A 57,671-nucleotide genomic window follows, 5' to 3' on the forward strand; every position below is an offset into this window, starting at 1 on the left:
TTAGGTTGTCTAGTTGGCGTTCAAATTCTTTAAGGTTCATGACACCAAACATATAATCTGATTTAGGGATCGTTTGATTGAGCATATCACTGACACGCTTTGCTACAGGTTTGAGATCATCTGCGCGATAGGTTTGGATCGTGATCTCAGGTGTCGCATCCACTACACTATTAATATTATACCACTGATGTAGCGGAATATAAGCAATTTTCTCAGTCCCACTTGTGAGGCCACTTTGTTCTTTTGATTCAAACACCCCAATGACCCTGAAGGGATTTCCCATCACTTCGACAAATTTTCCAAGGCCATCGTCTTTTGGAAATAGTGACTCATACAAGCTTTTTTCAAGGTAAATCACCTGTTTTTGGTCAATAAAGTCTTTGTCTGAAAAGTCACTACCTTTAATGAATGTCATGCGTCTCACTTCAGCTACGTTTTTTGTGATGGCAGAAATCTTTGCAGATGATTTTTGGCCTAGATGATAGACTTTGTCATCAATACCATATGAGATCAGGGCGTTTTTGACGCCTTTGACTTGCTGTATTTTGCTAAGCTCTTCTTCAGCCATAAAAGGAAGATAGTCTGGTTTTTTAGCATTTGACTTGTCTGGAAATTTAGGGTCAATACTACTTTTTTTGTTAAACACAATGTTAATAGTGTTATTGCTGCCACCAATCAACTGTCTTTTGGTATTTTCGGTATTACCTTCGATGATTGAAAAGATTGCGATAATGGCACCAATACCGATAATAATCCCTAGCATTGTCAAAATTGACCGCATCTTGTGTGATAATATAGAGCCTAAAGCTGCAATAATATCTTCCATTATTTTCCCCCTTTACTCTATATCGGAATGTTCTATATTACCATCTCTTAGGATCACTGTCTTTTTGCATAAGGCAGCTACTTCAGGCTCGTGTGTGATGATAATAATCGTTTTGCCGTTATCATTGAATTGTTTAAATAGGTCCATGATTTGGACGCTGGTTTTTGTGTCTAGTGCACCTGTTGGCTCATCGCCAAGGATAAAGCTTGGGTTAGTGACTAAAGCTCTTGCAATCGCTACACGCTGTTTTTGCCCACCAGATAGCTCCATCGGTTTAAATTCACTACGTTCTTCTAGTCCTACTAGCTTTAACATCTCTAGGGCTCGTTTGCGACGCTCTTTTTTAGGAACATTCATGTAGGTCAAGGGCAATTCGACGTTTTGACAAGCTGTTAGCTTGGGCATCAGGTTAAAGTTTTGAAAAACAAAGCCGATTTTTTGATTGCGCAAATCAGCAAGTTCATTATCAGATAAGGACGACACGTCTCTGCCTTCAATGGCATATGAGCCAGAGCCAGGCTTATCTAAGCACCCAATGATATTCATCAATGTTGACTTTCCTGAACCTGATGGTCCCATGATGGCTAAAAAGTCACCCTCGTTAACTTCTAAATCGATTCCTTTTAAAATCGCAAATTCTTCAGTCCCAAGATGATAGCTTTTTCGAATATCTTTAAGGTTTAACAATACTTCCTACCTCCATACCGTCTTTCATGCCAGGAAGCGGCTGAGCAATCTTATCTTGCATGGTCAAGCCACTTGTCACCTCAACATAACCTTTTGAGAAGGGCTTAGTCTTGATTTCTTGTTTTTTGACCTTGTTTTTATCAACTTTCCACACATAGGTTTTTCCATTTTCTGCCATTGTAAAGGTTTCTTTCAATACAATCTTGCCAGCTTCTGGAGCATTGTTGAGCACATTGATATAGGTGTGTGAACCAATGAGTGGCTGCTTGTCTGATTGGTCAAGTTCGATAACATAAGGGAATTTTGCTTGGTTTGGATTGTCTTGTTGGTCATTGCCACCTTGACCTTGATCTGTCGCCTCGGCTTTGAGGTTGCCAACTTGGGTCACTTTTCCAGTCCATTTTTTAGAGTTGTCTTTGCGGTCAATCACTTCGACTTTTTGACCGATTTTTAACTTGTCACGATCAAATTCACTGATGTTACCTTTGACTAACATTTTTGATTTGTCAATAATTTCCATAAAAGTTTCACTTTCTTTTTTAGATTTTGATTGATTTGGCAAATCAGCATTTAGGCTGACAATTGTCCCCGCAGTGTCTGACTTAATGGTGTCATACTCTAGTCTATCTTTTTCGGTTGCGGCAGTGACATTAGCTTTATCTAGTTCGATTTGAGCGGTTTTAATCTCACTATCTGCTGTTTTGGCATCACTTAGTGCTTGAGAGACACTATCTTCTGCGCTGCGAATTTGTTCTAGTAAGCTCTCATCTGGTGCGGTGTTGTAGCGTGATTTTAGGGTGTTGATTTCATTGACCTTGCGATTATAGGTTTCCCACTTCAATGCTGCATTAGTTTTAGCAACTTGGAGTTGATTAGCTTTGGTTTGAACATCAAATTCTGAACTTTGAGCCGTTAACCGTTGTGACGTTTCATAGCTAAACAAGGGTTGTCCTACTTTGACAACATCGCCTTTTTTGACAAAGACATCTTTGACTTCTCCTTTACTTGAGTCGATTTTGACTTTGCTGCTGTTGTTAGCTGTTACTTCGCCAGCTAAGGTCAAGCTGATATCTTTTCCTTGTTCCATAGCTTCTTTTATGGTTAAGGCTTTTACTTTGTTGACACTAGAGACAATTTCTTGTTGTTGATGGTTCATTATCAAGTAACTACCACCAACCACACAGGTCAATACTCCAGCACTCAACAAGGCTAATTGTTTGCGCGTCATTTTTCTTCTTAACTGAAACATACTTTCTCCTCAATAACTATTTTTTCTTTTTATACTATTTTATAGTTATACCATACCAACTTTATCCATTTTGAACGGTCACTAGCAAGACCTACTAGTCACGATGATGTTTAACACCAACGATTAATCCGATTACAAATAGTATGATGACAGGTACAATTAATCTTTTTTTCATTCTAACACTTCCTTCTTAACACCTTGAACACAACAAACTAGCTACTTCAGCGTTCTTTTTTTAAAAACAAAAATCATATAACCGTTCGCTCACATAAGCACGGATATATGATTTTGTACATTTGCGAGTTAGTGTGTTTGGCTATTTAAGCATTATGATAAGTTAGTTACCACCCTAGGCAAACTACCCGAGGTTATGGTTAACGTTTGCGAGTCACCTTATGCTATTCATCGTAACCCTTAGTTTTTGGCAGAAGTATCTGCTCCACCACTATCTTTTGACTCTATGTCTTCTTCATTTCCTGTAGGAATTTGAATCACATTTCCATCTTTTGTTGTGTACTCCGTAACTTCCTCTCCATCAACCACTTTTGTTTTTTTGCTAACCGCATCGTCTTTAATATCAGACATTTTTATTTCTTTGACTTCTTCTTTTTTAGAATCTTTTTTTGTACCACAAGCTGTTAAAAAACATGTTGCTGCTAATGCTAAGACGGGAAGAACTAAAACTTTTTTTAATTTCATAGTGAAATGCTCCTTTTTTTTGATATCTTTATTCTAGCAAATGCATCTACTCTTTTTCTAACGATAATCTATTTTTTATCTGTTTTTTTGTCAGTATCAAAAATCCATTTCAATTTTTTAATGGATGTATACTATAAAAGTAGACAAAACTTTGTGTGTTACAATCTGTTTTAAAAGACACAAAAACGAAAGGACAACCTATTGAATAGGTTACACTAAACTAGACAAAAATTATAAAGTGTTCTACACTTAAGAAAAACGGGAGAAAAACCATGTCTAGAAAAGTACGTCGTCACTTCACCGATGATTTTAAGCAACAAATTGTTGACCTTTACAATGTTGGTAGAAAGCGTAGCAGTCTCATCAAGGAATATGAGCTAACCCCTTCCACCTTCGATAAGTGGGTTAGACAAGCCAAAACAACAGGTTCATTCAAGTCTGTTGATAATTTGACAGATGAACAGCGGGAGCTGATTGAACTCAGGAAACACAATAAAGAACTCGAAATGCAATTAGATATCCTAAAGCAAGCAGCGGTGATTATGGCACAAAAAGGGAAATAATCACTGCTAATAAGGATAACTATAGCATTTCAGCCATGTGTCGTTGGTTGAGCATTCCTCGTTCTAGCTATTATTACAAAGCTGTAGAACCAGTATCTGAAGCGGAACTTGAAGAAAATATCAAAGCTATTTTTCTCGAGAGCGAGTCCAGATACGGATTCAGAAAAATCAAAATATGCTTGAATAACGAAGGTATCACACGTTCACGTCGTCGGATTCGACGCATTATGAAGCGACTCAATTTGGTTTCTGTTTATCAGAAAGCCACCTTCAAACCACATTCCAGAGGCAAGAATGAAGCCCCTATTCCCAACCACTTAGACAGGCAATTTAAGCAAGAAAGACCACTACATGCCTTAGTCACTGACTTAACCTATGTTCGTGTAGGCAATCGTTGGGCTTATGTTTGCCTCATCATTGACCTATACAACCGTGAAATCATCGGCCTGTCTCTTGGTTGGCACAAGACCGCTGAACTCGTTAAGCAAGCCATACAAAGCATCCCTTACGCCCTGACCAAAGTCAAGATGTTCCATTCAGATCGTGGCAAAGAGTTTGATAATCAGTTAATTGATGAAATATTGGAAGCCTTTGGAATCACACGTTCGCTTAGTCAGGCTGGTTGTCCTTATGACAATGCCGTAGCTGAAAGTACGTATCGTGCTTTCAAAATTGAATTTGTTTATCAAGAAACTTTTCAATCGCTGGAAGAACTAGCTCTTAAGACTAAAGACTATGTTCATTGGTGGAATTACCACCGCATTCATGGTAGTCTCAACTACCAAACACCAATGACTAAAAGATTAATTGCCTAGAAAAACACTTTATAAATGTTGTACAGAAAAGTGTTGCCTTTTCAGACAAATCAACCGAAAAAAGTATCAAAATATCAAACAGGTTCAATTAGACTGCTTTGAATATATTGAAAATTTTTATAACAATTACAACCCACATACGGCTAATCTAGGACTAACCCCTAATCAGAAAGAAGAAAATTAGTTTAACGTAATAAAATAACACGGTTTTCTGTCTACTTATTTGACATTAGTCCACTTCTACCTTATCCATAACTAACCCTTTTGAAGCTTCAACAATTTTAACCGTTGATTGGTGCTTACTAGCATCTGGTTTACCTGCCCAAGCCTCCAAGGTATGAGAGTGATAAACAAATAAATCAATATCTGAAAGATTTTTAAGTTAGGTTAAAAAATTTTTAGATAAGAAAAAACTGGATGCGACCATCCAGTTTTTATGAACAAATAGAACTACTGCCACAAGGCTTGAAAGGAAAATATCCTTACCCTTTTTTAGACGTGGCATGATCAGCCATTAATAAACTGCTTGAAAAAATCCACAATCTGTTGCCAAATGCCCTTGCCCTTATCAAGGGCTTGATTGGCATCAAAATGAAGATCAATGTGGTCAAAAGTTCCATTAGCCTTGCTAACAATACTTGCTTTTAAATCATTTAGAGTTTCCACAAATTGACCATTTGTAATGACACCACTATTAGATAGATGAATAGCAAAATTAACAATGACGTTGATTTGATCGGCTGTTACAGATTGATTTAAGCCGTAATTTTTCAAGGTATCTTCAACAATCTGACGGACACGATCCTCTGAGAGGTTCTTTCCACCTTCTGCCACAGCTGCTTTGATATCAGTTAAGGCAACATTTAACTTATCAGCATCATAACCTGCCTTACCCGCATTATTAGCATTGATACTAGACAGCGTGGCTAATTCTTCTTGTGCAAGCTGCTTGTTCTCCTCTGGAACTTTGGCGCCATTTTTTTCTAAGGAGTAATAAATACCGGCCAGTGCTGATTCTCCAGTGACAGGGATAGGAGAGGCAACTTGAATACTTGCATGCTCAATGCCAAGAGTAACTGCTGCATTTCGATACATGTCCTGAGTCACTTTTTGAATCGTCTGGGGTGTCTCGATTGTCACCGTTAAGGTCTCTTTTGCTCCTAACTTTTGAATTTTAACAGAAGAATAAAGCTGAAGGTTCGGATCATCTGCTACATTCATAATAGAAGCATAGGCTGTAGTGTTCAATGTTTTAATTTGTTTATCCTTAGCACTATTGTAGTGAAGCAAACTCAACGTTTGGTTCTGTTGATCAGGCGATAAGGAGTAGCCTAATACATAATCCGGCTGCACATAGTGTTCATCAATAACAGTTTGGACGTTAGTCGTTGCTGCGAAAGCTGTTTGGATGGTAAAGACCGATGCTAACACAAGAGCACCTGCCACAAACGGTTTTTTATAAATCATTTTCATTACCTCAATGAAGCTAAATTTCCTATGGGATGAGGGCTGTTCCAAATGGTGGATAGGCACAACTACTGTTGCAAACCTCTCATTATAATCTGTCACAAACCTCTATTCCATCTTCTTTTTCAAAATCCAGTGGGACTATTGTAGCATTTTTTCTATCATAAGACGATTAAAAACTGTCAGCATCAGCGTCACTCCTGAAACAAAAAATGCCCTTTGGAAATTCTTCCAAAGAACAGTCATTAGTTGTTACTATGTTACCATCAAACTTATTCTTCTGGAACCGTTCTAAGATTGTCTCGATGGTTTTGATTTTTCAAATAAACGTAGTAGGTCTCACCTACTTTAAGGATATAACCATTTTGAATGTCACTGATAACATGGCTATTGTCAAACTGGTAATCTTCAGGAGCCAATAATTCCGTTGACAATAAACTGTCAAATGGAACTTCTCCATTGTAAAAATGGTAATGATCTCCATGTGAGGTAACAAACCCGTCATCTGAAATCGAAACAACAATTTGCTCAGCAGCAATACTTTCTTTTTGATCAATTTCTGCTGGGGTTTTATCACTGTCATCTTTTAGCACTTTTTCGTGGCTTTTGTGACTTGTTTTATGACTTTGATCACTCTTGGGCTTAGCATCCTCCATCGATTGAGGTTTACAAGCTGTTAGACCACATAAGATGACAGCTAGTACTATCGTTACATTAATGCGTTTGTTCATTTTTCTTTCTCCAAGACATCATAAAGTACGGCTAAATTCATCTCCAAATTGTCAAGATAAGATTTTTGATTATCTGGAGCGATTTCAAGGGGGCTTAATTGTCTCACACTAATCCCACTACTTTTTGCTAGCGTTTTGGCGAGTTTGGCAGAAACATTTTCTTCCATAAGAATTGTTTTGACACCATATCGTTCAATAAAACGCTTCATATCAGCCAACTGTTGGGGACTCGGTTCTTGTTCTGGGGAGACACCTGAAATGCCTAGTTGCGTTAGGCTAAAACGTTTTGCTAAATAGGAAAATGCTATGTGCTGTGTCACAAAGGTATGACGGGGAAGATTAGCGAATTTCGCTTGATACCGTTCTACTAGCTTCTGAGCCTTTAACTTAAAACGCTTGGCATTTTTGAGGTAATACTCCTTATGGTCAGGATCTTTTTTGCTAATAATGTGGCAATAGCATCTGCTACTTGGCTGACTAATAGAAGATCTGTCCACGTATGAGGGTCATTGAGCGCATTTGCGGACATGCCTTTCTTTAAGGGAACTTTTTCCAGACTCTGCACCCTTTCTAATGGCAAATGAGCAGCTCCCTCTAAAACAAGTACTACCTTTTTTCTAAGCTGGGGAGCTAAATCAGCCAGCCCTGATTCTAGGATATTGGAATGATAAATGAAAATATCCGCATCATAGGTCCTAGCAACCACATTAGGACTAGGTTCATAAGAATGTATACTAACCGTTTTCACCATCAGGTCAATCTGGTTGTAAATCTCCCGAAATCTCCTTTGTCAAAGCATAAACGGGATAAAAGCTGGTCTTGATATGTAAGCCTTTTGCTAATGGTTTATCAACAGACCGGCAACCAGACAAGCCCACAAAAAGGAAACTTAAGCATAGCCATTTGACAATAGTAACAATATTTTTCTCATATAAACTCTCTTAACTAGTTAATCATCTGATAGCATATCATCTTTTAATTCTCTTGTCAATCTCTTATCATTTGATGAGAAGCCAATATTCTTTTAAAGCAATCAAAAACCCTACTGATTGTCAAAGACACCAATAGGGAATTCACTAACTTATTCATGTAACTCTAAAGGCAAGCCATCCGGATCAAAAAAGAAAGTCATTTTCTCACCTGTATAATCATCATACCTGATAGGGTCTACTGGAATTCCTAAGCTCTTTAGGTCATCTACATAACCCTCAATGTTGGTAACACGAAAGGCAAGATGTCTCAAACCACAGGCTTCTCTGTCAAATTCTGGTCTACCGACACGTTTTGGTGGGGCTTTATAAAAAGGATCGCTGGTAACATTTCCAAATATCTCCAATTCAATCTGACCACAGGCTAAATCCAACTTATAATCATGTCTCTCCGGTCTGTGATTCTCTCGAATAATACGAAATCCTAACTTATTAACATAAAAATCTTTTGATGCCTCATAATCTGAGACAATAACAGCCACGTGGTGGATAGCATCTAAGCGCATAATCCCTCTCCTTTCAAAAGAAAAAGTAGGGAAGGACTCGTTATGGCCTCCTCCTACTTATTAAATGATGTCGTCGCCTCTATTAAGTAGATACTTGGTTATAAGAATGATTAAAAGCTTTCAATACATCGGCAGGCGCTTTATCAAAATCGTATTCTGTTTTTAGTTCTCCTTTGACAATAATACGTTCTGTTGCTTCGATATCTGTACAAGTCACTAAAGTCACTTCTTTGAGACCAGCTGTATCATTGATAACATCAACACGTTCAGGAGCTACCGTGAAAACATCTTTTATGGTATATTCGTAAATTTTTTCTTTATCTGTTAAATAGATGGACATCCCTTTTTGTGCTCTTTCAAGCGGCGAAAAGAGCATTTGAGATGAACCTGTAATTCCAAAAATATGATGACTGGCAAGAGAATAATTATTCTCTCCTCCCATAACTTGGTCCTCTTTCATGGTTCCAGCACCATAAATTAATTCGACATTGCCTAACCCTTTAAAAATTGGTAGGTTAATACCAACTTCTGGTATAGCAATACCTCCTATAACAGGAAGTTCTTGAGCAGCCATTTGTGCTTGTAAAACAGCTTCTGTGCTGACTGGCTCAACAGCCTGAAAATCAAAAGTCGATTTGACTTCCTTATTTTTTTTGATCTCCTTTTTGGATACCTTGGTTACTTGATACTTGTTAGAATTCCATGCAATTAATGTGTTGCGAATGGGCTTATTAAAGAGTAAGGCCAACCCAAGAATTAAAAGGACAGCAATCAGAATTTTCCTTGCCCATGACATCGTTTTTCTACTCTGACGACGTTGTTTTTTTACCATTCGTTTCGTTACTCCTTGTCATTATTTGGTGTCGTATCTGTAGCAGCTGGGATTTGGCTTTGCTCTACCTCACCAATAGTTTCTTCCTCATCATCTGCTTGAACCAAAGCAAATGTCACGATTTTAGCATCTGCATCTAATTTCATCACTTTAACACCTAAGGTAGCACGACCCGTTTGGGAGATATTAGCCACGTTTGTTCGAATAATAACCCCTTTATTAGTAATGACCATAATATCTTCTGTGCCATCAACAGTTACAAGTCCAGCCAGTTGCCCGTTTTTAGGAGTGATGTTAGCTGTCTTAATCCCTTTACCCCCTCTGCCTTTGGTTGGGTATTCTGTGGCCTCAGTTCGTTTCCCATAACCATTTTCAGTAATCACGAGGACTTCCTGATGATCATTGATACGTGAAGCACCGACAACTCTATCGTCCTCACGAAGACTGACACCACGAACTCCTGTCGCAGAGCGGCCCATGTTACGGATACTTGCCTCATTAAAGCGGACAGAATAACCGGACTGAGTTCCAATAATGATATCGTCTTGACCATTGGTCAGTAGCACGTTAATCAGTTGGTCTCCCTCTTTCAGATTGAGGGCACGAAGACCGTTTTGTCGGATATTATTAAACTCAGATACTTCTGTACGTTTGACAACCCCTTGTTTTGTGGTAAAGAAGAAAGATTTTCCAGCGGTTTCTTCCTTGCGTGCATTGATAATGGTTTGAATAGTTTCACCATCTTCCAATTTTAACAAATTAACTATTGGAAGGCCTTTGGCTGTGCGACCGTATTCAGGAATTTCGTAAGCTTTCAAACGATAAACCCGTCCAAAATTCGTAAAGAAGAGCAAGGTGTCATGGGTACTTGTTGATACCAGCTCACGAACAAAATCGTCATCATTGACCCCTGTTCCTTGAACACCACGGCCCCCACGTTTTTGGGCACGGAATTCATCTTGAGCAAGACGTTTGATGTAACCTTTATTGGATAAGGTGATTAAAACGTCTTCTTCTTCGATTAAATCTTCATCCTCTAGAGAGAGGACTTCACCAATCATTAATTCTGTGCGACGAGAGTTAGCGTATTTACGCTTAATCTCATCCATCTCTTCTTTAATAATAGTCACAACGCGTTCCGGCTTAGCTAGAATATCAGCTAAATCAGCAATCAAAGCTAACAATTCATCATATTCTGATTGGATTTTATCTCGCTCCAAACCAGTCAAACGACGCAAACGCATATCCAAAATGGCTTGGCTTTGACGTTCAGATAAGTTAAAACGAGACATTAATTCTGCTTGGGCAATGACATCCGTCTCACTGTTTCGGATAATAGCAATGACTTCATCCAAGTGATCTAGAGCAATCAACAATCCTTCTAAAATATGAGCTCTAGCTTCTGCCTTATTCTTATCAAATTGAGTACGGCGAGTAATCACTTCTTTTTGATGGCTAATGTAATTATCAATAATTTGTCTTAATGATAAGATTTTAGGAACACCATTTTCAATAGCTAGCATGTTAAAGCTAAAGTTTGTTTGAAGACTCGTCAATTTGAAAAGGTTGTTCAAAATCACATTAGCTGAGGCATCACGACGGATTTCAATAACGAAGCGCACCCCTTCGCGACTAGATTCATCACGCACAGCAGTAATGCCTTCGATGCGTTTTTCTTGAGCCAAACGAACAATATGTTCATGTACTTTTGTTTTGTTGACACCATAAGGAAATTCCGTCACCACAATACGTTCACGACCAGTTTTAGTGGTTTCAATCTCTGTACGCGACCGCAAGACAATAGAGCCTTTTCCTGTATCGTAAGCTCTATGAATTCCTGAACGTCCCATGACAAGAGCTCCTGTCGGAAAATCTGGCCCTGGAATGACTTCCATGAGATCTCTCGTTGTGCAATCTGGATTCTCCATGACCATTTTGACAGCATCAATTGATTCTGCCAAGTTGTGTGGAGGGATATTAGTCGCCATCCCAACCGCAATACCGGTCGCACCATTGACCAAGAGATTAGGGAAGCGGGCTGGTAATACTAGCGGCTCTCTTTCGCTACCATCATAGTTATCTTGAAAATCAACCGTATTTTTATTAATATCTCTTAATAATTCTAGCGCAATTTTACTCATACGCGCTTCAGTGTAACGTTGCGCCGCAGCACCATCGCCATCCATAGAACCAAAGTTTCCATGACCATCAACAAGCATGTGACGATAACTCCACCACTGTGCCATACGAACCATGGCTTCATAAATAGAAGAATCTCCATGTGGATGATATTTACCCATGACATCACCGGTAATACGGGCTGATTTTTTATGTGGTTTATCAGGCATGACACCGAGTTCGTTCATCCCATAGAGAATACGACGATGAACGGGTTTTAAACCGTCACGCACATCTGGAAGCGCCCGCGCTACAATAACACTCATAGCGTAGTCGATGAAACTCGTCTTCATTTCGCTTGTCAGATTGACGTCAATTAAATTTCTATCTTGCATTTAAGGAATGCTCCTTTTCTAGTCAATACTATGTTCCATTATACCATAAAATCCTTATTTTTTCTTACTGGAAGCGTTATCAGAAAACTATTTTCATTATTTTTCTGAATTCCATGACAAACAATTCTCAATATGTTAAAATAAAATCGTACGAGCGATTGCTCTAATAAAATTAAGGAGATGTTTAGAAATGACTGCAACTAAACAACACAAAAAAGTAATCTTGGTCGGCGATGGTGCCGTTGGTTCATCATACGCTTTTGCATTGGTAACACAAAATATTGCTCAAGAACTTGGTATTATTGATATTTTTAAAGAAAAAACTCAAGGAGATGCTGAAGATTTAAGCCACGCTCTTGCTTTTACATCACCTAAAAAAATCTACGCAGCTGAATACTCAGACTGTCATGATGCTGATCTCGTTGTCTTGACAGCAGGCGCTCCTCAAAAACCAGGTGAAACACGCCTTGACCTTGTCGAAAAAAATCTTCGTATCAATAAAGAGGTTGTTACACAAATCGTTGCATCTGGTTTCAATGGTATTTTCCTTGTTGCTGCTAACCCAGTTGACGTTTTAACTTACTCAACTTGGAAATTCTCAGGCTTCCCTAAAGAGCGTGTCATTGGATCAGGTACATCACTAGATTCAGCCCGCTTCCGTCAAGCACTAGCTGCTAAAATTGGGGTTGATGCGCGTTCAGTCCACGCTTATATCATGGGTGAGCACGGGGATTCAGAATTTGCTGTTTGGTCACACGCTAACGTTGCGGGGGTTGGACTTTACGATTGGCTACAAGCAAACCGTGACATCGATGAGCAAGGTTTAGTTGATCTTTTCATCTCTGTCCGTGATGCAGCCTACTCAATCATCAACAAAAAAGGTGCTACTTTCTACGGTATTGCAGTTGCCCTAGCTCGTATTACAAAAGCTATCCTTGATGATGAAAATGCTGTTCTTCCACTTTCTGTTTTCCAAGAAGGACAATATGAAGGCGTTGAAGATTGCTATATTGGTCAACCAGCTATCGTTGGCGCATATGGTATCGTTCGACCAGTTAATATCCCTCTTAACGATGCTGAACTCCAAAAAATGCAAGCTTCTGCAAACCAATTGAAAGCTATCATCGATGAAGCTTTCGCTAAGGAAGAATTTGCTTCTGCTGCTAAAAACTAATCCCCATATCTAAAACATCCTAAACATGTAAAAGAGACCCTCTGGGCCTCTTTTTTTATCCTCTTTTATCATATCGTAGCATGGCGATACCATCTGTGACAGTCGATTCTATCAGTCTTAAATGACGTTCTTGACGATTGCCTGTAAACAAAGGCCGACCACAACCCAAAATAGTCGGGATGATACCTATAATGTAATGGTCGATGAGGTCAGCTTCTATCAGGCTATGAACAAGGTCTGCTCCGCCAAATATCCAAATCGGTCCTCCCTCTCCTGCTTTCAATTGCTTAAGAGTACTAACTATATCTTTAGAAAAATAGACATTTGAATAGGGACTAGTCATTACTTGACTACTAGCCACATAAAAGGTTTTTTCTCGGTAGCCTTCTATTAGCTCAATCGGACAATCTTCAAATGATTTTCGCCCCATAATAACGGTGTCACAGGAAGCAAAGAAGGATGGATTATCAAATTGGTTAGCACTATCATATGCATCCGTTCCGTGCCCCTCAATCCAATCATAGGTCCCGTCTTCCCTTGCGATAAACCCATCTAAACTCATAGCAATGTTCAAGACTACTTTTCTCATTTTTCCTCCTAAAAAGTGCCTCCATAGGGAGACACTTAATATTATACACGAATCAAAGAAATCTTATCTTATTCTGCTCCTAAGGCTGCCATTGTAATATAGTTATATGGCTTGTTAAAGTGAGGCAAGAAGAAAATATCTGTCAAAGCTAATTTTTCAATGGTTACGCCTTCTTGGATAGCAAGTGAGAACATGTGAATTCCCATTGACATATCTTCACGCGCTGCCATTTGAGCGCCCAAGATACGACGTGAGTCTTTATCGTAAACGATTTTGATTGTTACTGGGAAGTTACCATGTTCGATAAATTCAGGTTTTTGATTATCAGTATATTCCGTCACTGCAGCATCAAAACCAAGACGTTTTGCTTTTTCAAGTGTCAAACCAGTTGAAACCATGTGCAAGCCGTAAATGGAAATACCGTTTGAGCCTTGAACGCCAATACCTTCAAGGTCTGTACCACAAGCGTTATGAGCTGCTACAATACCTGTACGAACAGCATTCGATGCTAACGCAATGTAGCTTGTGTCACGAGTTGCATTGTCATAAATCGTTGCACAGTCACCAATAGCATAAACACCTGGAATAGAAGTTTCTTGACGTTTGTTAACAAGGAAAGCACCATTACGGAAAAGCTCAATCTTACCATTTCCAAGAGCTGTATTTGGACGGAAACCAACAGCAAGGATAACCATGTCCACATCGTATTCATTTTTGTCAGTAATGATTTTTTCAACTTTGCCATCACCAGCAACTTCTTTAACTGTTTCACCAAAGGCTAATTGAATACCATGTTCTTCCATGTTTTTAGCCATTAAGTCAGTCATATCGCGATCATAGTAACCTGCCAAGCAAGTATCTACAACATCAATAAGAACAACTTCTTTACCTTTACGTTGGAAAGCTTCTGCCAACTCAACACCAATATAACCTGCACCGACAACAGCTACTCGCTTGATATCTTTATTTTCAAGCTTAGCAATAACGTCTGCCGAGTTTTGGTACAACTTCACAAATTGAAGGTTTTCAAGAGTTGCTTCAAATTCAAGTGACCCTTCTTTGATTTCGGCACCTTTAATCGGTGGCAAGATAGGTTGTGATCCAGTTGCAAAAATCAACTTGTCATAGCTTTCCACATGTTCTGTACCATTCACAAGAGCAGTGACTGTTTTGGCATCGTAGTCGATTGATTGAACAGGTGATTCCATGTAAACTTTAGCCCCTAAAGACTCTAATTCTTCTTTATCTGAATAGAAAAGTCCTTCTGGTCCAGCAATTTGCTCACCAATCCAAAGTGCCATACCACAGCCTAAAAATGAAATATTTGAGTTTTGGTCAAATACAACAATCTCATTAGCATCACCGTAGTTTGTTAACATAGTCTTGATACAGGCCGTACCAGCATGGTTTGCACCAACAACAACGATTTTACTCATATATTTTGTTCCTCATTTCACAATATTATATAGGGCTCTATTATACCACAGTCAAAAAACGCTTCCAAATATATTGCTCACTTTTTTTGAGTTATTTCTTCTTTAGTCAACTGTTTTTTCTCACTTATAAAAAAGATCGTCCACTTTTTCGCTGTTATTTTTTTATATAACAGTTTAAAGTTTGTTAATTAACTAACTTTAGGAAGAATAAAAAAAGTTCATCTTTATTAAAAGACGAACTTTATTCTGTCTTTTGTAATCTAGCATAATATCCATTTTTTGCTATTAAGCTGGCATGTGTTCCCCACTCAACCAATCGCCCTTGATTCATGACTAAAATCAAATCAGCTGATTGAATCGTTGATAAGCGATGAGCAATGATAAAGCTCGTTCTACTTTTCATTAACTGTTGGAGAGCATCCTGAATAATCGTTTCTGTTCTGATATCAATAGATGATGTGGCTTCATCTAAAATCAAAACTTTAGGTTTTCTCAAAAATAGACGTGCAATGGCCAATAATTGGATTTGTCCTTGTGATAACGCTTCAGAAGACGAAGATAAATAGGTATCATAAGTTTCAGGAAGTTGCATAATAAAGAAATGAGCATTGGCTGCTTTAGCAGCTGCCACCACTTCTTCTCGGCTAGCTTTGTCACTGCCATAAGCAATGATATCATGAATAGTGGCATCCTTTAACCATGTTTCTTGTAAGACCATGCCAATTATAGACCTGAATTCTTCTTTGTCATAGTCCTTAATAGGCACTTGATCCAACATTATACTGCCATCATCTACCTCGTAAAAACGCATCAATAAATTGATTAAGGTCGTTTTTCCTGCTCCTGTTGGACCGACGATTGCTACTTTAGAACCAGCAGGAACAGAAAAGCTAATCTCTTGAAGCAGTGGTTTTTCTTTTTGATAAGAAAAACTAACGTTCTCAAAATCAATTTGCCCCTTAACTTCTGAAGCCTTAAATGGTAAAGTATCGTCAGGCTTCGCTACCTCATGATTTAAAAGATGATAGAGACGTTGTGCACACGCCAGAGAACTTTGGATTTCTGCCATCACTGAAGAAATGTCATTAAAAGGCTTAGTGTATTGAACAACAAAATTTAAAAAAGTCGCTAATTGACCCACGGAGAAAAGACCAGCCATAATACGCATAGCGCCTAAACCTGCCAATAAAGCATAAATGACACTATTAATAAATCGCGTTGCTGGGTTAACTGTTGAGGCATAAAAAATAGCTTTTTGTGAGGCTTCGCTATAGATTTCATTAAAATACTTGTAATTCTCAATAGCCTGATTTTGAGCATTGAAGACTTGAACCAAGCTTTCTTGTCGTATCATCTCTTCTGTAAATTGAGCTAGATTTCCTCTACTTTGTGTTTGCTCTCGAGCATAGTGAAAGCTCTTTTGGGCGATATAGCGGGCAAGAAAAAGAGAAATGGGTGTTAGGATTAGCACTACGGCTAACATCATCCAATCAATTTGTGCCATAGCAAAAATAGTAAATAGAATCGTCAGCAAGCCCGTTACAAATTGACTAAATACCATCTGTAGTCCATTAGAAAGTTGTTCTGTGTCAGTTGTCACTCGACTGACCAAATCTCCAATGGTTTGCTGATCGAGATAGGCAAAGGGCAGTTGATGAATTTTTCCTAAAAGAGCATTTTTCAATTGCTGACTATAGTGATAAAGCAGACGATAATAGAAAAGGGGTATTATCCACTGAATAAGAGCGTTGATTGAAACCACTATTGCCATTTGCACTAGGAGCCACTTCAGAGTTTGCCAATGATTGGCTAGTAAGATGACGTCAACAGCTTTACCGATAAGAATTGGCAGGTAGACACTCAATCCTACTTGAACAAAGCTAGCTGCTACAAGTATAAAAACATAAAGAGGTTTCTTCAACAAGTCTTTGAATAAGCGCTCCAGGAGGTGGTGATTGGTTTTTGTCATTTTGCCTCCCCCTTCCGTTGAAGTGCTAGCATGTCTTGATAGACTGAATGAGTTGCCTTTAGTTCCTCATGACTGGCAAAACCAAGTTGGTGTCCTTGATCCAAAAGTAAAATCTTATCAACAAAAGCTAAATTCTTAATAGATTGTGTCACCAAAATCACTAAGACATCTGATAATTCTTCTTTCAATGCTTTAAAAAGTTGGACACGAGTCACATTGTCCAAGGCAGAACTGGCATCATCTAAAATCAACAGCGGTTTTGGATTAACAAGAGCCCTAGCAATGGCTAAGCGTTGACGTTGACCTCCTGAGAAATTACGCCCAAAAGCTTCAACCGGAGATTCTAATTGATCTGGTAAAGCAGCGACGAAGTCTTTTGCTTGGGCTATTTCCAGTGCCTGCCAAAGCTTCTGATCCTCAACAGGAGTGGATTGCCCTAACATCAGATTACTTCTGATTGTTCCTTTAAATAGTTGGACTTTTTGAGGAACAAAGGCAATGAAGCGGCGCCAGTCCTCTACTGTTTTTGGTGTCTGCCCTTGCCACTTAAGGCTAATTTCCCCATTATTATGTGAGTAAGTGCGGCAAATCAACTCAACTAATGTTGTTTTCCCCGCTCCTGTTCCTCCGATAATACCAATCCATTCTCCCTGATTAGCACTAAATTGAATGTTATAAAGACTAGGTTCTGATGCTCTTGGGTAGGTAAAAGTCAGATGATTAATGGTTAAAAGCATTGAAGTCTTCAATTGAGATTCGCCAAGTGGTATTGGTTTTTTCTCAGCTAGAGTTAAAACCTCACTAATGCGGTTTGCAGCTGTTACACTCTGACTGATTGTCCCCATTAGCATGGTCATTTTTAACAGTTCTGATAAAATCTGTAAGAGGTAATTGATTAAAGCCACTAGCATGCCTTGACTGAGTGTGCCAGAAGACACTTGCCAACTTCCCTGCCAAATCAGAATCAGCAAGGTAACGTTAACCACTAGAAACGTCATTGGATTTAAGAGATTAGCTAGGGTGGCAGCTTGATATTGGTTATGACTTAAGCTATCGTTTTGTTCTTTAAACGTTTGAAGTTCATTCTGAGTTTGATTAAATGCCTTAATTACCCGAATCCCTTGCAATTGCTGACTGGTTAGACGAACTAAGTGGTCCGTTTCCTGACGAATCACACGATAGAGTGGGTTTAAAAAACGAGAAATGCCAAAAACAAGCCCCAATAAGATGACCACCATTATCACAAACCACAACGTAAGACTGGGACTAATCCAATACGCCATGATGATCGCACCAAAGACAATAATAGGAGCTCTTAAAAAAAGACGTAACGATTGGTTAATACCTGTTTGAACCTGAAAACTATCACTGGTCAAACGAGATAAAAGGCTAGCATAACCTAAGCGGTCCTGTTCTTCTTTAGGGAGTCCCATGATTGTCTCAAAAAGGTCATCGGTCATCTGCTTTGTAAAGCCTACTGCAGCCTTGGACGAATAGTATTGAGCTGTCATAGAGAATGCCAAACCAACAACTGCTAAGGCAAATAAGGTTAAGACAACCCCCAAAATCCCTTGACTGTTTCGCTGACCAATCTGTACATCAATCAGGTTAGCAATCAGCAAAGGCACTAATAATTCAAATAAAGCTTCTAATAATTTGAAAAGGGGACCTAAGATAGTTTCTTTTAGGTACCCTTTCACATATGGACGTAATCGTTTCATAATGACTTTCTAGAAAAGGCTCATTAATTCAATTAAATAGAGATTGAAATGAACTTCTCGTGAATAATAGATATTACCACCATTTTTATAAAGCTTGCCTCCAGAAATCAAAGCTAGAGGGTGGTAGTAAAAATAAGTTTGGCCGCTAGTGTTTCCTAGACTCGGAGCAACTACTGTCTTAGAGTAAGTTGTGGCTAAAGGAATAGTATTTTGCCCACCATGATCAGCAACATAGTCAATATAAGCTGTTCCAAAGTTATAGGCTTGAACTGCTGTCCAAGAATCAACACCTGCTTCTTCAGCTAGAGCCAAATTATGAGAAAGCAAACTCACCCCATGCTCAATGCTAGATTGACTGTCTGTAATGGAGTCTTTCTTTCCAGAGCTACTTTCGCTGGACTGCATGACATCTGCTTCGCCACCTTTTGTCTCTGTGTATATCATGGCTAAGACTAAGTCTACATTTGCCTTCGTATCATTTTCTGCTAAGGTCTTTTCAACCATCGGCTTGTAAGCCAAGACACGATGGACATTGTGTCGAATAACAAGCACTTGATAGAAAATAAGCAAAAAAATGAGTAGAGCGCAGACACGCTTAATAAATTTAAACATTTATTTTGTTTTAATATCCTCTATGTTCTTAATTAAGATGGAATAAGTCCCATCATCATTTAGCAGGAATTCGACTGATTCGGCATCCTGATAAATAGCATTTGGCACGGTCAACTCTATGCCATTTGACAACGATAATTTTTGACTTTCTAGTTTTTTGATTTGTCTGGAATGATCAATATCACTGATCTTTATGGGTTCTGGAATCGCTTCTTTGACTTGGTCCACAAAGGTTAAACGGGCCGTTAAATTATCATCAAAGAGCTGATCCGCTAATTTTTCTGGTGATAAGGTATCATCAGCTTCTAATTGGTTAAAAAGCGTTGACTTCATCTTGGATTGGAAAGTAAAATCATCTTGATTAAAGTTCTCTGCAATTTTCTGAGCCGTTTGTTCAATCATTTTGATTGATTTTTTAACTGACTGTTCAGGTTTAACCTTTAAAAGAGTCTCCGAAAAATAATGTTCAAAACTACCATTATGTTTCACACGTTTCTCAATCAAATAATACTGACCAGATTTAAGATTAATGACCAGTGCTTCGTCCGGTGTTTGGGTAGGACTCGGCAAATTATTCTGTGTTACCGTAAAAGGGTGTTCATAATTATCAGAAAAGTGAGCAAACTGCTCTTTTAAGGCAATTCGTAGGAAGGCAAAGAAAGGTTCTCCATCTTTATCGAACTGAATAAACACCAAATCATTGGTTTTTTGATCCTCTGCAATGACAAATGCTTCTTTCCATAACTGAGCAAGGGTGACAGAGCTTTCTAAAAGATCATCACTGATAGTTGCAAAAAAGGCATTATCAGGCTCAAATTGACCTCTCTTAGCCTCATCTGAAAACACTTTAGCTAATTTTTTCCGAAAATACTCATCAATGCGTGGTGTAATGCTCACCAAGCGATCAGATAGTAATAATTCTGTGTCATTAGGGGAAAACTGATGAATAACGATACGTTTGATATAACTGTCTAACATGGTTCCTTACTTTTTATAGAGTGGAAAAGCATCTGTTAATTGACGCACTTCCTGACGAACCTCTTCAAGAATAGTTTCTTGATCATGATTAACCAAGGCTTTGATGATGAGGTGAGCGATAGTTTGGCTTTCTTTAACTCCCATGCCACGACTGGTTATAGCTGCACAACCAATACGAATGCCTGATGTTTTAAAAGGAGATAAGGTTTCAAAAGGAATGGCATTTTTATTTAGAGTAATATTAACCTCATCGAGAAGATTTTGAGCTAACTTACCATTTGCAATCACTTTGGTAACATCTACCAAGAAAACATGATTATCTGTCCCACCAGAAATAAGGCGGAAACGCTCATCTTGCTCAAACACTGCCGCCATAGCCGCAGTGTTATCAATAATAGCCTGTGCGTAGTCTTTAAAAGATGGATCCAAGGCTTCTTTAAAAGCAACCGCTTTGGCAGCAATCACATGCTCAAGAGGTCCTCCTTGTAGACCTGGGAAAATGGCTGAGTTAATCTTTTTAGCAAGAACTTCATCATTGGTTAATATCAATCCACCACGAGGACCACGTAAGGTTTTGTGGGTTGTTGAAGTAACAATGTGCGCGTAAGGAACAGGATTAGGATGTAAACCTGCTGCCACAAGACCAGCGATGTGAGCCATATCCACCATTAAATAAGCACCAACTTGATCAGCAATATCACGAAACTTTGCAAAATCAATGCTTCTAGAATAAGCCGAAGCCCCTGCAACAATCAATTTAGGTTGAATAGCTTTAGCCTGCTCCAAAATGGCATCATAATCTAACATTTCCGTATCAGCATTTACTGAATAACCTACAAAATGGTAGGTTTTCCCTGAAAAATTGACCGGTGATCCATGAGTAAGGTGTCCGCCTGCTGCCAAATCCATCCCTAAGACAGTATCGCCAGCTTCAATCAAAGCCATATAGGCTGCTGCATTAGCTTGACTGCCAGAATGAGCTTGAACATTAGCAAATGAAGCACCGAAAAGCTGTTTAGCGCGTTCAATAGCAAGCGTTTCGACAATATCCACACATTCTGTTCCGCCATAATAGCGATTACCAGGATATCCTTCTGCATACTTATTCGTCAAAACAGATCCTTGAGCTGCCATGACAGCTTTTGAGACCATATTTTCAGAGGCAATTAATTCAATATTATGTTCTTGTCTTTCTTCTTCAGCATGAATAGCATCCCAAAGGTCTTTATCAAAAGCTTCAAAATTATCTTGATCAAAAATCATCGTCATCTCCTTATAATTTCTTAATAAAACGCAATTGTGTTTTATCGTCCACATAATTTAGTTTTCGATAAAAACCATGCGCTTCTGTGCGGTGACTAGCAGAATTCAGGCGAATAAAAGCAAATTCTTCTTCTTTGGCAAGAGCTTCTAACCCTGCTACCAAAGAACTTCCAATGCCTTTTCCTTGGTAATCTGGTAAAACGGCTAAAGCTAAGACATTAAGGCCCTTATCTGTATAAAGTGTCTCGTAGCATTCTGCATGAACATACCCTACTAATTGATGAGTATCCTCATCATCATAGGCTAGAAAATAATGATGGCCATCATCTATCAATCGTTCGAATTGACTTTCCACCAAATCGAGTGAGACGCAATACCCTAAGGCTTTATCATTAATCTCCTTTAGTGATGGACAATCTGCTTTACTTAATGGTCTCAACATCCGCATAACCCCTTTCCTAAAAATGAAGCTCAGGTATCTTGGCTACTAACTCTTCCTTCGTAATAGCACCTTGGCGTAAAATCACAGGGCTTTCGCCTGACAAATCTAAAATCGTTGAATCCTTACCTGTTAGAAAAGGATCATCCGCATAACCAATCACTTGAAAATCAAAATCTTGTATAATCTGATCAAAAACCTTACCACTGGGTTTACCAGATAAATTGGCAGAAGGACCGATTAAAGGGCCAGTTTTTTGAATTAGCGCTGCAGTAATCGGATGACTCGGCAGTCGAAAACCAACGGTTGCTAGTCCAGAATTTATCCAGTGAGGCACATGATCATTCGCCTTTAAAATAACTGTCAAAGGTCCAGGTAAAAATGCTTGATAAAGTTTTTCAAGGTAGGTTGGCTGCTCTTTTGAAAAAGCTAAAATACTATCAAAATCAGCAACGTTCAGATTCATTGCTTTATCGCGAGGTCTCTGTTTCAAGTCATAAACCGCATTCACCGCTTTTTCATCCAAAGCCTTGGCAAAAAGACCATAAACCGTCTCTGTCGGTAACACAAGAGCGCCACCTGATTCAATGATACTAGCTAATCGTTCCATGATCGACGACGACCATCCTTTCTTTACCAAATACATCCCTTAAGACCCGAACCCGTTTTTGAGGAAAATGAGTGTTAACAAGTGCTTTAATGCCCTCTCCCTGCTTATAACCAATTTCAAAGTAAAGCTTCCCCTTTTCACTTAGGTAATTCGAAGCCTCTTCAATAATCCTTCGGTAGATGGCATAACCGTCTTCTGCTGCAAAAAGAGCTAAATGAGGTTCTGACTGGTAGACATTTAAACCTACCTCATCCTTATCCTCGTAGGCAATGTAGGGGGGATTTGACACAATCATATCAAAGGTTCCTGAAAGTTGACTAAAAACATCCGAAACGATAAAAGTTATATCAAGCTGATAATGGCTAGCATTATCTTGGGCTAAGCTCAGGGCATCACTTGAAATGTCAGATGCTGTTAACTGCCAAGCAGGTCTTTCTTTCTTGAGAGAAATAGCAATCGCTCCACTACCTGTTCCAATATCTAAAACACTCAGCGGTGTATCGGGATTTTCAGCTAAAATCAAGTCTACTAGTTCTTCCGTTTCGGACCTTGGAATTAAAACTCTTTGGTCCACGGAAAGCTGAAGATCTCTAAAATAAGCCCGTCCTGTTAGATATTGAGGAGATAAATGCTGGCTTAGATCCATGAAAATCTTTTCCAAAAGCAGGCAGTCATCTGAACTTACTTCTTGATTTTGGTGAAGTAAGAAATCAAGGCTAGACCACTCTTTTAGTTCCCTAAAAACATAGGCGAGGTTTTCGCGATCCTCACCTATTTGTTCCAGTTTATCTTCATAAGTCCTGATTAATGTAGCATAGTTCATTAGTTATTGAGAGATTCTAATTTCTGTGTTTGGTCATACATGACAAGGGCATCAATGATTTCATCCATCTTTCCAGACAAAATAGTATCCAACTTTTGTAAGGTCAAGCCAATACGGTGATCCGTCACACGATTCTGCGGAAAATTGTAGGTACGAATACGTTCTGAACGGTCACCTGTACCAATGGTTGATTTACGTTCAGCATCTTGTTCGTCTTGAGCAATCTGGGCAAAATGGTCAGCCACACGGGCACGAATAATTTTCATCGCTTTGTCACGGTTTTTTTGTTGTGTCCGTTCTTCTTGCATTTCTACTTTAATATTGGTTGGCAAGTGAACGATACGAACGGCTGTTGCAACCTTGTTGACGTTCTGTCCACCTGCACCTGAAGCATGGTAAATATCAACACGCAAATCTTTAGGATCAATGTCGTATTCTACTTCTTCTACTTCTGGCATAATAAGGACTGTTGCTGTTGACGTATGAACACGGCCTTGGCTTTCTGTTACAGGAACACGCTGCACACGGTGAGCACCAGATTCGTATTTCAATTTAGAATAAACAGATTGACCAGAAACCATGACAACAACTTCTTTGATACCACCAACTCCATTATAAGAGGCTTCCATGACCTCAAAACGCCAGCCTTGGCTTTCGGCAAATTTTTGGTACATGGTCAAAAGGTCACCAGCAAAAAGGGCAGCCTCATCACCACCGGCAGCTCCACGGATTTCCAAAATGATATTTTTATCATCATTCGGATCTTTCGGCAAGAGGAGGATTTTAAGTTTTTCTTCGTAGTCTTCCTTAGCAGCTTTAGACTCTTTTAGTTCTTCCTTAGCCATTTCTTCTAATTCAGAATCACCACTGGCATCCTTGATCATTTCTTCCGCATCAGCAATGGCTTGGATTACTTGTTTATACTCACGGTAGGTTGTTACAGTATCACGTGTACTAGCTTCTTCTTTTGACAAGGCCATAAAACGCTTGGTGTCTGAAACGACTTCTGGGTCACTCAATAATTCGCCTAACTCTTCGTAACGGTCTTCAACCGCCTGTAATTGATCATAAATATTCATTCGTTTTGATCATCTCCTCTTTTTACTTTTTCTCAGTCATTACTGACTGTTCGGTGCTAACGGGTGGGTGAAAGTAATGCTTACGGCAAACTGGAATATAGGTTTCATTCCCTCCGATTTGTATCTGAGCACCCTCATACACCGGTTTTCCATTTTCAGTCCGTAAAACCATCGTGGCTTTCTTGCTGCAATATTGACAGATTGTTTTGATTTCGTCAATCTTATCGGCCAGAAGCAAAAGGTATTTTGATCCCTCAAACAGTTCATTTTGAAAATCATTTTTCAACCCAAAAGCCATGACAGGAACATTTAACTTATCCACCACACGCGCCAAATCATAAACATTTTGCTTGCTTAAAAATTGGCTTTCGTCAATCAAGACACAATAAGGTTTTTCCTCCAATTGGTCAATAAAGGTAAAAACATCCATATCACTAGAAATAGGAACTGCTTCTCGTCGCATGCCGATACGACTTGAAACGACGCCAAAACCATCACGCGTATCAAGAGCACTTGTCATAATGACAACAGGTTTGCCTTGTTCTTCATAATTATGTGCTACTTTCAAGATTTCAATAGTCTTGCCTGAATTCATTGTCCCATATTTATAGTATAATTGAGCCAAAATGGAGTATCCTACCTTCTATTTTTATCCTTTCTATTCTATCATAATTGTATTCATTTGGCGATTGACTTCTTCGAAAACTCGACACTGGTCATGAGAAAAAAGTCCTTTGGTAAGCCTTTTCAAGAGGCTGTTAAGCATAGGCAATTTCATCACAACATGATAAAATAGACATAACTAGAAAAGGAGGTTTCCTATGCCATTTGTAACCATTGACCTTTTTGAAGGTCGTAGCCAAGATCAAAAAAATCAATTAGCACGTGAAGTGACTGAAGTCGTCTCACGCATCGCTGAAGCACCTAAAGAAAGCATTCATGTTTTTATTAACGACATGCAAGAAGGGTCTTATTTCCCACAAGGTGAAATGAAACGAAAATCATAACAACTTTCCCTCACTCCTTAGTGGGGGTCTTCTGCTAAAAGGGGACTAATTATGTTTGTTACGCAACAATTAAAACTAATGGGAACTGTTATTGATATCCATATTGCATCCAACAAAGCTCCTCAACAGCTTCAGACAGTGATTAGCCTATTACATGCTTACAATCATCGTTTTTCTGCCAATGATTCTACTTCTGAATTCATGGCTATTAATAGGGCAGCTGGTGTCAAACCCGTCCGTGCCCACTCTGATTTGCTGACTCTTATCCAAATTGGTAAATCACATAGCCTAGCTGCGCCAAGTAATCTGAATATCGCTATCGGGCCACTTGTCCAAACCTGGCGAATCGGCTTTCCTGATGCTAATCTACCCAGTCCTGAGCTTATCTCACAACAATTAGCCCTCACCAATCCCCAAAACATTAGAATCAATCAAAGCAATCAAACCGTTTTCTTAACACGATCTGGAATGTCACTTGATTTGGGTGCCTTAGCTAAGGGTTACATTGCAGATAATATCATGGCTTATCTCATCGAAGACGGGGTCGAATTTGCCCTAATCAATTTAGGAGGAAACGTCTTAGTTCATGGACCTAATCCGAAAAGCCCTGACAAGACTTTTCGAATTGGAATTCAAGAACCAGGTGCCAGACGAGGCAAGCACCTGGGACTCATCAAGGTCAACAATCACTCTGTAGTGACCTCTGGTATTTATGAAAGGCAGTTTACAGCCAAAGGGAAACAGTATCATCATATCTTAGATCGTCAGACAGGCTATCCTATAGAAACAGATATGCTCAGCTTAACGGTCATGGCTCCTTCTTCTTTGGATTGTGAAATATGGACTGCCCGACTCTTTGGACTCGATAAAGCCATTGTTATTAGCTGTTTAAATAGTCTAAAACACATTGAAGGACTTGTGGTCACAAAAGATCAAAAAATCTGGATGTCAAAGGGACTAAGACCATACTTCCAAGCCTTGTATTAGTAAAAACAACTAGGAGTCTTTCTAGCTAACTGATTAAACCTATCAAAAAAACGACTCTCTCTGAGTCGTTTCAACTTGAGGACAAACTTCATTTTTGAGGTTTGTCTTTTAGTATGATCACTGATATCTTAATAATCTTTACTATTTAAGAGCAGGTTTAAGACAACAGATGTCAAAGTGGCAATCACAATACCATTCGTTAAGAACATTTGAGCTGTCTCTGGTAAACTAGCAAAAAGATTGGTGCCATTAAACCCTAAGCCAGCCGAAATAGAAACAGCAGCAATAATAAAATTATACTCGTTCTTTTGGAAATCAACACGATTAAGCATTTGCATTCCTTGAAGAGCAACCATACCAAAGAGAACAAGCATAGCTCCACCAAGAACTGGGCTTGGAATCATTTGCGCCATTGCTCCAAATTTAGGGAGTAAACCAATAACCACAAGGATACCTGCTGCATAGTAAATCGGACGACGGGTTTTAATACCTGAGATTTGGACAAGTCCAACATTTTGAGAAAAACCAGTGTAAGGGAAGGTGTTAAATAACCCGCCGAGAAAGACTGCGATCCCTTCTGAGCGATAACCATTGCGCAAACGTTTTTCATCTAATTGATCATTAGTCAAATCTGAAAGTGCTAAGTAGACGCCTGTTGATTCAACCATAGAAACCGTTGCGATGATACACATCATCACAATAGAAGTGATTTCAAAAGTTGGCATACCAAAATAAAATGGGGTTGGCACATGAATCCAAGAAGCCTCTACAACAGGAGTTGTATCTACTAATCCCATCATGGCTGAAACCAAAGTTCCCGCTACGAGCCCAATCAAAATGGAAATGGATTTCACAAAACCTTTGGTAAATTTTTGGACTAAAAGAATAATGACAATCGTCAACAATGATAACATCATGCTTTGTGCCGTAGGCTCTTTGACGTTATCTCCCATATTCCCCATAGCAACACCTACGAGACTTAAGCCAATGACGGTAATGACCGATCCTGTAACAATTGGTGGGAAGAAACGAGCAATCTTAGAAAAAATACCTGCCACTAAAATGACATAAATTCCTGACGCAATGAGGGCTCCAAACATGGCACCTGAACCTTGCTGCGCTCCAATAATGGATAGAGGTGCCACTGATTGAAAAGCACATCCTAAAACAACTGGTAATCCCACTCCCGTATGCTTGGTTAACTTTAACTGTAAGAAAGTAGCCACACCACACATGAAAATATCTGTCGAAATCAGGTAAGTCAACTCTCTAGCGGAATAACCTAAAGCACATGCAATCATAATTGGTACTAAAATAGATCCGGCATACATCGAAAGCACATGCTGTAAGCCAAGGACAGCTGATTGCGAGTGAGAATGTTCCTGCTTTGTTGAATGTGTCATTATGCGTCAGCCTCCAAGAAGTTTAGATTACCATTTTCAAAGTTTTTAATACGGGCTAATGAGGTCACTTCAATGCCCATATCTTCAATCAATCGACGACCATCTTGGAAAGATTTCTCAATCACAATACCAACGCCGACGACTTGTGCCCCTGCTTGACCAATAATCTCAATCAAACCCTTTGCTGCCTGACCATTGGCTAAAAAGTCATCAATAATCAAAACCTTATCTTCTTTAGATAGGAATTTACCAGCGATAGACACCGTGCTCGTCACTTGTTTCGTGAAAGAATAAACTTCTGCTGTCAAAATGCCTTCTGTCATGGTAATGTTTTTATGTTTTTTCGCAAAAATCATAGGAACATCCATTGCTTCTGCAGCGTATACGGCTGGTGCAATACCTGAAGCTTCGATTGTAGCCACTTTTGTAATGCCAGCCTCAGCATATTTTTGAGCAAACATTTTACCAATTGCTTTCATCAACCGGTAATCAACTTGATGAGTTAAAAAATTATCTACCTTTAGAATATTCTCTCCTAGAATATTGCCATCTGTTAAGATGCGTTCTTCAAGTAACTGCATAAATCTCCTTTTGATTCAAATAGAAAAAGCCTGCCGCAAAGCCAGAAACTATAAGAGTTTCTCACTTTGCAAGGTTAAAAACCAAGCAAGCCTAAAAGCTTACTTATTGTTAGACATTAAGGTGTCTTGTAGAGACGCTGCGCCAATTCACAGCATAAATAAGTATGTCATTATTGAATTCATTATGATAATTTACTATTTTACCATGTTTCTTATTTTTTTCAATACCTACAGAGATATGATAAAAGCATCTCCAGCATTAAGCTAAAAAATTCTTTACTGGTCCTAGCTAACTCCATATCATTTAAATGGAATCACCATTCCAAATAGAATTTTTGACGATAACATAATCAACATGACGCAAACTGTCTAAATCTTTACCACCCGCGTAAGAAATGGACGATTGCAAATCCTGTTGCATTTCGGTCAGGGTATCTGATAAGTGACCTTTTGTAGGCAATAAGATTTTTTTGCCTTCTACATTTTTATGCTCGCCTTTTTGATATGCTGACGCCGAGCCATAATATTCTTTAAACGTTTCACCATCCACTTCTACCGTTTTTCCAGGACTTTCAATATGTCCTGCAAAAAGCGATCCAATCATGACCATACTAGCTCCAAAGCGGATGGATTTAGCGATATCACCATGTGTGCGAATCCCACCATCAGCAATGATAGGCTTACGAGCTGCCTTTGCGCACCAGCGCAGTGCTGCTAACTGCCAACCACCTGTACCGAAACCTGTTTTTACTTTAGTGATACATACTTTGCCTGGACCGATGCCTACTTTAGTGGCATCAGCACCTGCGTTTTCGAGTTCTCGTACAGCTTCTGGCGTACCAACATTTCCAGCAATGACAAATGTTTCTGGTAATTCAGTTTTGATATGCTTAATCATATCAATAACACTGTTAGCATGACCATGAGCAATATCAATGGTAATAAACTCAGGAGCATCCTCTTTCAAAGAAGTCACAAATTCATATTCGTAAGCTTTAACCCCAACAGAGATTGATGCAATCAAGCCTTGTTCATGCATGCGCTTGATAAAAGGTTTGCGGCTATCTTCATCAAAACGATGCATAATATAAAAATAACCCTCTTTTGCCAACTGCCCAGCAATTGTTTCATCAATAATTGTTTGCATATTTGCTGGGATAACTGGTAGCTTGAACTGGTATTTTCCGAGTGTCACACTTGTATCTGCTTGTGAACGACTAGTAATAATGCACTTGTTAGGAATCAGTTGAATATCTTCATAATCAAATACAGGGATGTCATTAAACATAAGTTTCTCCTCTTTAGACACAGATGAAAGAAAATAAGTCAGTTCTCATCTTCTTCTCCACGTCCTTTATACAAAATGACCTTCCTATGACCTCTGATGATTAGAGGCATCGCTAGGTAAAAACTTACCTTTCCTTTTATAGTTTATTTCATTGTTTATTTTTTGTCAAATTTAAATACTATTTTTAATTTAAATGTTCGTCTTTTGTATTTATGAATTGTTACTTCTTGAACGTAAGAGACGAAAAAATGCCAGTCCTACGGACCAACATTTCTGTTTATTTCTGGATTAATCCCGCTTTCAACAGATAATCTCGAGCGACCTTATTAGCATCTGCTCCTTTAACAGATACCTTGTAATTCATGTCCTGCATCTCTTTTTCAGTAATTTTTCCCGCTAATTGATTAAGAATGCCTTTTAATTCTGGATGTTTTGTTAATAAGGAGGCTTTCATCAAAGGAGCTCCCTGATAAGGTGGAAACAACTGTTTATCATCTTTTAAAACTTTCAAATGGTATTTCGTAATTTCAGCATCCGTAGAGTAAGCATCTGTTACTTGGATATCTCCTGATTGAATTGCTTGATAACGAAGAGCTGGCTCCATCGTCGCCACAGATAACTGTAACCCATATTGAGATTGCATTCCCTTATAGCCATCTGCTCTGTCCTTAAATTCCAGAGTAAAACCAGCCTTTAAAGTATCAGCATGCGCTTTTAAATCAGAAATGGTTTCAATCTGATATTCCTCTGCCAATTTTTCTGGCATAGCAACAGCATACGTATTTTGGTAAGCAAACGGCTTAAGAAGGGTCAGTTTATCTTGCTTAGCAATGCCTTTTTTAGCATCCTCATAGACCTGCTTAGGGTCATTAGACAAAGGTGGTTTGTCACGTAAAAGACTTGATGTTATGGTTCCTGTAAATTCAGGATAGATATCAATATCTCCAGATTTAAGAGCTTCATATAAGAAGCTAGTTTTCCCAAAATTAGATTTCAACTCAACGCTTATATCTGATTGGTCTTCAATTAATTCCTTATAGAGATTAATCAGAATATCGGGCTCTGCTCCCAATTTACCGGCAATAACCACTGTATCTTTTCCTTTTGAAAACTGACTAAGCGCCATAGGAGTATACGATGCTAGCAATGCAAGTAAGGTGATTCCAAAACTAATCATAATCCGTCGCAAGGAAGCTTTCTCAAGGTACTGTAACAAACTATTGAAAATAATAGCTAGCAGAGCTGAAGAAATAGCCCCTATCAGAATCAGGTTAGCGTTATTACGATCAATCCCCAATAAGATGAAAGAACCAAGTCCACCGGCTCCTATCAAGGAAGCTAAAGTAGCTGTGCCGATAATCATGACTGCTGACGTCCGCACACCTGACATAATAACAGGCATTGCAATTGGAATCTCAAACGTTTTTAATCGCTCCCATTTGGTCATCCCAAACGCTGTCCCTGCTTCCACGAGACTTGGGTCAATACCATTTAACCCTGTGATGGTGTTCTGTAAAATCGGAAAAATCGCATAGATAACTAAAGCTGTCACTGCAGGCAACGTTCCAATTCCCATTAAAGGGATGAAAAGACCAAGCAAAGCCAGTGAGGGAATGGTTTGAAAAACACCTGTTACCTGTAACATAATGTCTGACCAACGTTTGCTGCGACTGAGAAGAGCTGCTAAAGGCACGCCTATTAGCAAGGCGATCATAAGAGATAAAAGGGAAATTTGCAGGTGTTCCCCCAGAGCCGCCAGCCATTCATTAAAACGGTTTTGGAAAGTTACAAACAAACTAGGCATGCTCATCACCTCCAAATAAATTGGCTACAAAAGCATTAGCAGGGTGGGTCTTAATCATTTCTGGGCGATCCAGTTGCACAATTTCTCCCTCATTTAAAATAGCTACGCGGTCTCCTAATTTAATGGCCTCATCAATATCATGTGTCACAAATACAATCGTCATGTCAAATTCCTTGTGAAGACTCAACATTAACTCTTGCAATTGTTTACGTGAAATAGGATCTAAGGCTGAAAATGGTTCATCCATCAATAGAATTTTAGGATGAGAAATGATAGCACGTACAATACCAATACGTTGCTGTTCACCTCCCGATAAATCACTTGGGTAACGATCAAGATAATCTTTAGCAGGTAGGCCCACCTTATCCAATAATTCTTCAGTTTTTTGTCTAATTTCTTCAGCTGACCATTGCTTCATCTCAGGGATAATCGCAATATTTTCAGCTACTGTGAGATTGGGGAAAAGAGCAATTTGCTGCAACACGTATCCAATAGATAGCCTCATCTCACGTAAATCTAACTCTTTCTGTGAGACGTTATTTAGTAAAATATCTCCAGAGCTTGGTTCAATAAGGCAATTAATCATTTTTAAAAGTGTGGTCTTGCCCGATCCGCTGGGACCAACCAGCACAAAAAATTCACGGTCATTAATTTGAAAGGTCTGCTCTTGCAAAACCTTTGTCTGACCAAAAGTTTTAGAAACATTATTAAAACGTATCATTATTTCTCCAATTCATTGGTTAAAGTAACAGCATAAAAGCTGATGAGTTCATTCAACCTGTCTCTCTGTCATTTTTTCTCAAAACGTTCTGAGTAACTACAAGGAATCACTGCATGCCCTACCATTTTTAGACAAACGCATCTACTAATTAAAGGGACTCTTAGGTATCCTCAGTAAGGTAGAAACTACCAATTCTCAAAAACATTTTCTCTCATTATTTTCTTGTCGTTTGTTGTTGACCATTATAAAAAGTTTCCCACTATAAGTCAAATAATGAGACTATTACCCCCTTATAGAAAAACAGGTCACTGGGTCAGCCTATCTCTCCAAAATTACCTTATCAAAAATCCTAGACTTGCCTATGATGATAGATAAGCAGATTAATTGTCTTTTCTAGAAAATACAGCTATCATACAATTATGAAAAATGCCATTTCCATTTTAGCGCTCTTAACACCTGAAAACCAACTTGAAGAGACGTTTATTAGAGAGCTTTCCCACCACTTCTCACACCTTTTTGAGGTGACTATTCTCACTAGCAAAGCCAACATTCAGTCAAATCAATTGTCGACTTTCCAAGGAATTTTCAGTTTCCATGAGTATGACATTGACTTGCCTACACTCTATTTCAAAACTTCTCAACATGGTCAGGGCTTTTTAGTGACAGAAAGTGTCTTTGATCAAGCAACAGCAGTCTTATCGTTAAGCCAATACCTCACTGGATTTTACCAAAAATTTGATGGACATTTTTTACAGTACCTTCCTTTGCAAGCAAGGTTATCTGATGCAAATGGAAACATCATAGTCGATAATCATGCTTTTAATGGAAGTTTTTTGCCGACTACTGATAACGAAATAGAAGATTGGATTCTTGCTGAATTGCGTTTATCAGATACCCCTTGTAAAACCTTCCTACTTCCTTCGGGTTCATTGGATCATATTTACGTGCAGCATTATCAAGCTCTTAAAAATCCTCAAGGTCAACTGGTGGGAGTTTTGGATACCGTTCAAGACATTAAACCGTTATTAAACCAGTATTTAGAAGAAACTGGACAAGCCATTGTTGGCTGGTCCGATGTCACATCAGGCCCTTCCATTTTAGATCACTAAACTTGATTTTAAATAGGGAGTTCAGCCTAAATCATCAATGCACAAGAAGCAATCAAGAACACTTGGAAACATCAAAACCTTTCTTCTTGACTGCTTTTTTTGATGACTAAATCGGTAAGTCTCACTTATAAAGAATAAGCCATCCCAGTAAACCATTTTTCTAAAGATTATTATTCTTATGGACTCATCCCTTGCTAGTCACGAGTAACTGGTTGCGGTCCATAACTTTGCGACACTGGCATCAGCTCAATACGATTAACATTAACATGAGGGGGCTGATGAATCACCCATGATACGGTCGACGCAATATCTTGAGGTTGAATGGCATGTGCTCCTTGATAAATGGCCTTCACCCGTTCCTCATCACCATTAAAGCGGACCTTTGAAAATTCTGTTCCTTCACATAGACCGGGTTCAATATTGGTCACACGTATATGGCTACCTGCTAAATCAGCTCGTAAATTGAGTGAGAACTGCTTAACAAAAGCCTTGCTAGCCCCATAAATATTAGCTCCCGGATAGGGAATTGTCCCTGCGGTTGACCCTAAATTAATAATAATACCATCATCTTTGGAGACCATATGTGGTAATAATTGACGTGTGAGATAAATCAACCCAACAATATTGGTATTAATCATCGTCATCCAATTCTCAAAATCGGCTTTATAAGCCTTATCAAGTCCCAATGCCAAGCCTGCATTATTCACTAAAATAGTAATATCTTGCCACTGATTTGGTAGACTTGTCAAAGCATCATCAATCGCTTTGGTATCTGTGACATCCATCTGCAAAGGGTAAAAGTTGTCCGACCCAAAGCTCGTTTCTAAGGCCTTGAGTTTCTCAAGACGACGAGAAGCACCAATAACCTTTATCCCATCTGCAATTAAGTGTTCGACAATGGCTCTGCCAAAACCGGCTGAAGCCCCTGTTACTAAGGCAATATTTCCCATACATTTCCTCACCTTCAAAAAAAACGAGATGGTCTGGCCAACTCGTTTTTAATAATGTCAATTAGTCTTAGGATAACTTCTAACACATCACTTAGCGGTTAGAATCCTATATCAAGGGGTCTTAAGTTACCCTTGGCTTTCGATAGCTTGTGCTGCTGTAATAATAGCTAATTTGTAAATATCTTCAGCGCTTGAGCCACGAGATAAATCATTAACAGGTTTGTTCAATCCTTGTAAGATTGGTCCAATAGCATCAAACATTCCTAAACGTTGTGCAATTTTGTAACCAATATTTCCAGATTGTAAGTCAGGGAAAACGAAAGTATTAGCTTGACCAGCAACCGCTGAATCTGGTGCTTTGATAGCTGCTGTTTCAGGAACAAAGGCTGCATCAAATTGCAACTCGCCATCAAGTGCCAAATCAGGGTTCAACCCTTTAGCAATTTCTGTTGCTTCTCTTACCTTATCAACTTGAGGCGCTTTACCAGAACCTTTTGTTGAGAAGCTTAACATAGCAATTTTAGGATCAATATCAAAGATTTTAGCTGTTTCAGCTGTGTTAACAGCGATTTCTGCCAATTCTTGTGCTGTTGGGTCAATATTGATAGCACAATCAGCAAACACGTAACGCTCGCTCGTATTTTCGCGGTTCATCAAGAAGACACCTGAAGTTCTTGAGATACCTGGTTTAGTTTTGATGATTTGAAGAGCTGGACGAACAGTGTCAGCTGTTGAATGAATAGCCCCTGATACCATTCCATCTGCTAATCCCATTTTAACCAACATAACACCAAAGTAATTGACATCACGAAGCATTTTATCTGCATCTTCAAGCGTTGCTTTTCCTTTACGGACCTCAACAAAAGCTTCTTTCATTTTTTCAAAGTCAGCATAGTCATTTGGATTAATGATAGTATAGTCTTGATCAGCAAAACCTAATTTTGTTAAAAGGCTGCGAACCTCTTCTGACTGTCCAAGGATAATCGGTTCTAAAAGTCCTTCAAATTTCAAACGAGCAGCTGCACGAACCACACGCTCATCGTTTCCCTCTGGAAAAACAATTTTCATATTTTTCCCAAGAATCTTTTCTCTTAAACCACCGAATAAACTACGAATACTCATTATTTATTAACCTCTATCTTTTTTTCTGTAAATCTATGATAACGCTCTCAAAGTCATCTGTCAAGTTTATTGCATGTCTACACTCATTTTCTGTAAACGGATCTTTAAAAATCAAGTAATGGCAATGTAAAGCCTGCCTTGTTATTCCTAGGTCCAAGCGACCTCCATAGAGATCATCCCCTAACAGGGGAAAACCAAGATGGGCAAAATGAACCCTAATTTGGTGGGTACGTCCCGTATGCAATTTAATATCTACCAAGTGCACATTTTCTGGATAGCGCGCGACCACCTTGTAGCTGGTCTTAGCATATTTCCCCATGGGATCCACCGCCCGTGTAATGATACTATCTTTAGATCGCCCAATTGGTGCCACAATATCCCCTTCGTCGGGTAGAGCACCTTGACCAGAAACGAGGGCAAAATAACGTTTCTCAATGGCACGAGTTTGGAGCTGCTTATCTAATCTTGCATGAGCATAGCCATGCTTAGCAAATAACATCAATCCACTCGTATCTCTATCTAAACGAGTCACGATATGCACTTGTTGGTCGGGATAATTCTTTTTCACATAATATGCCTTGATAAAGTTGGCAATAGTATTGGAATGAATGGCACTCGGAATACTGGCAAAGCCAACGGGTTTATTAATGACTAGAAAATGATCATCTTCATAGACAATGTCCAAGTCAAAAGGAATCGCTTCAAGCTTTTCAAAAGGCTCTTCTTTTGGAATGTCAATAGTTACCACATCCCCAATATCCAATAAATAAATGGCATTCTGTTCGATACCATTTACCAATATATTACCACCCTTATATTTGATTTTCGCCAATAGTCCTTTGGAGACATCATGACTTTTTAACAGAGTTTTTACTTTTGTTCGTTTGTCTGCTACAAATTCAAATCTCATGAGTCAATCTCTCCAATAAAGGCATCCTTGACCCTTTCCCAAAAGCTCGTATGACTTGGAGATGAAACAAAATGAATTTTCTCATCGTCGATAAAATACTCCACTTTAGTGACATTTTTGAGCTGATAGGTTTTATTATCAATGGAAATGGTATAAATACCTAAGCGTTTCGGCACTAACTCAATCTTATCTTTTTTTGGAATAATGACTGATGAGCCCAAGGTTCTAAAGACACGATTATTAAGGCTAGAAATTTCCGTTAATTGGAGAGCTTCAATCGTCGGATGTAAGACAGCCCCTCCTAAGGATTTATTATATGCTGTACTTCCAGTAGGCGTTGATACAGAAATGCCATCACCTCTGAAGCTTTCAAATTTCACATGATTGATGATAACATCTGCTACCATTGTCTTTTCGATGCGCTTGACTGTAGCCTCATTTAAGGCGCGCGCTTTAATAACACGGCCATCATCCAAACTAATAACCACTGTCAGGATGGGATAGGAGATTTGCTCTCCTTTGTCTTTTCTTAAATTGTCAATTAATTTATCAACTTCAAAATCACGATAATCGGTATAAAATCCCAGGTGACCTGTATGGATTCCTACAAAACGTACCTTATCTAATTCTTTTTCATACATGTGAAAGGCAGATAAGAGCATCCCATCCCCGCCAATAGAAATCACGATGTCTGGATTTTTCTTTGATAAGTAAAAATCAGGATCATCTTTAAATACGGCGAAAAGTTTAGAGGCAACGCGTTTGCTTTGATATTTGCCATTCGCAATAATGGCAACTCGCTTCACCTTATCTGTATAATTCATCTGTGTCATCACTATTTCCTACACCATCACTTAAATTTCGTGTCACGGGGTCAAACAATAATTGAGCCTCCCGAATATCTTCTCGAATTTTACGCATTTCTTCGTCTAATTCTAAGGCAATTTTTGCAGTCACTTCAAGTCGTTTTTTGATTTCTTCTGGGAAATCTCCGCCATATTTATAGTTCAACGAATGTTCAATCGTTGCCCAAAAATTCATCGCCAAAGTACGGATTTGAATTTCAGCTAGAACCTTTTTTTGACCTTCAATGGTATCAACAGGGTACTCAACGACCACATGATAAGACCTGTAACCACTGGATTTCATATTGCGAATGTAATCTCGTTCATAGACAATTGTCATGTCTTGCCGCTGACGTAGCAAAGCTAAAACCTCTTCAACATCATCTACAAATTGCACCATAATACGGAGACCGGCAATATCTTGGATGTCTTGCGCTATATTTTCTTCAAGAACCCCACGCAGGACCATTTTTTCTTTGATGCTTTCAACTGATTTCACCCGTCCTGTTACAAACTCAATAGGGGAATAACGATTTTGCTTACGAAATTGCTTACGAATACCACGCAATTTAATTTTTAATTCACCAACAGTTTGAATGTAAGGGTCTAAGAATTCTTCCCAATCTAAAGCCACCTGTTTTCTCCTTTCTTGTCAAAGCTAGGATATTAATATAAAATTGAAATAACAATTTATTATAGCACAAATTAAGTTTAAAAGGAATTTCCCATGACCAACCTAGAAATTGAATACAAAACCTTATTAACCAAAGATGAATACAATCGTCTCCTTTCTCAAATGAGTCATGTAGCTCCAGTGACACAGACTAATTATTACATCGACACCGAGGGGTTTGATTTAAAAGCTAATAAGATGTCACTGCGCATTCGTACCTTTACAAATAGTGCCGAACTAACCTTGAAAGTTCCTGAAAAAGTTGGTAATCGTGAATACAATCTCCCTCTCACTCTTGAACAAGCAAAAGACATGATTAAGCATGGGCACTTGCCAGAGTCGCCAGCTCTTGGCTTAATCACTTCTATTGGAATTGATTTAGAGGCTCTTAAAACGTTTGGACATTTGACGACGATTCGGAGAGAAAGCGATACTCCAATTGGGAAAATGGCTTTGGATTACAATCAGTATGCCAATACTAAAGACTATGAATTGGAGTTAGAAGTTACTGATCCAATCAAAGGAAAAATCGATTTTGATCTTTTTTTAATCCAACATCAGATTGCCTTTAAGTATGCTAAAAGCAAAGTTGCTCGTTTTAGCAAAACCTTGAAGAATCCTAGAAATAGCAGATAAAATCAACAGAAAGACTGAAATTTTTCTGTTTTTTTGTTAAAATAGTAATGTTAATGAATCACTTTGAATAAAACTTGGAATTTCTTCCTGTTTATTCTACTTGTTGAAATGAAGGAGCTAAATTTATCATGACTGAACGATATGCTGACAAGCAAATCAAACTGTTCTCACTCACATCAAATCTCCCGATTGCTGAGAAAATTTCGAAAGCATCTGGAATTCCTCTTGGGAAAATTTCTTCCCGCCAATTCTCTGATGGGGAAATTATGATTAACATTGAAGAAACAGTTCGTGGTGATGATCTTTACATCATTCAATCCACTAGTTTTCCTGTCAATGATAACCTTTGGGAATTACTCATCATGATTGATGCTTGTAAACGTGCTAGCGCCAATACTGTCAATATTGTTTTACCTTATTTTGGATACTCACGCCAAGATCGCGTAGCTAAATCTCGTGAACCTATCACAGCTAAATTAGTTGCTAACATGCTAACCAAAGCTGGTATTGACCGCGTTGTTACACTTGACTTACATGCCGTTCAAGTACAGGGCTTCTTTGATATTCCAGTGGATAATCTTTTCACAGTGCCATTGTTTGCAGAGCATTACAGCCAACTTGGCTTGGCAGGTGCCGATACTGTTGTAGTGAGCCCAAAAAATTCTGGCATTAAACGTGCTAGAAGCTTAGCAGAGTATCTGGATTCACCAATTGCTATTATTGACTACGCACAGGATGACTCAGAGCGTGAAGAGGGCTATGTTATCGGTGATGTTTCTGGTAAAAAAGCTATTTTGATTGATGATATTCTTAACACTGGAAAAACTTTTGCAGAAGCTGCTAAGATCCTTGAACGAGCAGGTGCAACTGACATTTACGCCGTTGCTAGTCACGGCTTGTTTGCTGGTGGTGCTGCGGATGTTTTGGAAACTGCTCCGATTAAAGACATTATCGTTACAGATTCTGTTAAGACCAAAAACCGTGTCCCAGAAAATGTCACTTACCTTAGTGCTAGCGACTTGATTGCAGAAGCTATCATCCGAATTCACGAAAGAAAACCATTGAGTCCTCTTTTCTCCTATAAACCCAAAGGTAAACATGACGCATGATTTATTTTGACAACGCTGCTACTACCCCACTTAGTCCCTCTGTCATCACAGTAATGACAGAGACGATGACAGATGTTTTTGGCAATCCTTCTAGTATTCACTCTTACGGACGCCAAGCAAGCAAAACTCTCAGAGAATCTCGCCAAACAATCGCCAATCTCTTAGACGTTAATGCTCGCCACATTATTTTCACTTCTGGGGGGACAGAAAGCAACAATACAGCTATTAAAGGCTATGCCTTGGCTAATCAAAATAAGGGTAAGCACATCATCACAACTGCTATTGAGCACCATTCTGTTCTTCACCCTATGGCCTATCTTGAAGAGCGATTTGGATTCGAGGTGACTTATTTGCCTTGCCAAAATGGAACAATTGATTTGGCTGACGTTAAAAAGGCGCTCCGAGATGATACGATTTTAGTAAGCATGATGTATGCTAATAATGAAACAGGTGATGTCTTACCTATTCAAGAGATTGGAAACCTCCTTAGAGACCATCAAGCGGTTTTTCACGTAGATGCTGTACAAGCTATCGGAAAATTTGAGATTTTTCCTGAGCAATTAGGCGTTGATTTTTTATCAGCGTCTGCTCATAAATTTCACGGTCCTAAGGGGGTTGGATTCCTTTATAGTCGAGGAATGATTATGGACTCCCTGCTTCATGGGGGAGAACAAGAACATAAACGCAGAGCTAGCACTGAAAACTTACCAGGCATTGTGGGGATGGCACAAGCTCTAAAAGATGCTTTAACTAACTGTCTGTCAGCAACCAATCATATCACTTCTTTACGGGATCACTTGTTGGAACAACTAGAGGGACTCTCTTATTACCTTAATCAAGGCCCAAACTCTCTTCCACAGGTGATTAACATTGGCTTTCCTGGCTATCAAAATGGAGTCCTACTAACCCAACTTGACTTAGCTGGTTTTGCAGTGTCGACAGGCTCTGCTTGTACAGCTGGAACCGTTGAGCCAAGTCATGTACTTGCAGCTTACTATGGCAAAGAGTCTCATCGCCTATCAGAATCCATTCGCATCAGCCTGTCAGATCAAAATACTTTCGAAGAAGCCACTCAATTGGCTCAAACCTTACGAAAAATTCTAGGAGAATCAGATGGCATTTGAAAAAGAAATTACTTTAAAAGACTGTAACTATCGTTACCAAATCAGTCCAACTGTCAAAAAATACACTTTGAGAGACACTACTTTTACACAAACCAAAGTAGGGCATTATCAGTTAACCCGCTTGTTAGAAAAAGTTCCTAATTCAGGAGAAGGTTTTCCTTTAAAAATTACGATAAATAAAGAACTCGATGGCTTTAAACTCGCTATTACGGATCAATCTGGTCTTAGATTAGTTAATATTTTCAAATCTGAAGACAATAAAATTCTTCAAGACAAGTTTTATTTCCTTATGGATAGCCTTGTCGAACGTGATATTTTTAGTAAAACAAAAGTCTAAGCTAATCAATTGTATTTCTCTTCCCAACGCACTATAATGGTGCTATCAAAAAGGGAGGTAACAGACAATGATTGACATTAGCTATTTAAACAACAACAAACAGGAAAAGCAGATTTCCTACGCTAGTTATGATGACTATAAACAGGCGCAATTAGCTTGTCAAATTGCTATTGCAGATTATTTCCCTGTTACCAAGGTAATGGTAGATGGCCAGCAACTAGATTATACGGGACAGTTTGGTAACCTATACTTTTTCCTTGAGCAACAAGGCCTTCACTAAAATAGCAAAGTTAAGAAGTTTCTTCTTAGCTTTTTTCTTATCCTCTTATAAACCAGTTACGATTTCTATGAAAGGACATCTTTCACAAAATAATGAACAAAACGTTGCATTTTTCACAAACTTTCTGTTACAATAAAGAAAGATAAATGTAATGACAATTCTATAAGGAGTTAAACAGTGGTTATTGATAAATCTATTCCAAAAGCGACCGCAAAACGCTTATCACTCTATTACCGCATTTTCAAACGTTTTCATGCTGATCAGGTTGAAAAAGCTAGCTCTAAACAAATTGCAGATGCTATGGGCATTGATTCGGCAACTGTTCGCCGAGATTTTTCGTATTTTGGAGAATTAGGACGCCGTGGCTTTGGTTATGATGTCACCAAATTAATGAATTTCTTTGCTGATTTACTTAACGATCACTCTACTACTAACGTGATTTTAGTTGGATGTGGTAACATTGGTCGCGCACTCTTACACTACCGTTTCCATGACCGTAATAAAATGCAGATTGCAATGGGATTTGATACTGATGATAACCCTCTTGTAGGGACCAAGACCACTGATGGTATTCCAATTTATGGGATTTCAACCATCAAAGACCGACTTGACAATACTGATATTGAAACGGCTATCTTAACTGTCCCAAGTATCTATGCTCAAGAAGTATCCGAACAACTCATTGAAGCTGGTATTAAAGGGATTCTAAGTTTCGCTCCTGTCCATTTACAGGTTCCAAAAGGTGTGATTGTCCAATCCGTGGATTTAACTAGCGAATTGCAAACCCTTCTCTATTTTATGAATCAAAACCATCTTGACTAAGGAGTACAATGTCCAAACCCATTATTGGAATAAGTGCAAACCAAAGATTAAATATCGCTCTAGATAATCTGCCCTGGTCATATGCGCCTACTGGTTTTGTCCAGGCAGTTACTGATGCAGGTGGCTTACCGCTTCTACTACCAATTGGTGATGAATCAGCTGCTAAGGTGTATGTGTCCATGGTCGATAAAATAATCTTGATTGGGGGACAAAATGTAGACCCTAAATATTATCAAGAAGAAAAAGCTGCCTTTGATGATGATTTCTCACCCGAACGAGATCACTTTGAACTAGCCATCATTAAAGAAGCTATAGCCCAGAAAAAACCTATTTTAGGCGTCTGTCGTGGGACTCAGTTAATGAACGTTGCCTTAGGTGGCAGTTTAAACCAGAATATCCCTTCCCATTGGCAAGATGCTCCTTCTGATTTTCTATCGCATGAAATGATTGTGGATGAAGATTCCATTTTATATCCTATCTATGGTAAGAAAACTGTCATTAATTCTTTTCATCATCAAAGTCTGAAAAAGGTAGCTGATGATTTAAAAGTTATTGCAAGAGACCCTCGTGATGGAACGATTGAAGCTGTTGTTTCTACTAACGAGGCTATTCCTTTTTTGGGTGTTCAATGGCATCCTGAGTTGCTTCAAGGTGTTCGCAAGGAAGATTTACAACTCTTTGATTTATTTGTCAATGACTTTTAAGCTAGAAAAGAGATGATTTTTCTCGGAAACTATAATAAGATTGATAACTAACGATGATGTGATCCAGGCAAATGATGCCTAGGTCTTCACATGATCGTTTTATTTTTTCAGTAAAAGCGTAATCATTAGGACTCGGGTCAATACTTCCTGATGGGTGATTGTGAACCACAATAAGACTTGTTGCCATATTTTTACAAGCGTAATATAAAATTTCTCTAGGTTCTGCGATCGAACGTCTGACTGTTCCTATAAAAATTGTTTTCTCTTCAATCACGCGATTTTGACTATCTAAATACAGAACCACTAAATGCTCCTGCTTTTTATCGCCTAAAACTGCCATCATCTTCTCTGCAATCTGAACACTCGAAAGAATCCTCTCAGACAGTGTTTGCTCAGTTGCTTGAATCCTAGCAGCCAATTCAATCATTGCTTTGATTTCAATTGCTTTGACTTTACCGATTCCCGCTAAGGTTTGTAATTCTTGCAGAGACAGCTTTTTAAAATCTGCTAAGCTTTCTAGATGTGACAACAGGTAAGAAGATAATTCCAAAACGTGTTTTTCTTTATTTCCTGTCCTTAATAAAATGGCTAATAATTCTTGGTTGCTTAAGGCTTCGGCCCCCATGCGCATTAACCGTTCTCTTGGCATCAGCTTTATATCATCGCATTTGATCGAATACATCTCACTACCTCCCTATCTATTTATTCGATAAAAAAACAAGTTTCTTATTAAGAAACCTGTTTTTTTTGAATGGCTTGTTTTTTCTGGATGTTATCCTTAATGACTTGATAGAGAGTTGCTGCTAAAGGGACGGCGATAATCATCCCAACAATTCCTCTTAAGGAAGCTCCAATGGTAATGGCCATTAACACCCACATTGCTGGCAGACCAATGGAAGCTCCGACAACTGGAATTAATGCAGTGAAGGCCACTAATACCCCAATAGTTCCAGCAAATGGTAATTGTAGTAAAAACATTCCCGTCGTTGTGAGCGTCCCTAAAATCATCGCTTCTAAGGTCTGGCTGACAAAGAAACCATGAAAACGATGGTGTAATAAATCAACTAGATAATGAATACGCTGAGCATATTTACCAGTATAAGTATCCACCAAGGTATTTCCTTGACGACAAAGACTCTCTTTGTTGGCCAGGACATAGAGTGAAAAGACAAAACTGATGAAAAGGTTGATAATCGCAGATGCGATAACAGTAACTGAGGTCAAGATATTCGTTAGGACACCGATAAATTGTTTTAATAATTGTTGACTATAACTCGTAATGGTTTGTGTTAGTTTGGCATCACCACCAATATATTTGATGACACGTGCTAATAATTTATTATGTTCTAACTGATTAACCACTTCTTTAATGGATGGTGTATCAAATTTTGTTAAGGTGCTGATGCTAGCAATTAAATCTGGGATGACAATTGAGATAATCCAAGTGATTAAAATAAAAAAGGTCAGATAAGCTAGCAACATACAGATGCCTCGCTTAACTTTTAAAACGAGGGGACTTCCTTTAAAAGCGTAGACATATGCTTTTTCATAAGCACTCATGACAATATTAACAATATAAGCTCCTGCTGCTCCATAGAGAAAGGGGAGGCTTGTTTTATAAATAGTTCTTACAATATCAGTTCCATTTTCCCAGTTGGCTAAAATAGCATAACAAAGAATAAATGTCACAACAAGATAGAGGATATATTTTTTTTCAAATTTCATGGTAACTCCTTCTTTTACATTATACACTAAATTGCAAAACAGGGATACCCGAATCTCCTCATAGACATTAAGGGCAGTGAGAACTACTTGGACAAAGCATAATTGGCTATATTGACCTTCCTAGCATCATCTAAAAAGGTCATCATAGGCCAGTAGTTGCGGGTCTCTTAATGCTTTTATAAATAGTCCTTAATGACTTGTGCCATTATAGCATAGGCCTGAAAATTGAGGTGTAGACCATCTAAGGTATAGCTATCTGCTAGTCCACCTTGTGCATCTTTAAGACAAGTATTGACGTCAATAAATTCTACAGAAGGAATCATGGATATTTCTTGATTAATGCTATCAATAACAGCATTGGTTCTAACTTTAACTGTCATCTGGTATGCTGGATTCTGCGACACCGGTAATAATGACAGAAGGTTAATCTGACTATAGATGGAATGGCTTCGAATCTGGTTAATCAATTCTACAATAGTTGAAACAATATGATTCTTGTCAAATCCTAGACCAATGTCATTACAACCAATTAATAAAAAGACTTTTTCTGGTTCTAAATCAGTAATATGATCATCATAATGTGTCACTAACCACTGGCTATCAATTCCTGCAATACCTCGATTAATAAAAGGAAAGTCTGTTCCTAAGGCTTTTTTTAAGGGGAAAAACTCAATCAGTGAATCTCCGGCAAAAACAATGCCCCCTTTTTCAGTACTCTTATTTTTATCATGGTAATCTGCTAGCTTCTTTTCTTGATAGCGTCGTAATTCTTCTGAAACAATTTCTAACATGTCAAACTCCTTATTATTACCTCTAGTATAACAAAAAGATTGACTCTATTCAGTATACAACGCTCTACATTAAACGACTAACATGTTAGTCATTGACCGTCTGGAGATCATCACTTACTATTGTAGAAAAAATTTGCCTTTTTAAGCATATCCTCAGAAATAAGCCATTTTTTTTGTTACAATGCTATTAACTGACTATTGTTTCAGGAGAGAGAAAACATGTTTAATAAGTTACAACCACGTTTAGGTATACAGGCTAAGAGAAAGCCGCTACCTTATCGTTATTTTCAGACTGTCATCAATGATGGGCGACCTGATATTTTATTCCATTGGCATCCAGAATTAGAACTCACCTATGTTCAAGAAGGAACTGCTCGCTATCATATTGATAACGACTTTTTTAATGGTGAGACAGGTGATATTATTCTGGTTAGACCTAACGGCATGCACTCCATTCATCCTATTAACGGGGAAACTCATGTGATTGAAACTTTTCAGTTCCATTTGGATATGATTGGATCTTCCGTTGGTGATCAAGTGACTAATCGGTATTTACAGCCCCTACAAGACAGCACTTACAAATTTTTGCCTTGCATTAAACCTGATATGCCGGGTTATGATGCTTTAAAAGACTGCTTGTTTTTGATTTTCAGCTTATCCAAAGAAGAGGATCGTCATTTTGAATTACTCTTAAAGGCTAAACTACACGAATTCTTATACTTATTATATTATCACCGCTATGTCATCCGAAAATACACTGATGATATCCATCGAAAAAATGAAAAAATTCGAGAACTGGTTGCTTACATCAATAATAACTACCATCAGTCATTGACTGTCGATTTTTTAGCCGACTTTATTGGTTACAGTAAGACTCATTTTATGGCTATTTTTAAGCAACATACCGGTAGCTCCTGTACTGAATTTATTATTCAAGTAAGACTTAACAAGGCTTGCGAATTGTTGGTCAATTCAAGCAAGCCTATTGTTGAAATTGCTAATGGGATTGGCTTTAACAATCTTTCTAACTTTAATCGCCAATTTAAACAATATTATGACATGACACCAAGTCACTACCGCAAGCAATACACTAAGACCAAAGAAAGTTGCTCTCTTATCAGTTCAAACATAAGCAATAACTAAACTACTATATTAAAAAACCGAGTACTTTCTAAAAGAATACTCGGTTTTTTTAATGTATCTACATCAATACTTCTCTCACAAATCCTGTGTCAGCTTCATTAACAACTAAGAAAATGGTGGCACCGGATAAGAGGCGCGTGCTACCTGAAACCACTTGTGATTTTTTATTGTGAATTTGTGTTGTGATTAAGACATTGTCAGGTAGTTTCAAGTCTCTGACATACTTTCCTGCAATCTTGTCTCCGACCGTTAATTCAATCAAAGTTGGCTCTACTAAGTCAGTAGGATGTTTAATGGCCATTTTATCAAGCATTGCTTCATAAATAGGTTGACCATTTAATAAGTCCATTACCAAATAGGACACAAAAGTCACTACCGCTATAGCCATCAATGGCTTCAAATCTCCAACCATTTCAGTCACCAAAATCATCCCCGTTAGGGGGGCCTTGGAGATAGCCGCAAAATAGCCTGCCATGCCTAAAACCAAGAAAAGAGGTAGAAAGCGCTGATTGAGTAATCCTAATTGCAGAGCTGTCTGCCCAAATAACAACCCTGCCAGAGCACCGAGCGTTAGAATAGGTAAGAAAATACCACCAGGTAGACCGCTGCCATAGCTAAACATGCTAACAATAAAGCGAATAAGGAAATAAAGGAGAATGGTGATTAAGGGGAGTTGCTGATGGGATAAGGCAAGAATTAAACCATGCCCCCCACCTAATAATTGTGGCAAGTAATAACCAATCGGTAATATCATAACCACCAGAATAATCCCATAAAAATGAGCTGGCAAATGCAGCCATCTCCCTAAAACACCGTAGAGTTTGTGAAAATCAAGAATGACTACTTCGTAGAGGTAGCCTAAGCCACCAAGAAAGAGCCCTAACAATAGCAATAACCAATATTGGTTAAGCCCTAAAAAAGGCATGGCTTTCGGCATACCAAGAACTGGTTTGAGACCAAAAATATTTAAGGAAATAAAGTTAGCGACCAAGCTTGCAACTAATGCTGTAATCCAGATTAGGCGAGAAAAATGATGGTAGATCTCCTCAACAACAAATAAAAGTCCTGCAATCGGGGCATTGAAAGCCGCTGATAGACCTGCTGCTGCTCCGCTGGCAATCAGAACTCGTTTTTCCAAACGGCTGGATTTGATGAGTTTAGCAAATCCCTTTGCTGACATGGCACCAAGTTGAATAGAGGGACCTTCACGACCAAGCATAAAGCCCATAGAAATGGCTAATGTTCCTCCTAGAAATTTTTTCCAGAGGATACTCCACCAATTTGGTAACAAAAGGCCTTTAAGCTCTCCTTCGACATGAGGAATTCCAGACCCTTTGATATCAGGATCAGACTTAACCAAAAAGCCGACAAAAATAACAGCTAATAAGCTGATACCAACGATAGGAACAAATAAAAGGGGATTCTCATGAGCGGCATGATAGGATTCAATAACCGCTTCAGCCATCTTTTCAATAACCAATCGAAATAGACTAACCATAACTCCAGCTACAACGCCAACAATAATGCCGCGCCAAACATAGGCAATAATGGACTTGTTTGAAAAGGTAAATTCATTTTTGTGATTTTCCATCTTTTCCTCTCTTTCTTTTGAATGCACTAGTACCATTGTATCAAAGACAGGCTTAAGTTGCCAGTGCTTTTTAAGAGACGGTTCTCAGACTGAATGGAGAATAGCAAAAAACACACTAGCCTACTAGCCAGCATGTTTTTTCTTAAAAGATTTAGGGGAAATTACCGTCAGGCCTCGGTCACTGCAGAACTGACACTTTTAGCAACAATATCAGCGACTCCCTCTTGGAAGGCGTCTGGAATAATATTAGTGGTGCTCAAAGCGTCATCTGAGACAAGACTGGCAATACCTTTTGCGGCAGCAATTTGCATCTCAACAGTAATGGTTTTTGCACGCGCATCTAGTGCCCCCCTAAAAATCCCTGGGAAGGCAAGGACATTATTAATTTGGTTAGGAAAATCACTGCGGCCAGCACCTACAATGTAAGCCCCCGCTTCAAGGGCTTCATCAGGGTAAATCTCTGGAACAGGGTTGGCCATGGCAAAAATTACTGGGCGCTCTGCCATTTTACTGATCCACTCTGCTTTTAAGACTCCTGGTGCTGATACGCCAATGAAGATATCTGCTCCTTCAAGAGCATCTTCTAAGGTACCTGATTTAAACTCACGATTAGTGACTTTCGCTATATCCAAATGATGTGGCGCTAACTGATCTGCTTCTTGTTCATTGATAATACCAAATTTATCCACTACTGTCACTTTCGTAGCACCTGCTGCTAATAATTTATGGGTAATGGATAATCCAGCAGATCCACCACCGTTCACCACGATGGATACTTCATCAAGGGATTTTTGAAGGAGTTTCAAACTATTGAAGACAGCTGCCAACACCACAATAGCTGTTCCGTGCTGATCATCGTGAAAGACAGGAATATGACATTCCTTAATTAAGCGTTGCTCAATTTCAAAACAGCGGGGCGCACTAATATCTTCCAAGTTAATGCCACCAAAGGTTGGTGCAAGCGCCTTGACAATACTAATAATTTCTTCGGTATCTTTGGTATCTAATGCAATTGGAATAGCGTCCACACCTGCAAATGCTTTAAAGAGGGCTGCTTTTCCTTCCATAACTGGCATGGCTGCTTCAGGACCAATATCCCCCAGACCAAGAACCGCAGTACCATCACTGATAACGACTACTGTATTTTTCTTGGTGGTTAAGTCATATGCTAATGTTTTATCTTTTGCGATGGCAGATGACACACTAGCTACACCTGGTCTATAGGCAATACTTAAATCATGTTTATTTTTGATGTCGACTTTTGGTTGAACTTCCAATTTACCTCCGAACGTTTTGGCTTGTTCAAGGGCAAGTTGACCTAATTGATTTTTCATAGGAAATACCTCTCTTTTTATTGGTTTGGATTAACTAAAAATAATTCTTAAAATAGCTGTCATAGTGATAACGGTAATAGCCCCACCTAGACGGGTAGCGACTTGGGCAAACGGCATTAGATTCATGCGGTCAGCCGTACTCAAAATAGCCACATCACCGGTTCCACCCATACCACTTTGACAAGCTGAAATAATAGCTGCTTCAACAGGGTTCATGTTAAGGAAGCGAGAGACAAAGAAACCGACACTGACATCCGTTAACACCACACTAATCACCACAATAAAATATTGCCAGCTAAGGGTTGCCACAACCTCTTTTAAGGGGATATAAAGCAGACCAAGCCCTGCCATTAGTGGAAAAGTAAAGTTGCTGGAAATGAATTTATAAAGTTGTTTGGCACCATTTTGTGTTTCTTGGGGGATAACATTCAGGTATTTCAAGAAGGCCGCCAAAATAATCATCAGCACCGGTCCTGGAAAACCTGTTAAATGCTGTAACAAGCCCCCGGCAATAAAAAGGGAACAAGCTGTTAAAACGCCTGCCCCCATTAATTTAACATCTAAGGCTCCAGAATTGTTTTTTAGGGCATCAGACATATCTTCGCTATGACCAATTTTAACTAATTGCCCTTGACCAGAATAACTTGGGTGCTTCTCTCCAAAACGATTGAGCAAAGCCGTGCACAAGATAGCAAAGAAATTCCCAATAATGGTGGCTGGAATCAGTTGAGCCACTAATTGCTCACTTCCGACTCCTGTAATGGCACTGTAACCAAGAGATAAGGGTAAAATACCTTCACCAATTCCTCCAGCAAGGACTGGCGTCACAACATAAAAGAGGGTATGTTGCCAGTCTGATCCTAAAATGACGCCAACCAAAGTCCCTACACCCATTGCACAAACCATTCCAAGTAACATGGGAATAATCATCCGAAAAAGACCTTGAATCAAGATTTTTCGATTCATTCCTAAAATACTACCGCAGACCAGGCAGGCAATATAAAAATAAAGAAAATTCGCTTGCTTCATCAAGACATTAGTCGCTTCTAAGACATTGGGATTGAAGAGATTAAAAAAACCAAAATCGAAGGGACTAAGAGCGATAAAATAACTGGGCCACCAAAATGTTTGAGGCCTGGAATGGTCGCTCCAATGGTTCCTAGTAGCCAACCAAGGGTTAAAATAACAGCAAAGCCACCCAGCATATTAACAGGCAACTGTTGGAACCAGCCTGTGACTAAAATTAAGGTAGCTAAAACCAGATAAACAGGCAAGGGAACGGAGCCTATTCGCCTATTTTGCCATGCTTTTGAATGCTCAGACAAGTCTTTTTCAGGCATTTTCTTGCTTATTGTTTCCATGAAACAACCTCCTTTAGTGATAAGGTTAGTATAAAAGAGAACATGTCAAAAGCATAGTTTATTTAAGTTGTTTAACTACTTTAATTTTTTCCCCGCGTTGTAAAATGAAGTGCAACAAAAAAGACATGTTTGTCTGATATACTAGAATTCCCCAATTCAGTATGGAAAGCAGATGAACATGTCTAATATTAATTCTACCAGAAAATCCTCCTATTCTCATCTTTCAGCCACAGAACGGGGTGAAATTGCTACTTATCTTAAAATGAGAGAGCAACCCGTTGATATTGCTCGACTCCTGGGTTGTCACTGTTCTACAATCTGCCGAGAAATAAAACGTTGTTCAGTAGAACAGGTAAAGGATAAGAATGGAAAACAAACCTTCTTCAACGCCTATTTCGCTGATAGTGGACAACGTGTCTATGAAACCAATCGTCAAAAGAGTTCTTACCTCAAATTGAATGGCTGCTCCGCTAGGTTCATTGCACAATTAGAATTTGCCTTGACGGCTAACATTCGTCTCCATAGTGTGGATAGTTTTGTTCAGACTTACAAAGTAAACCATCCTGAAGAAGTCGTCCCCTATACCAAAACGATTTATCGTTATATCAAAGAGGGGTTGTTAGCTATTAAACCAATCGATTTGCCTAAGATGGTTAGTATCAGAAAACGTTCTAAGAAAGTCATGAAAACGAATAAGAAGACTTTAGGTAAATCTATCGAAGAACGTCCAGAATATATTAATGATCGTTCTGAATTTGGGCATTGGGAGATTGATTTGATTCTCGGCAAGAAAACCAAAGGTGAAGCTGTTATGTTGACTTTGGTAGAGCGCCAGACACGCTATGCACTAGGAGTTAAGCTAGAAGACAAGCAGTCCCAAACCATTAACCGCGCTGTCACGCATCTCATCAGTCAGTATCCTATTGCATCCATCACAGCAGATAATGGTTCTGAGTTTAGTTTACTCTCAAACCTAGAAGCTGTTGACGTTTACTTTGCACATCCCTATTCTTCACATGAGAGAGGAACAAACGAGAACTTCAATGGCCTCCTCAGAGAATATGTCCCTAAAGGAATCTCACTTAATCCACTAACCTCTGAAGAACTTGACAATTATCTTACAGCCATCAATGAGCGCCCAAGACGACTTCTTCAATATCAATCCTCAACATTCCTGTTTGAGCTAGCCCGAACAACTTAACCTCTGGAACTCTAGTTATCTATGAACTGGTTGCACTTGACTTGACAACTTGCGCTTTAATTTTTTCAAGTTATTTAATTAATTTAAGCTAGCAGGTCATTTCTTATCGTGTTATACTCAATAAAGAGGAGACCTTATGAAAAAACCACTATGTTTATGGGCCAGTTTATCGTTGATTTTGGTATCTATGATTGTTGTCACAACCTCCCTATTTTACGGGATTATGCTACATGATACGCACCAATCCATCAAAAATCAGGAAACCCATTTGCTAACGTCAACTGGAAAAATGTTAGCAAGTCATCAAGCAATTAAAGAATTACTCCTAAACAACCAACCAAATGCTAAAACAACAGCCTATACCAACTCCATTGCCTCCATCTATAACCTTGATTATGTGGTCGTGATGAACATGAAAGGGATTCGACTCACCCATCCTAACCCGAAAAATATCGGAAAACCTTTTCAAGGAGGTGATGAGGAGGCTGTTCTAGCAGGACAAAAGGTTATCTCTACCGCCAAAGGCACTTTAGGAAAGTCACTTCGCTATCTAGTACCTGTGTTTGACGGTGACAAACAGATTGGTGCTATTGCGGTTGGCATTAAACTAACTACCCTAAATGATGTGGCTTTAACGTCAAAACGCAATTATACCCTGTCTTTACTCCTTTGTCTTCTTATTAGTTTACTGGTCACCAGTTTTATTTCTTTTCGACTCAAGCGTCAACTGCACCAGTTAGAACCAAGTGAAATTTACCAGCTCTTTGAAGAGCGTAATGCCATGTTGGATCAAATCGAAGCCGCCGTATTTGTGGTAGATAAAGCTGGTATCTTACAGCTCTGCAATCAGGCTGGACAAAAATTAATTGCTCGGAAATGCCAGTTGGGAAAACCTACTGGCAACAGTTTCAATCACCTCTTTCCTGATTTTCCAAAACTTAGTTTGCAAGAGGGGCATGAACAACTCTTTCGGTATGGTGAGGAAGACTACTTGTTAGCCATTTCACCCATCTGTGTCAAAAACGATCACCGAGGCCACATTATTTTCATGCGAGAAGCAGTTAAGGCTATTGATACCTTGGATCAGCTAGCCTATACCACTGCCTATGCTTCTGCTCTACAAGCCCAAACTCATAAATTCATGAATCAATTGTATGTTATTTATGGCTTAGTGGATATTGCTTATTATGACCAATTGAAAATTTATTTAGACAGTATTTTGGAACCCGAAAATGAAATTCTCACTAGCTTATCTGTCCTTGTTAAGGAGCCTCTTCTAGCTAGTTTTCTCATTGGAGAGCAAGAGAAATACCAAGAATTAAATGTCCATCTCAAGATTGATGTTTTAAGCGAGATTCCTCATTCTGCCACCAAGAATCAACTTAATAATGGTTTGATGATTTACCGCTTTATCCATACTAATCTTCTAACCACACTGAGACCCAAATCACTCGTTTTGAGTATTCAACATGACCAGAATCATTTAATCAGCCATTACACCTTGACAGACAATTGGATTGATTTGGAGCGGGTACAGCCTATTTTTGACTTACCTTATTTTCAACAGCTCTTGACCGATACAAATTCCCAATTCCATCAACATCAAACCGTAACCGAGTTACAGTTCTCAGTGACAACACCTTATGTAGGAGGGCAACATGAACGTTTTAATCATTGAAGATGATCCTATGGTGGATTTTATCCATCGCAATTACCTCGAAAAACTAAATCTTTTTGATCGCATTATATCCAGCGACTCTATGAAAGCTGTTCAAAGCATACTTACTGATTACGCAATTGACCTCATTTTACTGGATATTCATATTACAGATGGCAATGGGATTCAATTTTTGGAGAAATGGCGTGCTCAGCATATTCCTTGCGAAGTCATTATTATTTCAGCCGCAAATGATGGGAATATTATCCGAGATGGTTTTCATTTAGGAATTATCGACTACCTCATCAAGCCCTTTACCTTTGAACGCTTTCAAGAAAGCATCCAACAGTTTGTTACGCATCGAGAACATTTGGCCAATCAGCAACTAGAGCAGGCCCAAATTGACCAACTGAAATGTTTGACTAGCAAAAAAGACACTAAAAACAAACAATTGTTAGAAAAAGGCTTGTCTGAATCCACTTTCCAGTGGATTATGGAAAATATTAAAGCCTTTGATCAACCTTTTACTATCCAAGAATTAGCTTCCGCTTGTCACTTATCCCATGTCTCTGTCCGTAAATACATTGCTTATTTAGAAGAAAATAAGCAACTGAACAGCCAACAAATTTTTACCAAGGTTGGCCGTCCCTATCGCGTATACTGGTGACGTCATCTGTCGATACATTAAAAAGGCTGGAGAAATACCAGCCTTTTTGAGTGCTTATTTGCGATACATTTTAAATTGGAGGTATAAATCATTATAAATCCCCAACCATCTTGACCCTAAATTGTCATAAACTTCCAATTTTTTGATAATGTCATCTGTTGGATAAAAAGCAGGATCATTTTTTATCTCATCTGGAAGTAAGGCCTTGGCTTTTTTATTTGGTGTCGCATAACCAATATATTCAGCATTTTGCGCTGCATTTTCAGGACGATTGATAAAATTCAAGAAAGCATAAGCTTCTTTTTCATGTTTCATGGTTTTTGGAAGCACCAAATTATCGAACCAGAGATTGGACCCTTCCGAAGGAACAATATAGTGAAGGTGTTCATTACTGTCTAACATTTCACTAGCCTCTCCGGAAAAGGTTATGCCAATCGCAGCATCTCCTTGAATCATGTATCCTTTCATTTCGTCAGCCACAATAGCTTTGACATTTGGCGTTAGCTGTTGAAGTTTACGTTCTGCAGCTTCTAAGTGCTCTCGATTTTTTGAGTTAACACTGTAACCAAAGGTGGTCAATCCAACGCCCAATATTTCGCGCGCTCCATCAATAAGCATGATGCTATTTTTATATTCGGGACGCCACAGATCTTCCCAGTGCATAGGCGCTTTATCCACTAGCTGATCATTATAGACAATCCCTACTGTTCCCCAGAAATAAGGTAAGGAATAATCATTATGAGGATCAAAGCTTTTTCCTAAAAATTCTTTACCAATGTGCTCCATACCAACCAATTTTGATTTATCCAGTTTGATTAGAAGATCTTCCTTGATCATCTTGTCAATGGTGTAGTCACTAGGAACAGCAATGTCATAAGTGGTTCCACCTTGTTTAATTTTGGTGTACATGGCTTCATTGGAATCGAAAGTTTCATACTGCACTTCAATGCCCGTTTCTTTGGTGAATTTTTTGAGCAAAGCTGGATCAATGTAATCTCCCCAGTTATAAATAACTAATTTATCCGATTGACTACCAGAACCAGAGTTTTTCTGCAAGATAAAGGAAAGACTTGTTAAAATAACAATAACGCCCAAAACTCCTGCCAAAAAAGAATAAAGTTTACGCATGCTTTTCCTCCTTGTCTTGTGACATATAATAATAACCGATCACTAAGAGGATGGAGAAAAAGAAAACGATGGTTGACAAAGCATTGATATCCAAGGAAATTCCCTGACGAGCCCGTGAATAAATCTCAACCGATAGAGTGGTAAAACCATTTCCAGTTAAAAAGAAGGTCACTGCAAAATCATCCAAAGAATAGGTAAAGGCCATAAAATAACCTGCAATAATACCAGGTGTCAAATAGGGGAGCATAACTTCTCTGAGCATTTGGAAATAATTGGCTCCCAAATCATAGGCTGCGTTGACCATGTCTTGATTCATCTCTTTCAAACGCGGTAACACCATTAAAACCACAATAGGAATAGAGAAAGCGATATGACTCAATAGAACAGACGACATTCCCAATTGAAATTTCAAGGAGGTGAAAAGAATCAAAAAGGAAGCACCAATCATAACATCCGGTGATACCATCAAGACATTATTGGCTGATAGCATGGCATTTTGGTACTTACCTCTAACATGGTGGATAAAGATAGCTCCAAAGGTCCCAATAATCGTTGCTAGTAGAGCGCTACTAAAAGCAAGAACAAAGGTTTGCAGTAAGATTGTCATGAGGCGACTATCTTCAAACATGGTTTGGTAATGCTCAAATGTCACTCCTGTAAAGCCATTCATATCACCACCCTTGTTGAAAGAATAGAAAATCAAATAAAAAATGGGAACATAGAGCAAAATAAAGACACTTGCTAAATAAAGATTGGCAAATTTTTTCATTTACTTTTCTCCTTTGTTAACCACATAATAGCAACCATGGTTAAGATTAACACCACACCTATGGTTGATCCCATTCCCCAGTTTTGGGTTGTCAAAAAATGTTGTTCGATTGCTGTTCCAAGCGTAATCACACGGTTCCCACCAATCAAACGGGTTAACATAAAGAGACTCAAACTTGGGATAAAAACTGACTGGACACCTGCTCTAACCCCATTCAAGGAAAGAGGAAAGACAACCTTTGAAAAAGCTTGAAACTCATTGGCTCCTAGGTCACGACTGGCATTGATGACATTATGGTCAATATCATCCAAAGCATTAAAAATCGGTAAAATCATAAAAGGGAGTTCAATGTAAGAGGCTACAAAAATAAAGGAGAAATCCGTGAACAGGATTTGCTGTGGCCCAATTCCCATAAAGGTTAAAAAGCTATTAATTCCCCCTTGTTGACCAAAAATCCCCATAAAAGCGTAGGCCTTTAGCAATAAATTTACCCACGTTGGCAAGATAATGAGCATAAGCCACAACTGCTTGTGCTTTAGGCGCGTTAAAAAGAGTGCCGTAGGATATGAAATTAAGAGCGTGACAAGTGTGATAATACCAGCGTATAAAATAGAATTCACACTCATTCTCAAATAGGTCCAAGAGCTAAAAAAGGTTTCATAATTGGCTAAGGTCACGCGCCCTTCTATGTCAAAAAAGGACTTGTAAAACAAGAGAGTGACTGGTGCCACAACAAAGAAGAGAATCCATAAGAAGTAAGGAATCGAAAAAAGACTAGAGGTTTTCTTCATTACGCTCCTCCTCAATGGCATTAATCAATCCATCTTCAGGCTCATCCATTTCCACATATTCTTCAATACGGGCATCAAATTCCTCTTCAGTCTCATTAAGACGCATGATATGAAGATCTTCAGGGGTAAAATCTAATCCGATAACTTCTCCTTCGATAGCTTTGCGGGTAGAATGAATCATCCATTCATTACCCAAGTCATCATAGGCAATAATTTCGTAGTGAACTCCCCGGAATAATTGGGTATCAACCTTAACTTGTAATTTCCCTTCTTCTGGCAAAGTAATTTGAAGATCTTCAGGACGAATAACCACTTCAACAGGCTCATTAGGGCGCATCCCACCGTCCACAGATTCAAATTCTTTCCCGTTAAAGGAGACAAGATAGTCTTCAATCATAGTACCGTTAATAATATTAGATTCCCCAATAAAATTAGCAACAAAATGATTAATTGGCTCATCGTAAATATCCACTGGTGTTCCCGACTGAACAATTTCACCTTCATTCATGACAAAAATCCAATCACTCATGG

At 38.8% G+C, this 57,671-nt stretch carries 58 protein-coding genes, 2 pseudogenes and 1 riboswitch (2 of these 61 only partly in view); of the genes and pseudogenes, 17 read left to right on the forward strand and 43 right to left on the reverse strand.

The window, feature by feature from the left end; translation table 11 throughout:
* The 4 genes from FQT67_RS05570 to FQT67_RS05585 all read right to left on the reverse strand — a co-directional run.
* Positions 1-826, reverse strand: the 5' portion of a protein-coding gene (locus FQT67_RS05570; protein WP_046159533.1) for an ABC transporter permease. The gene continues 392 nt to the left of window position 1, outside the view; the window shows 826 of its 1,218 coding nt (coding positions 1-826); it begins with the start codon at positions 824-826; its stop codon lies beyond the left edge, outside the window.
* 12 nt (positions 827-838) lie between these two features.
* Entirely contained in the window at positions 839-1,513 is a 675-nt protein-coding gene (locus FQT67_RS05575; protein WP_002982458.1) for an ABC transporter ATP-binding protein, read from the reverse strand.
* Positions 1,500-2,762, reverse strand: coding sequence for an efflux RND transporter periplasmic adaptor subunit (locus tag FQT67_RS05580; RefSeq protein WP_015016972.1), 1,263 nt, complete (start codon positions 2,760-2,762; stop codon positions 1,500-1,502). Before FQT67_RS05580 ends, FQT67_RS05575 begins: the two co-directional genes overlap by 14 nt.
* Before the next feature lie 414 nt (positions 2,763-3,176).
* Positions 3,177-3,461, reverse strand: coding sequence for a hypothetical protein (locus FQT67_RS05585; RefSeq protein WP_015016971.1), 285 nt, complete (start codon positions 3,459-3,461; stop codon positions 3,177-3,179).
* Positions 3,462-3,733: 272 nt separating this feature from the next.
* Here FQT67_RS05585 and FQT67_RS05590 point away from each other — a divergent pair.
* Both FQT67_RS05590 and FQT67_RS05595 read left to right on the forward strand, forming a co-directional pair.
* Positions 3,734-4,839 (forward strand): IS3 family transposase gene (locus FQT67_RS05590; RefSeq protein WP_143936382.1). Its coding sequence is split into 2 segments (ribosomal slippage): positions 3,734-4,010 and positions 4,010-4,839, totalling 1,107 coding nucleotides; the frame shifts between segments, so codons are not numbered across the junction.
* A 43-nt stretch (positions 4,840-4,882) separates the two neighbouring features.
* Positions 4,883-5,023: pseudogene (locus FQT67_RS05595) on the forward strand (IS3 family transposase); the annotation flags it as partial.
* 323 nt (positions 5,024-5,346) lie between these two features.
* On the opposite strand, the gene FQT67_RS05605 reads toward FQT67_RS05595, so the two are convergent.
* The 7 genes from FQT67_RS05605 to gyrA all read right to left on the reverse strand — a co-directional run bounded on the left by FQT67_RS05605 (position 5,347) and on the right by gyrA (position 11,877).
* Positions 5,347-6,306 carry a DUF1002 domain-containing protein gene (locus tag FQT67_RS05605; protein ID WP_046177391.1) on the reverse strand — a complete coding sequence of 320 codons (960 nt, stop codon included), beginning with the start codon at positions 6,304-6,306 and terminating at the stop codon, positions 5,347-5,349.
* A gap of 272 nt (positions 6,307-6,578) precedes the next feature.
* Positions 6,579-7,037 carry a pneumococcal-type histidine triad protein gene (locus FQT67_RS05610; protein ID WP_015057532.1) on the reverse strand — a complete coding sequence of 153 codons (459 nt, stop codon included), beginning with the start codon at positions 7,035-7,037 and terminating at the stop codon, positions 6,579-6,581.
* Positions 7,034-7,534, reverse strand: a complete 501-nt coding sequence (locus FQT67_RS05615) for a zinc ABC transporter substrate-binding protein (protein WP_142324353.1) — start codon at positions 7,532-7,534, stop codon at positions 7,034-7,036. Before FQT67_RS05615 ends, FQT67_RS05610 begins: the two co-directional genes overlap by 4 nt.
* Complete coding sequence (locus FQT67_RS05620; RefSeq protein ID WP_003059526.1) at positions 7,420-7,788, reverse strand: zinc ABC transporter substrate-binding protein; 369 nt, start codon at positions 7,786-7,788, stop codon at positions 7,420-7,422. The genes FQT67_RS05615 and FQT67_RS05620 overlap by 115 nt, the downstream gene beginning before the upstream one ends.
* Before the next feature lie 330 nt (positions 7,789-8,118).
* Positions 8,119-8,532 (reverse strand): VOC family protein, encoded by a 414-nt coding sequence (locus FQT67_RS05625; RefSeq protein WP_003061467.1) that lies wholly within the window; start codon positions 8,530-8,532, stop codon positions 8,119-8,121.
* A gap of 82 nt (positions 8,533-8,614) precedes the next feature.
* Positions 8,615-9,364, reverse strand: coding sequence for a sortase (locus tag FQT67_RS05630; RefSeq protein ID WP_014612256.1), 750 nt, complete (start codon positions 9,362-9,364; stop codon positions 8,615-8,617).
* An 8-nt stretch (positions 9,365-9,372) separates the two neighbouring features.
* Positions 9,373-11,877 (reverse strand): DNA gyrase subunit A, encoded by a 2,505-nt coding sequence (gene gyrA / locus FQT67_RS05635; RefSeq protein ID WP_046159528.1) that lies wholly within the window; start codon positions 11,875-11,877, stop codon positions 9,373-9,375.
* A 190-nt stretch (positions 11,878-12,067) separates the two neighbouring features.
* On the opposite strand from gyrA, the gene FQT67_RS05640 reads away from it, so the two are divergent.
* Positions 12,068-13,051: an L-lactate dehydrogenase gene (locus FQT67_RS05640; protein WP_003050541.1), complete on the forward strand. Its 984-nt coding sequence runs from the start codon at positions 12,068-12,070 to the stop codon at positions 13,049-13,051.
* A 55-nt stretch (positions 13,052-13,106) separates the two neighbouring features.
* Here the strand turns inward: FQT67_RS05640 and FQT67_RS05645 are convergent, their stop codons facing one another.
* From FQT67_RS05645 to FQT67_RS05700, 12 genes are all read right to left on the reverse strand, one after another.
* The gene (locus tag FQT67_RS05645; protein WP_003056149.1) at positions 13,107-13,640 is read right to left on the reverse strand and encodes a dihydrofolate reductase family protein; all 534 of its coding nucleotides are present in this window, start codon (positions 13,638-13,640) and stop codon (positions 13,107-13,109) included.
* 68 nt (positions 13,641-13,708) lie between these two features.
* Complete coding sequence (locus FQT67_RS05650) at positions 13,709-15,076, reverse strand: FAD-dependent oxidoreductase (protein ID WP_003056153.1); 1,368 nt, start codon at positions 15,074-15,076, stop codon at positions 13,709-13,711.
* Between the two features lie 241 nt (positions 15,077-15,317).
* Positions 15,318-17,045 (reverse strand): ABC transporter ATP-binding protein, encoded by a 1,728-nt coding sequence (locus FQT67_RS05655; RefSeq protein ID WP_046177374.1) that lies wholly within the window; start codon positions 17,043-17,045, stop codon positions 15,318-15,320.
* Positions 17,042-18,766 carry an ABC transporter ATP-binding protein gene (locus FQT67_RS05660; RefSeq protein ID WP_046177375.1) on the reverse strand — a complete coding sequence of 575 codons (1,725 nt, stop codon included), beginning with the start codon at positions 18,764-18,766 and terminating at the stop codon, positions 17,042-17,044. The genes FQT67_RS05655 and FQT67_RS05660 overlap by 4 nt, the downstream gene beginning before the upstream one ends.
* Before the next feature lie 9 nt (positions 18,767-18,775).
* The gene (locus tag FQT67_RS05665) at positions 18,776-19,378 is read right to left on the reverse strand and encodes a lysozyme family protein (protein WP_003060824.1); all 603 of its coding nucleotides are present in this window, start codon (positions 19,376-19,378) and stop codon (positions 18,776-18,778) included.
* Complete coding sequence (locus tag FQT67_RS05670) at positions 19,379-20,356, reverse strand: nucleoid-associated protein (protein WP_003053307.1); 978 nt, start codon at positions 20,354-20,356, stop codon at positions 19,379-19,381.
* 6 nt (positions 20,357-20,362) lie between these two features.
* The gene (gene glyA, locus FQT67_RS05675; RefSeq protein WP_003053314.1) at positions 20,363-21,619 is read right to left on the reverse strand and encodes a serine hydroxymethyltransferase; all 1,257 of its coding nucleotides are present in this window, start codon (positions 21,617-21,619) and stop codon (positions 20,363-20,365) included.
* 10 nt (positions 21,620-21,629) lie between these two features.
* The gene (locus FQT67_RS05680) at positions 21,630-22,061 is read right to left on the reverse strand and encodes a GNAT family N-acetyltransferase (protein WP_037589883.1); all 432 of its coding nucleotides are present in this window, start codon (positions 22,059-22,061) and stop codon (positions 21,630-21,632) included.
* Between the two features lie 16 nt (positions 22,062-22,077).
* Positions 22,078-22,668, reverse strand: coding sequence for an L-threonylcarbamoyladenylate synthase (locus FQT67_RS05685; protein WP_041788972.1), 591 nt, complete (start codon positions 22,666-22,668; stop codon positions 22,078-22,080).
* Entirely contained in the window at positions 22,652-23,491 is an 840-nt protein-coding gene (gene prmC / locus FQT67_RS05690; protein ID WP_046177376.1) for a peptide chain release factor N(5)-glutamine methyltransferase, read from the reverse strand. The genes FQT67_RS05685 and prmC overlap by 17 nt, the downstream gene beginning before the upstream one ends.
* Positions 23,491-24,570, reverse strand: a complete 1,080-nt coding sequence (prfA, locus tag FQT67_RS05695; protein WP_046177377.1) for a peptide chain release factor 1 — start codon at positions 24,568-24,570, stop codon at positions 23,491-23,493. The genes prmC and prfA overlap by 1 nt, the downstream gene beginning before the upstream one ends.
* Before the next feature lie 22 nt (positions 24,571-24,592).
* Positions 24,593-25,195: a thymidine kinase gene (locus tag FQT67_RS05700; RefSeq protein WP_003053312.1), complete on the reverse strand. Its 603-nt coding sequence runs from the start codon at positions 25,193-25,195 to the stop codon at positions 24,593-24,595.
* 196 nt (positions 25,196-25,391) lie between these two features.
* Between FQT67_RS05700 and FQT67_RS05705 the strand changes: the two genes are divergently transcribed.
* Complete coding sequence (locus FQT67_RS05705; RefSeq protein ID WP_046177378.1) at positions 25,392-25,577, forward strand: 4-oxalocrotonate tautomerase; 186 nt, start codon at positions 25,392-25,394, stop codon at positions 25,575-25,577.
* A gap of 51 nt (positions 25,578-25,628) precedes the next feature.
* Complete coding sequence (locus FQT67_RS05710; RefSeq protein WP_046177379.1) at positions 25,629-26,564, forward strand: FAD:protein FMN transferase; 936 nt, start codon at positions 25,629-25,631, stop codon at positions 26,562-26,564.
* A gap of 128 nt (positions 26,565-26,692) precedes the next feature.
* Here FQT67_RS05710 and FQT67_RS05715 read toward each other — a convergent pair whose 3' ends face one another.
* The 5 genes from FQT67_RS05715 to FQT67_RS05740 form a co-directional block, all read right to left on the reverse strand.
* Positions 26,693-27,967 carry a nucleobase:cation symporter-2 family protein gene (locus tag FQT67_RS05715; protein WP_046177380.1) on the reverse strand — a complete coding sequence of 425 codons (1,275 nt, stop codon included), beginning with the start codon at positions 27,965-27,967 and terminating at the stop codon, positions 26,693-26,695.
* Positions 27,967-28,548, reverse strand: coding sequence for a xanthine phosphoribosyltransferase (locus tag FQT67_RS05720; RefSeq protein WP_046177381.1), 582 nt, complete (start codon positions 28,546-28,548; stop codon positions 27,967-27,969). The genes FQT67_RS05715 and FQT67_RS05720 overlap by 1 nt, the downstream gene beginning before the upstream one ends.
* 86 nt (positions 28,549-28,634) lie before the next feature.
* Positions 28,635-28,730, reverse strand: a riboswitch (purine riboswitch).
* A 122-nt stretch (positions 28,731-28,852) separates the two neighbouring features.
* A complete protein-coding gene (guaC, locus tag FQT67_RS05730) occupies positions 28,853-29,836 on the reverse strand; it encodes a GMP reductase (protein WP_003054001.1) in 984 nt (327 codons plus the stop codon).
* 277 nt (positions 29,837-30,113) lie between these two features.
* On the reverse strand, positions 30,114-31,640 hold the full coding sequence (locus tag FQT67_RS05735; protein WP_046177382.1) for an ABC transporter permease/substrate-binding protein: 1,527 nt from the start codon (positions 31,638-31,640) through the stop codon (positions 30,114-30,116).
* Positions 31,633-32,361, reverse strand: coding sequence for an ABC transporter ATP-binding protein (locus tag FQT67_RS05740; RefSeq protein ID WP_046177383.1), 729 nt, complete (start codon positions 32,359-32,361; stop codon positions 31,633-31,635). Before FQT67_RS05740 ends, FQT67_RS05735 begins: the two co-directional genes overlap by 8 nt.
* A 419-nt stretch (positions 32,362-32,780) precedes the next feature.
* Here FQT67_RS05740 and FQT67_RS05745 point away from each other — a divergent pair, with 419 nt between their 5' ends.
* The gene (locus tag FQT67_RS05745; RefSeq protein ID WP_012766879.1) at positions 32,781-33,470 is read left to right on the forward strand and encodes a hypothetical protein; all 690 of its coding nucleotides are present in this window, start codon (positions 32,781-32,783) and stop codon (positions 33,468-33,470) included.
* Between the two features lie 194 nt (positions 33,471-33,664).
* Here the strand turns inward: FQT67_RS05745 and FQT67_RS05750 are convergent, their stop codons facing one another.
* From FQT67_RS05750 to FQT67_RS05770, 5 genes are all read right to left on the reverse strand, one after another.
* Positions 33,665-34,420, reverse strand: a complete 756-nt coding sequence (locus FQT67_RS05750; RefSeq protein ID WP_046177384.1) for an SDR family NAD(P)-dependent oxidoreductase — start codon at positions 34,418-34,420, stop codon at positions 33,665-33,667.
* A 126-nt stretch (positions 34,421-34,546) separates the two neighbouring features.
* Positions 34,547-35,542: a phosphate acetyltransferase gene (gene pta, locus FQT67_RS05755; RefSeq protein ID WP_003054038.1), complete on the reverse strand. Its 996-nt coding sequence runs from the start codon at positions 35,540-35,542 to the stop codon at positions 34,547-34,549.
* A 13-nt stretch (positions 35,543-35,555) separates the two neighbouring features.
* On the reverse strand, positions 35,556-36,452 hold the full coding sequence (locus tag FQT67_RS05760; protein WP_046177385.1) for an RluA family pseudouridine synthase: 897 nt from the start codon (positions 36,450-36,452) through the stop codon (positions 35,556-35,558).
* Positions 36,449-37,285 carry an NAD kinase gene (locus FQT67_RS05765; protein ID WP_003054026.1) on the reverse strand — a complete coding sequence of 279 codons (837 nt, stop codon included), beginning with the start codon at positions 37,283-37,285 and terminating at the stop codon, positions 36,449-36,451. Before FQT67_RS05765 ends, FQT67_RS05760 begins: the two co-directional genes overlap by 4 nt.
* Positions 37,260-37,931 carry a GTP pyrophosphokinase family protein gene (locus FQT67_RS05770; RefSeq protein ID WP_003054043.1) on the reverse strand — a complete coding sequence of 224 codons (672 nt, stop codon included), beginning with the start codon at positions 37,929-37,931 and terminating at the stop codon, positions 37,260-37,262. The genes FQT67_RS05765 and FQT67_RS05770 overlap by 26 nt, the downstream gene beginning before the upstream one ends.
* A gap of 93 nt (positions 37,932-38,024) precedes the next feature.
* Between FQT67_RS05770 and FQT67_RS05775 the strand changes: the two genes are divergently transcribed.
* From FQT67_RS05775 to FQT67_RS05805, 7 genes are all read left to right on the forward strand, one after another.
* On the forward strand, positions 38,025-38,606 hold the full coding sequence (locus tag FQT67_RS05775; protein ID WP_046177386.1) for a CYTH domain-containing protein: 582 nt from the start codon (positions 38,025-38,027) through the stop codon (positions 38,604-38,606).
* A 128-nt stretch (positions 38,607-38,734) separates the two neighbouring features.
* Positions 38,735-39,715 carry a ribose-phosphate diphosphokinase gene (locus tag FQT67_RS05780; RefSeq protein WP_003060884.1) on the forward strand — a complete coding sequence of 327 codons (981 nt, stop codon included), beginning with the start codon at positions 38,735-38,737 and terminating at the stop codon, positions 39,713-39,715.
* Positions 39,712-40,839: a cysteine desulfurase family protein gene (locus FQT67_RS05785; protein WP_046177387.1), complete on the forward strand. Its 1,128-nt coding sequence runs from the start codon at positions 39,712-39,714 to the stop codon at positions 40,837-40,839. The genes FQT67_RS05780 and FQT67_RS05785 overlap by 4 nt, the downstream gene beginning before the upstream one ends.
* Positions 40,829-41,176 carry a DUF1831 domain-containing protein gene (locus tag FQT67_RS05790; protein WP_003054003.1) on the forward strand — a complete coding sequence of 116 codons (348 nt, stop codon included), beginning with the start codon at positions 40,829-40,831 and terminating at the stop codon, positions 41,174-41,176. Before FQT67_RS05785 ends, FQT67_RS05790 begins: the two co-directional genes overlap by 11 nt.
* Positions 41,177-41,243: 67 nt before the next feature.
* A complete protein-coding gene (locus FQT67_RS05795) occupies positions 41,244-41,456 on the forward strand; it encodes a DUF4649 family protein (protein WP_003062564.1) in 213 nt (70 codons plus the stop codon).
* Positions 41,457-41,633: 177 nt separating this feature from the next.
* Entirely contained in the window at positions 41,634-42,278 is a 645-nt protein-coding gene (locus FQT67_RS05800; RefSeq protein ID WP_003054034.1) for a redox-sensing transcriptional repressor Rex, read from the forward strand.
* Positions 42,279-42,286: 8 nt separating this feature from the next.
* Positions 42,287-42,982 (forward strand): gamma-glutamyl-gamma-aminobutyrate hydrolase family protein, encoded by a 696-nt coding sequence (locus tag FQT67_RS05805; RefSeq protein ID WP_046159523.1) that lies wholly within the window; start codon positions 42,287-42,289, stop codon positions 42,980-42,982.
* A 1-nt stretch (position 42,983) separates the two neighbouring features.
* Here FQT67_RS05805 and radC read toward each other — a convergent pair whose 3' ends face one another.
* The 3 genes from radC to FQT67_RS05820 all read right to left on the reverse strand — a co-directional run bounded on the left by radC (position 42,984) and on the right by FQT67_RS05820 (position 45,498).
* On the reverse strand, positions 42,984-43,664 hold the full coding sequence (gene radC / locus FQT67_RS05810) for a DNA repair protein RadC (RefSeq protein WP_003054017.1): 681 nt from the start codon (positions 43,662-43,664) through the stop codon (positions 42,984-42,986).
* 47 nt (positions 43,665-43,711) lie between these two features.
* Complete coding sequence (locus tag FQT67_RS05815; RefSeq protein ID WP_143936384.1) at positions 43,712-44,707, reverse strand: AI-2E family transporter; 996 nt, start codon at positions 44,705-44,707, stop codon at positions 43,712-43,714.
* A gap of 176 nt (positions 44,708-44,883) precedes the next feature.
* Positions 44,884-45,498: an SGNH/GDSL hydrolase family protein gene (locus FQT67_RS05820; protein ID WP_012766872.1), complete on the reverse strand. Its 615-nt coding sequence runs from the start codon at positions 45,496-45,498 to the stop codon at positions 44,884-44,886.
* A 219-nt stretch (positions 45,499-45,717) separates the two neighbouring features.
* Between FQT67_RS05820 and FQT67_RS05825 the strand changes: the two genes are divergently transcribed.
* The gene (locus FQT67_RS05825) at positions 45,718-46,641 is read left to right on the forward strand and encodes an AraC family transcriptional regulator (RefSeq protein WP_049519904.1); all 924 of its coding nucleotides are present in this window, start codon (positions 45,718-45,720) and stop codon (positions 46,639-46,641) included.
* A 58-nt stretch (positions 46,642-46,699) separates the two neighbouring features.
* On the opposite strand, the gene FQT67_RS05830 is transcribed toward FQT67_RS05825, so the two are convergent.
* From FQT67_RS05830 to FQT67_RS05840, 3 genes and pseudogenes are all read right to left on the reverse strand, one after another.
* A complete protein-coding gene (locus FQT67_RS05830; RefSeq protein WP_014612237.1) occupies positions 46,700-48,232 on the reverse strand; it encodes a ClC family H(+)/Cl(-) exchange transporter in 1,533 nt (510 codons plus the stop codon).
* A 167-nt stretch (positions 48,233-48,399) separates the two neighbouring features.
* The gene (locus tag FQT67_RS05835) at positions 48,400-49,566 is read right to left on the reverse strand and encodes an NADP-dependent malic enzyme (RefSeq protein WP_046177389.1); all 1,167 of its coding nucleotides are present in this window, start codon (positions 49,564-49,566) and stop codon (positions 48,400-48,402) included.
* 30 nt (positions 49,567-49,596) lie between these two features.
* Positions 49,597-50,927: pseudogene (locus tag FQT67_RS05840) on the reverse strand (2-hydroxycarboxylate transporter family protein).
* A gap of 178 nt (positions 50,928-51,105) precedes the next feature.
* Here FQT67_RS05840 and FQT67_RS05845 point away from each other — a divergent pair.
* From FQT67_RS05845 to FQT67_RS05855, 3 genes are all read left to right on the forward strand, one after another.
* Positions 51,106-52,128, forward strand: a complete 1,023-nt coding sequence (locus FQT67_RS05845; protein WP_172601562.1) for an IS30 family transposase — start codon at positions 51,106-51,108, stop codon at positions 52,126-52,128.
* Positions 52,129-52,264: 136 nt separating this feature from the next.
* Positions 52,265-53,806, forward strand: a complete 1,542-nt coding sequence (locus FQT67_RS05850; protein WP_046177128.1) for a sensor histidine kinase — start codon at positions 52,265-52,267, stop codon at positions 53,804-53,806.
* Positions 53,787-54,452 carry a response regulator gene (locus tag FQT67_RS05855; protein ID WP_002995342.1) on the forward strand — a complete coding sequence of 222 codons (666 nt, stop codon included), beginning with the start codon at positions 53,787-53,789 and terminating at the stop codon, positions 54,450-54,452. Before FQT67_RS05850 ends, FQT67_RS05855 begins: the two co-directional genes overlap by 20 nt.
* Positions 54,453-54,506: 54 nt before the next feature.
* Here FQT67_RS05855 and FQT67_RS05860 read toward each other — a convergent pair whose 3' ends face one another.
* The 4 genes in view from FQT67_RS05860 to FQT67_RS05875 are tightly spaced (each overlapping or abutting the next) and all read right to left on the reverse strand, a layout consistent with a single transcriptional unit that may run on beyond the window.
* Positions 54,507-55,580 (reverse strand): ABC transporter substrate-binding protein, encoded by a 1,074-nt coding sequence (locus tag FQT67_RS05860; protein ID WP_046177127.1) that lies wholly within the window; start codon positions 55,578-55,580, stop codon positions 54,507-54,509.
* Positions 55,573-56,349 carry an ABC transporter permease gene (locus tag FQT67_RS05865; protein WP_046177126.1) on the reverse strand — a complete coding sequence of 259 codons (777 nt, stop codon included), beginning with the start codon at positions 56,347-56,349 and terminating at the stop codon, positions 55,573-55,575. The genes FQT67_RS05860 and FQT67_RS05865 overlap by 8 nt, the downstream gene beginning before the upstream one ends.
* Positions 56,346-57,140 carry an ABC transporter permease gene (locus tag FQT67_RS05870; RefSeq protein ID WP_046177125.1) on the reverse strand — a complete coding sequence of 265 codons (795 nt, stop codon included), beginning with the start codon at positions 57,138-57,140 and terminating at the stop codon, positions 56,346-56,348. The genes FQT67_RS05865 and FQT67_RS05870 overlap by 4 nt, the downstream gene beginning before the upstream one ends.
* Positions 57,124-57,671, reverse strand: the final stretch of a protein-coding gene (locus FQT67_RS05875; RefSeq protein ID WP_003058145.1) for an ABC transporter ATP-binding protein. Its footprint extends 607 nt past the window's final position; 548 of the gene's 1,155 nt are visible here — the last part of the coding sequence; its start codon lies off the right edge, out of view — the gene reads right to left on this strand; its stop codon occupies positions 57,124-57,126. The genes FQT67_RS05870 and FQT67_RS05875 overlap by 17 nt, the downstream gene beginning before the upstream one ends.

The sequence above is a fragment of the Streptococcus sp. NCTC 11567 genome (assembly GCF_902141215.1).
GTDB lineage: Bacteria > Bacillota > Bacilli > Lactobacillales > Streptococcaceae > Streptococcus > Streptococcus dysgalactiae.

Coding starts and splice junctions, on each gene's coding strand:
- FQT67_RS05870 (WP_046177125.1), bottom strand. CDS start 57,140: ATGAAGAAAACCTCTAGTCTTTTTTCGATTCCTTACTTCTTATGGATT.
- guaC (WP_003054001.1), bottom strand. CDS start 29,836: ATGTTTAATGACATCCCTGTATTTGATTATGAAGATATTCAACTGATT.
- FQT67_RS05685 (WP_041788972.1), bottom strand. CDS start 22,668: ATGGAACGATTAGCTAGTATCATTGAATCAGGTGGCGCTCTTGTGTTA.
- FQT67_RS05585 (WP_015016971.1), bottom strand. CDS start 3,461: ATGAAATTAAAAAAAGTTTTAGTTCTTCCCGTCTTAGCATTAGCAGCA.
- FQT67_RS05785 (WP_046177387.1), top strand. CDS start 39,712: ATGATTTATTTTGACAACGCTGCTACTACCCCACTTAGTCCCTCTGTC.
- FQT67_RS05765 (WP_003054026.1), bottom strand. CDS start 37,285: ATGACACAGATGAATTATACAGATAAGGTGAAGCGAGTTGCCATTATT.
- FQT67_RS05795 (WP_003062564.1), top strand. CDS start 41,244: ATGATTGACATTAGCTATTTAAACAACAACAAACAGGAAAAGCAGATT.
- FQT67_RS05865 (WP_046177126.1), bottom strand. CDS start 56,349: ATGAAAAAATTTGCCAATCTTTATTTAGCAAGTGTCTTTATTTTGCTC.
- FQT67_RS05710 (WP_046177379.1), top strand. CDS start 25,629: ATGTTTGTTACGCAACAATTAAAACTAATGGGAACTGTTATTGATATC.
- radC (WP_003054017.1), bottom strand. CDS start 43,664: ATGTATTCGATCAAATGCGATGATATAAAGCTGATGCCAAGAGAACGG.
- FQT67_RS05605 (WP_046177391.1), bottom strand. CDS start 6,306: ATGATTTATAAAAAACCGTTTGTGGCAGGTGCTCTTGTGTTAGCATCG.
- FQT67_RS05745 (WP_012766879.1), top strand. CDS start 32,781: ATGAAAAATGCCATTTCCATTTTAGCGCTCTTAACACCTGAAAACCAA.
- FQT67_RS05680 (WP_037589883.1), bottom strand. CDS start 22,061: ATGTTGAGACCATTAAGTAAAGCAGATTGTCCATCACTAAAGGAGATT.
- FQT67_RS05715 (WP_046177380.1), bottom strand. CDS start 27,967: ATGACACATTCAACAAAGCAGGAACATTCTCACTCGCAATCAGCTGTC.
- FQT67_RS05660 (WP_046177375.1), bottom strand. CDS start 18,766: ATGAAACGATTACGTCCATATGTGAAAGGGTACCTAAAAGAAACTATC.
- FQT67_RS05625 (WP_003061467.1), bottom strand. CDS start 8,532: ATGCGCTTAGATGCTATCCACCACGTGGCTGTTATTGTCTCAGATTAT.
- FQT67_RS05740 (WP_046177383.1), bottom strand. CDS start 32,361: ATGATACGTTTTAATAATGTTTCTAAAACTTTTGGTCAGACAAAGGTT.
- FQT67_RS05720 (WP_046177381.1), bottom strand. CDS start 28,548: ATGCAGTTACTTGAAGAACGCATCTTAACAGATGGCAATATTCTAGGA.
- FQT67_RS05630 (WP_014612256.1), bottom strand. CDS start 9,364: ATGGTAAAAAAACAACGTCGTCAGAGTAGAAAAACGATGTCATGGGCA.
- FQT67_RS05860 (WP_046177127.1), bottom strand. CDS start 55,580: ATGCGTAAACTTTATTCTTTTTTGGCAGGAGTTTTGGGCGTTATTGTT.
- FQT67_RS05805 (WP_046159523.1), top strand. CDS start 42,287: ATGTCCAAACCCATTATTGGAATAAGTGCAAACCAAAGATTAAATATC.
- FQT67_RS05835 (WP_046177389.1), bottom strand. CDS start 49,566: ATGAAAAATCAATTAGGTCAACTTGCCCTTGAACAAGCCAAAACGTTC.
- glyA (WP_003053314.1), bottom strand. CDS start 21,619: ATGATTTTTGATCAAGATAATTTTGAAGCTTTTGATAAAGACCTTTGG.
- FQT67_RS05650 (WP_003056153.1), bottom strand. CDS start 15,076: ATGAGTAAAATCGTTGTTGTTGGTGCAAACCATGCTGGTACGGCCTGT.
- FQT67_RS05580 (WP_015016972.1), bottom strand. CDS start 2,762: ATGTTTCAGTTAAGAAGAAAAATGACGCGCAAACAATTAGCCTTGTTG.
- FQT67_RS05655 (WP_046177374.1), bottom strand. CDS start 17,045: ATGACAAAAACCAATCACCACCTCCTGGAGCGCTTATTCAAAGACTTG.
- FQT67_RS05780 (WP_003060884.1), top strand. CDS start 38,735: ATGACTGAACGATATGCTGACAAGCAAATCAAACTGTTCTCACTCACA.
- FQT67_RS05855 (WP_002995342.1), top strand. CDS start 53,787: ATGAACGTTTTAATCATTGAAGATGATCCTATGGTGGATTTTATCCAT.
- FQT67_RS05620 (WP_003059526.1), bottom strand. CDS start 7,788: ATGGTGAAAACGGTTAGTATACATTCTTATGAACCTAGTCCTAATGTG.
- FQT67_RS05845 (WP_172601562.1), top strand. CDS start 51,106: ATGTCTAATATTAATTCTACCAGAAAATCCTCCTATTCTCATCTTTCA.
- FQT67_RS05815 (WP_143936384.1), bottom strand. CDS start 44,707: ATGAAATTTGAAAAAAAATATATCCTCTATCTTGTTGTGACATTTATT.
- prmC (WP_046177376.1), bottom strand. CDS start 23,491: ATGAACTATGCTACATTAATCAGGACTTATGAAGATAAACTGGAACAA.
- gyrA (WP_046159528.1), bottom strand. CDS start 11,877: ATGCAAGATAGAAATTTAATTGACGTCAATCTGACAAGCGAAATGAAG.
- FQT67_RS05775 (WP_046177386.1), top strand. CDS start 38,025: ATGACCAACCTAGAAATTGAATACAAAACCTTATTAACCAAAGATGAA.
- FQT67_RS05790 (WP_003054003.1), top strand. CDS start 40,829: ATGGCATTTGAAAAAGAAATTACTTTAAAAGACTGTAACTATCGTTAC.
- FQT67_RS05705 (WP_046177378.1), top strand. CDS start 25,392: ATGCCATTTGTAACCATTGACCTTTTTGAAGGTCGTAGCCAAGATCAA.
- FQT67_RS05735 (WP_046177382.1), bottom strand. CDS start 31,640: ATGCCTAGTTTGTTTGTAACTTTCCAAAACCGTTTTAATGAATGGCTG.
- FQT67_RS05750 (WP_046177384.1), bottom strand. CDS start 34,420: ATGGGAAATATTGCCTTAGTAACAGGGGCTTCAGCCGGTTTTGGCAGA.
- FQT67_RS05665 (WP_003060824.1), bottom strand. CDS start 19,378: ATGTTTAAATTTATTAAGCGTGTCTGCGCTCTACTCATTTTTTTGCTT.
- FQT67_RS05645 (WP_003056149.1), bottom strand. CDS start 13,640: ATGAGAAAAGTAGTCTTGAACATTGCTATGAGTTTAGATGGGTTTATC.
- FQT67_RS05850 (WP_046177128.1), top strand. CDS start 52,265: ATGAAAAAACCACTATGTTTATGGGCCAGTTTATCGTTGATTTTGGTA.
- FQT67_RS05640 (WP_003050541.1), top strand. CDS start 12,068: ATGACTGCAACTAAACAACACAAAAAAGTAATCTTGGTCGGCGATGGT.
- FQT67_RS05670 (WP_003053307.1), bottom strand. CDS start 20,356: ATGTTAGACAGTTATATCAAACGTATCGTTATTCATCAGTTTTCCCCT.
- prfA (WP_046177377.1), bottom strand. CDS start 24,570: ATGAATATTTATGATCAATTACAGGCGGTTGAAGACCGTTACGAAGAG.
- FQT67_RS05610 (WP_015057532.1), bottom strand. CDS start 7,037: ATGAACAAACGCATTAATGTAACGATAGTACTAGCTGTCATCTTATGT.
- FQT67_RS05760 (WP_046177385.1), bottom strand. CDS start 36,452: ATGAGATTTGAATTTGTAGCAGACAAACGAACAAAAGTAAAAACTCTG.
- FQT67_RS05820 (WP_012766872.1), bottom strand. CDS start 45,498: ATGTTAGAAATTGTTTCAGAAGAATTACGACGCTATCAAGAAAAGAAG.
- FQT67_RS05830 (WP_014612237.1), bottom strand. CDS start 48,232: ATGGAAAATCACAAAAATGAATTTACCTTTTCAAACAAGTCCATTATT.
- FQT67_RS05825 (WP_049519904.1), top strand. CDS start 45,718: ATGTTTAATAAGTTACAACCACGTTTAGGTATACAGGCTAAGAGAAAG.
- pta (WP_003054038.1), bottom strand. CDS start 35,542: ATGAGTATTCGTAGTTTATTCGGTGGTTTAAGAGAAAAGATTCTTGGG.